Origin of the sequence: Natrinema pellirubrum DSM 15624 (genome assembly GCF_000230735.2) — an archaeon.
Classification (GTDB): domain Archaea; phylum Halobacteriota; class Halobacteria; order Halobacteriales; family Natrialbaceae; genus Natrinema; species Natrinema pellirubrum.
The window spans coordinates 228,742-285,513 of record NC_019967.1 but is presented as its reverse complement, the minus strand read 5'-3'; the positions used below and the strand labels follow the sequence as shown (position 1 = coordinate 285,513).

Genomic DNA, 56,772 nt, shown 5'->3' with positions numbered 1-56,772 from the left:
ATTCGACGCTGCAACAGAGCAAGTCGCCTCCAAAGACGAGCTCCGCGCCGGCACCGACGTGCCGGCGTGGTATATCGACCAAATTGCCTCGACAAACACCTTCTACACCTCCCTGAACCATAACGGTCAGTACGTCGCTAGCAAACACGTTGTCGGCCATCGTGCCACCCATGACGGCTTCTGGCGACCCGAGGTGGATGACGGCGTCGCCGTCTTCCACCGCAAAGAAGACACCAAGTCCACGCTCAAGCATCTCGTGTTCAGACGCCCCTCCGGGCTTACTCCGTCCGAAGCCAACGATCTCCTCGATCGACGCTGCTACCGAGCGCTCCGGAACCTCGCCGACCAACAGGAGATCCACGCTGTCGAACACCGGAACACGACGGTCTACGTCCACAGCTGGCCGTCCCTGCGGGACGCCCAGCTGAGCCAACGCGAAACCGATCAGCCGACCGACGTCAGTCCAGTTGATACCGACGAAGAGGGCTATCTCTACCGCGACGAACTTCTCGCGACGTTTCTCTCGGTTGCTGTCTCAGAGATTCAGTCGATCCCGCCCGAACGAGCCGCCGCTCTGGTCCTCCGGCAGTTCGAGGGCGACTCCTTCGACGCCCTCGAACGCCGTCTCCGACGGAATCACTCCTTCCGGGAGGCTCTCGACTACGAGCCAGAGGACGTCCCGGACGGGACGTCGCTCTGGCGTGCCTTCGACGACCTTCACCCCGATGAACTCCGTGACTGCCTCCAGTCGATGTGTGGCGACTTACTCGCTGATCACGATCACGCCGGTGAGTTCGTCGTGATCGACGGCACGCACATCGCCGCCTGGGCAAACACACGAGAAGAGATCGACGACGGTGAGGTCGAGGGAGCGAGTTGGGGCAAACACGAGGGGAAGTTCTACGGGTACAAGGTGTACATCGTCGTGGACGTAGCCGCAGAGCTGCCGGTCGCCATCACGATGGAGACCGGCAGCAGGAACGACTGTGCGGCGTTCGAACCGCTCATCGAGGAGTTCGATGAGCGGTACGACACCGACGATCTCCAGGCAGCACTGGCTGATGCGGGCTTCGACAGCCAAGGCAATCGAGAGTTCACCCAGGAGAAACTTAACTGTCCGCTGCTGACGGCGATCAATCCACGACGCTCAGCGCCACTGAAGGCGATCCGCGATGAGATCAAGGAGTTGTTCAAGAACCACGGTGACGAGATCGACAGTCCGTACGACGCACTCGAACGGTTACCACAAGAGCAACTCTCAGAGTACGGCGTCGAGGTCGGCAGCGTCGAAGAGACCTACATCTTCCAGGCGATTAAGGAACGAATGCATCGACACCTGCGGGCAGGTGTCGAGCGAGTATTCTCTCGGCTGAAGTCCTTTACCGGCCTCGATCGCGTCCGCGCACGCAAGGAGAACAACGTGGAAACTCACGTCGTGCTTTCGGCAGTCGCTCTGGTCGCGACGTCACTCACCGCAAAACGACAGGGGAAACCAGGACTGATACGTTCTCCCAGTCGCCTCATCTGACGGCCCCTGCCCGGAGTCGAAGCACGCGCCGCCTGAGAGGCATTGCTCTCAGGCGGCTCTATTCGTGATCGAAAACTGACTCCAACACCCGATTCAGCGAGCGTTTCTGAGACTTCTCTCACCGAATTGATTATCACTCGGCAGATTCGCACTGGATCAGTCTCACGCTGCCATGTCTGACGAATTGATCTTGAACGTGCAACAGGCTATCGTAGTAAGTGACGACGCACGGAACTGAGGCAGTCGGGTCTGCCGACCACTCGCCAAATCCTGTTCTTGTTCGGTGTTGGTCGTAGACTGAACGCCAGATACCGACCCATCAGGGCCGGACGAAGAACGGGCACACACGTCATTCTCGGCAGTTGAGTCAGTGTGTGATGGAAAACTGGCGTGCTTCCCAGTCGAGATATACTCAACCGGGTTCGCCTGTTCCATCCGTGACTCAGACAGGTGCTTCCGCCCGACATTCACTGCGCCGACCACATCACGGTCGCATTCGTAGCTACACACAGGGCAGTGGAAGTGTCCTCCGTGACGTTGCTCAGTGTGGTCGTTTGGCGCTTTCACGGTCTGCCCTTTCTCACCACAATGGGGACAGTGACGTGAGGTGCCCCACGGATTCACCGTCGAAACATCAACACCCAACAGTTCGGCCTTGTAGTCGGTGTATTCGAGTAGTTCGCCGCGCGCCCAACTACTAATCGACCATGCGACACTGCCACTCGTGTTACCGGAGTCTAGCTGGCCGAGCGATTCAAACACGATGGTCTCACAGTCGTATTCAGCCGCCAACCACACCAACTGGTTGGCTACATCGTGTTGAATTTGGTTTCGGAGTCTGCGTTCTTTCTGCCGGGTCTGCTGATACTCACTCAACAGGTGATCGAACCGGTCAGTATGGTCTTTGCCCTGCCGCCGCAGTTCACTGAGACGGTCGTTGATGCCTTCCGCATCAGATTTCACCCGAAACAATTTGTCCTTGGAGGGGTGATCGATGAACTCCGGTGGAGCGACCTGCTTGTGTGTCTCATCCTCGCCGTCATCAAGCACAACGGTCGTTGCCTGCTTTTTCACACCGAGGTCAACGGCCAAGACACGGTTCTCCACTGTGTCTATGTCATTTTCGGGTACGTCTACTGGCACATCTACCGTGTAGCCGTGTTCAGACGTGTGGAGGGTCGGTGCTTTCACGTCACCAACCCCAACCAGTTCGCAAAACCGTGAATGCGTAGGGAACCGAATTTCATGCTCAGTCCAATTATGGTAACTGTCCGGGGAAAGTGAGTCCGGCGCGTTCACCACGAACACGAGGTCGCCATCTTCGACCGTCAATTCGTGGATGTGATAGTCGCCCTTATCCGGTGCATACGGAAGTGTGCCGTTCGGTTCTGGCGTGCCGACCAGTTCAGTGTATTTCTCAGGGAAGTGGCCGTGTCGGTCGTAATACTGGTTGAGTTGTTCGACAACCGATTCTAAGACCCGCCATTCGATATACGGTGTGTGGTCTTTGAACAGTTGGTTGCGGAGTCGTTTCCAGCCACTCTGTTTGATTTTCCGGTCAGCAACCGTGTCAAGAACAAAGTTGAACGCCTGATATTCGTCAGCGTGGGCGTCAAGGACGTGCGTGACGCGGTGATAGACACACCGTTTGAACCGGCTGTACACGTATTCATCGACGTTCTCGAAAGCGTCGTGGTCGTTGTCTCGGATGTAGGTGTAGGATTGTCCAGTGTGGTTTTTGAGTGCGTCGAGATGCTGGTCTGTCCAGTATTCGTCGGTAAGAAGTCGCTGGGTGTGTTTCTGGACGAGTGTGGTGAGACGGTCGCACGCCTCGTGGCAGTCGTCCGGGACATGGAACTGTTCGGTGAGTTGCATTGCTACTCGTCGTCGGTAGGGTCTGGGGTGGTTGTGCGGACGAGCTTCACGTCAGCGCCAATCCAGTCTTTTGGTGCGGTGACGTGTGCGCCCCCGCTTCCGAATGGTTTGACCTCCCGTTCAACGATTTCCTCACCTTCAATCTCGTAGCGGTCACCCATACCATTCTATATGGTATACATATGTAAAGCGGTTTCGAGTCGGGTCTGAATCGCTACTGGAGGCTACTGTTTCATACTAAATCTTGTAACAGTTACGCAACCCTCGCTCAAGGAACTCAGCTACGTGAACCCAAGCAAGAGCCAGAGTACGATCCGCGAGCATCTCGAGATCTTGATCGAGGACGGTATCGTCGAGGAACGGATGCTTCCCGACGACCGTCGACAACGAGATCTTCCCTGGCGCTTCTACGGGCTGACAGAGGAGGGACGAGCGTTGCTATCGGAGGCGGGCCTCTTGCGAGCTGAAGCGACGTTGCAGGATATGTATACGCGGCTGGACACCACGCCCGAGATCGATAAGTATGCACAAGCGCCACGTCCGGGACAAGCAACCGAGTAAGTCGAGGAATGAGTCAGCGGTTTCGAGCCGGAGAGGAAGCCGACAGCTCCGCAACAGACCACGGGCTGCAGCCGCCTTTTCGTAATGTGAAACTGACTGTTATGATCGGCATTGTAGATCACGCGCAGTTGGGCTATAGTCGCCCCACCGGGGACTCAAACGAGGGGGTACGAGCTGCCTACGTAAGTCTGAACACGGTCACGCCCAGTCGTGGGTTTCCCAGCCCTCGTAGTGTTTCAGGCGGCTTTTGATCTCAAACGGTTCCCAGTCGCACTCGTGGTAGAGGACATCGGCTAGGTGACCGAACTCGCTGTTGTCGAGTTCGATTCCTCGGTTCCCTTGATTCGTGATGTAGGGCTTGGACCGCAGCTCGTCGAAGACGTCGCTGGCGGTGGGGTAGTCACTCGTCTCGATAGCAGCAATAGAGAGGAGGTTCTCTTCAACGATAGGCGAGCCCCACCGATGCTCGGCTATCATTGCTGCGAGGAGCGCACATTTCACCGACGGCTTACGCATATTCCCCTCTTTCTATGCCTCTTTGATAAGAGTGTGTTAATGCGTATTAACGTCCGGGACAACAGTTATGTGTTATCACCGGTAAACCAGAAGTATGAGCGAGTCACCTCAGAAGCATCCAGCAGCGGAGAAGGACACCAAGGAGGCCCGCCTAGAGAATCCGAGCGGTGTCTTGTATCTCTTTCAGCACGAGAGTGTCCCAATCCTCATCGACGCCATTCTCACGCTCCCCCCGGGCCGAGAGTTCACCAAGACGGAGCTCGCGGATCATGCTGGCGTTACCCGGCAGACAGTGAGTAAGTACATCGACCTTCTGGTAGAAACCGAGATCGTCGAGGAAGTAGCGAACTCGTCACCCCGCCGGTATCAAGTCGCCAAGAGCGATGCCGTTCAGGAGCTTTTCGAGCTGAACAGTGCGCTGAACGCAGCCGGCGAATAACTCAAACTCTCCCAACCGGAGATATGAGTAACGGCTGGTTGGCACAGCCCGGAGTCTACCTGTTCGATACAACCGCAGGTGTGTTTCACCCCACACGAACAGGTAGACTGCAAACCCTAATATCCCACCGCTCGGGATTCACCCCGTCTTCAGGCGGGTGAGGATGTCAATCGAGGAGTCCGGTGAAAAAGAGCGGGGCAACTATCCGATCGTGGCCATTGCTAGGATCGTTTCTCGTCCATGATAGCAGCTGTCTCGGTCGCTGCGATTGGGTCACGCTTTTCAAGGAGTTTCTCGATCTCCTCTGGATCGTACCCCTCCTTGACGATGCAGTAGTAGTGTGAGGGAGTTCCAAAATCGTAGACCATGCTGAGCCGGTCCCCCTTCCAGAGCGCTGCGCGTTCGGCGATATCGGCAATCGTCATCTCGCTTGCCTTCCTGTATGAGGGATCGTCGACTTCAGCGAACTGGAGGTCTGGGATAACGTTGAGTGTTGAGTCAAGGTACTCGTCCTCGAGTCCGTACATACGAAGATGGAAGTCATCGAGTGTGGTGAATCGGCAGACGAGTGTATCGAGTTCTGCCATCGTCGTCTCCGGTCGGACGACGATGTCGTACCACTCCTCGCGGGCACGGCCCTTCTGCTTCCAGCGGAGGCGGTATCCAACTGTCCCGATACGCTCGTCGATGTCACCGTGTTCGTGCTGTTCTACTTTCTTGATTTGTTCGAGTACCGCTGCCCAGCAATACGAACACACTTCGTCCGGCGCATCGCCCTCGAATGTCGTCTTATCGAGATCTTTCCAGTCGGCGTAGTCTCGAAGCGCGATGTACTCACTCGCGGGTGAGCGCGTACTCCGATCACACAACTTCTCCCCCGGCAACTCACGACGAGGTGAGTATCGCGACCTGTTCGCCGGTTCTGCTTCCAGGTCGACGATGTGATCGACAGTCCCCACGCGACTAACTTCGATGACGAACCGATCTTGGATATCTGTCTCAGTCATGGGTCCAGTTGTGCTATCGCCTCTCGAACTCCTCGAGCAACTCCTCCAGCATCGGCCGGAGCTTGTACTTTTGGGAGTGCTCGTCCCGCAAGTTCTCTACGTAGGCACGCCAGTCATCGAGTTCGCCCGCGACCTCGGCTGCCTTCCCGGCAGTCTTCAGCCAGTCCACAGCGTGGCGATATCGCTGAGACTGTCCCTCCTCGATTATCGGCTCGGCCTGCTCCTTGCAGGCGTCGATCGTCCAGTGGGGGTGTTCCTCCCAGACGGCCTCGACGACCGGCTCCACTACCTTGTAATCCGAAAACCGATCCGCGATGGCGATGGCCTCGTCGTATCGCTCCGCGTACAGAAAGATCTCGACGTGCCGTCGCGCAGTCCGCTGTCTCGTGTTCCTGTCTGCAAGCGACTCCAGTAGCTCCTCGCGGACGGTCGGCCACTCCTCGCCAGCGAGTTCCTCTGTGGCCTGATAGGCCGCAAGCGTCGGCGAGGCGTCGAACACGACGATGGCTGCCTCCAGCGCAATCTCGGATTCGCCCATGCTGCTAGCTCTATCACGGAGCCACTCGGCCAACTCCGCTTGCCCGCTGCTGTCCTCGAGGGCCAATCCGTGCTGGGCAATCTCCAGCGCGGCCTCCGGCCGGTCGTGTTCCCGAAGGGCTTTGGCCAGCGTGAGTGCTTCGTCCGGGGAGTACAGGTTGCGTCGGCCGTACTCGATCGCCTGGTCGATCTGTCCCTCCTCGATGAGCATGGTCCCGTAGTCGTCGATCAGGTCCGCAGCCTCCGCCAGGTTCAGGTACTCCTCGATGCGGCCCTGGCGTTCGAGGACGTTGAGTCGGGCCCTGACGAAGTCCTCGGCATACCACGGCGGGTCGCCCTCCCAGAGGTCCGCGTAGCCGATGTCGCCCTGCATCGCCCGCTGGACCGGCTCGAAGTCCCAGCCCCGCTGTGCCGCTTCGAGGGCGACGCTGTACGGTGGCTGGTGCGTATAGCCCCCCATCTCCTGTTCCCACGCCCAGAGGCGATCCTCCCAGTCGGCACGCTCGGCCTCCGAGAGGTCGGCCGTGAGCAATGCCTCGGCCAGCACTCGGTCGACCTCGTCGAAAAACTCGAAGATGGCGTTCGAATCGTCGTACGAGAGAGCGAGCCACTCCTCGTCCATGAGTTCGTCGGCCAACGGTTCGAGGATATCCAGTGCTGTCTCGCCGTCGCCAGCCTCGACGGCTGTCCGTGCCTGGTCGAGCAGGTTTCGCAACGTCTCGACGTCAGTTTCGACGGCCTCATACGGGTCGTACGCGTGGGCGCTACGTCTCTCGGTGGGACGGAGAATGTACTGCACCTGCTGGCGGATCGACTCCCGATTGATGTCGGGCGTGCGGTCGCGAGCGTCATCATCCGCCTCTTCGGACCGAACTGTTTCGAGCCGGGACTCAACCTGCTCTGCCAGCTCCGGGCGACTCTCGACAAGGTCAACGAGAACGTCACGGAGATCCTCGGGGTCCGCGTCGGCGACCAGTTCGGAGACTGGCGGTCGCTGGTCGATCCTGTCGGGATCACGGACGTACGTCAGGAGGACGGCGACACGGTGCTTGCAAATTCCACCGTGATCGTACGGGCAGGAACACGCCGTGTCGACGACCCCGGTTTTGTCGAGCTCGATCCGCACCTGGTAGGGCTCGTACTGGCTGCCTTCAACCGCCGCTCGGATCGTCTCACCGCGCCGGACGAGTTCGACGACGGCACCCTCGTCGTAGTAGTTCTCCCCCCGGTCGTATGACTGGGGACGTGCCAGATCCCGGACTGCTGCCTCCGTGAGTGTCGGGTCGGAACCCGCCATCCTTGTACGTATCTATGGCCTGGGCCAGTAGTAATACTGTAGTGGACGGTTGGGGGACTGTGGGCCTACGAATCTGGAATCCAGACGCCTTTCACCGGCTGGAAGACGACGTAGGCGTCGACATCCGACGTGTCGGCCGGATGCGCGGTGTGGAGCGTGAGTTGCCCCCTGCTCGTGTGTTCTCGGTTCTGTTCAGTCACCCACTCCTCTGCGTCCGCTTTCGAGCCGAACATAAGTCGACCATCCTCATCGAAATTCGCCTCCGCGAGTGGTGTCTCGCGAAAGACCGAATCTTTGAGTTCCACGATGTAGTCGGCCATGACTGTTCGTTCGCGGTAGCTCTTCTTCAGGATTTCCCGAATTGGGGTCGATTATAGTTCCGCCAGCCGTACGAACCACGTATGGAACTGACGCCCGAACATCTCCAGTCCGAGCACCTCGATCCGCTCCCGCTCTTTCAGTCCGAGGAAGCGACACTCTGGCACATCGACACCACACATCCGGACGTGGTCGCCGACGATCACGTCAGCGCCAGACTCGCCACAGCCACGATCTGGTCACTCGACGAGGATCGGACATACGCCCTGCTCGTGCTCCGGGAGAAGTATACGTGGAGTGACGAAGCGATCACCGAACTACTGCGCTATCTCGCTACCCATCTACACGGATCGGATACGGCCATAACGGAGACGTTCTCCGTCGAGGTGTTCACGGCGACTGCGGTCAGGTCGCCTGCGGGCCGGACCGTCTGGTGGCGTGAAGACTACGTCGACGACGCCGCCGGGTGAGGAACGGAGATCCTCTCGAACCCCGATCCGAGGAATTACGCCGCCATCCGACCAACAACGCGTATGGATCACACTCGCGAGGCGTTCGCCGACGCGCTCTCCTCGGGCGACACCGAGCACGTGAATCGGGCGATGGACGAAATCGAGAATACCGAACTCGAGGAACGAGCCGCCCTGTTCGACGAGTGTTTCGAGATGTGTCGCGACCTCTACGAGGCCGACGATGGATACCAGCGACAGTCCGTGATTCGCTTTGCGGCCGGTCTGTATCCGCGCCTGGCCTATCGAACGGTCGGTTCGGACCTCACCGACGAAGCGGTACCGGGCGAGTGGACGCTCGACGAGATCGCGACCCACCGCGAACGACTGCGGGACCTCTACGTGGACGCACTCCGCGACGACGACGGCCGCGTGCGACGCGCAGCCGCCAAGGCAATCAAGGAACTGGCGCTGACCGCCGAGATGCTCGAAGCCGAGGACCAACTCTGGTCCATGATGGACGAACTGGAAGCGCTCGCCGAGGAGTGTGAGGACTCGAAGCGAAAACACGTCGAGCAGGCCTACGAGAACGTCGCCTTTCACGCGGAGAAGCCGTTTTCCCTACTTCCAGACGGGCTTCGGGACGCGCTCGAAGGTGACGAGCACAGTAGTGGACGGTAGCTCACTCGACTGAAAGCGAGGAGGCAGATGTCCTCCGCAGCGAGATCGAAGACTTGGAAGATCGAATCGACGAACTCACGAGCTTTCGAACTGGTTCCGAGGTACAATGAGATCGCTCTCGGGTGACTCTCGCAGCAGCTCCGGCGAAGAGGTCTTCTCGGGGTGACCACGAGTCCGATCAGTCCAGACGGTCGAGCGAGCCATAGAGTTCCTCGTTCTGAATGTGGGTACAGAACTGTGCGCAGAGCCGACAACAGTCCGCGGCGTCGGCGAACGTCCGGACACTGGCGTCCCAGCGCGCGTGGACGGCGCCAAGCATCGCACTTCGAACCGATGGTTCGGTCGCGACCATAACCCGTCGCGCACGCGTTGGTGGCGTTGCATCGGCCGCCGGCCCCTGCATTCCAGCTGTCGACAGAATATCCTCGAGGACGCTCCCGATCTCGATCCCGACACCGAGGTTGTCGCCGACCTGTGGAGCGATGAAGATCGTTGCATTACTCGCCTTCGCAAAGGCGATACTCTGTGTGGCGGCATCCATCTCGTCGAGCGGGATCCCGACGTCGATTGCGAGAAAAGCATTAAACCCGCGGTCGCGGAGGCAGTCCCGCGTTTCCTGCAGGAGCCGCAACACCTCGTCTTCGGCGTACTCGCCGCTGGTCTCGTCCCACGTCGCAAACGATGGGGCATCGGTTTCGACATTGGCGTCCGCCGGCAGCAGCGCGTCGACGTCGAATGTCCGGTATGGGCCCATCAGATAGACGAGAAACTGTTCCCGCCGGACTGGAGCGAGCGCATCTGAATCACCGGCGGCACGGGGGAGATTGTCGATAATCCGTTGCCGCATTCGACTCGTTGATTCGGAACGGTAGTATATAAATCTCAGTGTTTTCAGGAATATTCTAGTCGAGAACGACTAAGTACGTGGCGTCCCAACGTAGGACTCGAGGCATCCCCTAAATGTCCGAAACCAATCGCCATCCAACAGAGGAGGTTCGTCAGCCGGACCCGCCGCTTCCCGAAGAGAGCGGACTGACGCTCGAGGAGTACCTCGCGATGCAACAGGCGATCGGCCACCCGACGCGGTTCCGGATCCTCCGCACGCTCGTCGTCAACGACGAACTGAGTGCTGCCGATCTCAAGGCCGCGGTCGATGTCGAATCCCACAATTTCCACTACCATCTCGACGAACTCGTCGACGTCGGGCTCGTCGACAAGCGCCAGCGACGGACCGCTGACAGCCAGGGTTTTTACACGTACTATCGGCCGACGGAAATGGGGCGGGGTATTCTTGAGTACGGTGTCGAGGAGCTGATGCGCCGTGAACGGGAGTTCAACGACGCCTATTCGTAAGCTGCCAGAGGACATTCTCGTCGTCGGTCTCCAGCGACTACTCCAGTCTTTCATAGAGGTTGCGAGGCGGATACCCCGACCCTTGAGGTCGGGGAGGAAGCCGACACTCGATGACACAAACCACGCACGATGGCAGGGCCGACTCCACCACCTCAAGTAAATACTTTCAAATATCTATAGAAGTAATTATGAAGTATGGAGGTCGTCCGTAACATCCAGCTAAAGCTCGACGTTCCCGAGGACGCTCACAGCGTTCTCGATGCAACGTTCGAGCAATTCCGTCAAGCGGCCCAACACGTCGCTGACGCTGGATGGAGCGACGACCCCACAGAAATCGAGGACACCAAAAATACGCTCCACGAACAAACCTACACAGAGGTTCGGGAGCAGACTAGTCTACAAGCCAGTCTCGTCCAATCCGCCCGCAACCTCGCCGCAGACGCACTCGGCAACTGCAAAGACCGCATCCTCGACGATGGCAAGAAAGCAGGCAAGCCCGAGTTCCGAGGGAGCGTTGTCGTGTACAACGGGCGCACCATCACGTACAACGACGACCACGTGACACTCGCCACTGTGGACGACCGCGTGACCGCCGAGTTCGTCACACCTAACGAGGAGGACGGCACGCCGTTTGCGGAGTATTGGACGCCGGAGTGGGAATGCAAGGAAGCCACGCTCCACAAGCGTGACGGTACGTACTACCTCCACGTCGCCGTGGAGAAAGAAGTCGAACCCGCTGATTCTGGCGACGAGCAGACCGAGAACGGAGTGGTTCTCGGCGTTGACCTGAACGTGGACGGATACCTCGTCGTCACCAGCACGGGAGCGTTCCTCGGTAATGCGGACTATCTCAACCACAAACGCGACGAGTATGAACGTCGGCGCGGCACTCTCCAACAGACAGGCACTCGCTCCGCGCATCTCACCATCAAGAGTATCGGCTCACGGTTCGCCCGGTGGAGCGCCGACTACCTCCACCGCGTGTCTAAAGCGATTGTGCAGGAAGCCGTGGAGAACGACTGCACGGCTATTGCGTTCGAGAACCTGACGCACATCCGTGAGCGTATCTCGAACGCCTTGAAGTTCCAGCAGTGGGCGTTCCGTGAACTTCAACGCCACGTCGAATACAAGGCCGAAGAGTACGGCATCGACGTGGACGATGTTGCCCCTGCTTACACGTCTCAGCGGTGCAGTCACGGCGAGTGCGGGTTCACGCACGAAGATAATCGAGATGGTGGCGAGTTCGAGTGCCTGAAATGCGGGAAAGAACTGCACGCGGATTATAACGCCGCTCGGAATATCGGGTGGCGTCTTGTCCAGCACTGGCTCAAGTCTGGTGCTGGACGGGCCACCAGTCAACTGGCCCTCAAGTCAGGGACGCTGAACGCGAACGGCGATTACACGCCTTCCGCCTTGCGCGGATAGAGCGGGAGTCCACTGACAAGCCTCGAGGCTTGACCCCGAGGCGGTTGACCTACCAAGATGGTGCTCCAGATATTAACCAACAAAATGTAGGTCGTGAATTCGTGACGTTGGTTAATGCATTCGAAAAAGTCACCGACGTGCAACAGATTCAGTCAGTTGCAGTGGTAGCGAGGCGAAAGTCCACATGTAGTTGAGTGGATGGTATCAGACTAGTAACCATATTCGTGATGGCACTCGAACAGACCGAAGAACGGACTCTCGCTATGGATCGTTCCCTCCGTGCTGCAGCGGGGGCAGATCAGTCGGCCAGCGAGTCGAGTTTCTGGACGATCTTCGCGTAGACATCAGGAGCGCAGTACCAGCCCTCGTCGATCATTGCATCAATTACGGTTCGGGCATCGTCGACACTGAGTGTTCCCTCGCTAGCGAGTTTTAGCACGAGATATGCCGTCCCCCCGGGTTGTGATTCCCTCAGCCGCTGCGACGTCACGGCCGTACGTCTCATCCATCACGGCCACGCCATCGTGGGCGTCGGCGCAGGCGAGAACAGCGACATCGGCGTCGCTGAGGTTGCTGTTATCCTGGAGACGGGACAGCAGCGGGGTAGTCTCCACTGACACGACATCAAACCTGTCGGCATCGACGCTGCGCTCGATGTGACGGGCCTCCGGATATCCCTGGTCAAGACCGGTTTCGACGACCTCCTCGTAGATGCGTTCAGGAATAATACACGTCGTTTCCAGGTGCTCGACGAGTATGAGTCGGTCGACCTTCGCGAGGTAGATGAGCAGCGTGGTGTCGAAGACCCACATTCACAGCGCCTCGAGATCCGCGTCGAGATGGTCGTCCGCCACCCAGGTGATATCACGTTCTTTGGCGAGCTGGGCGAAATCCCAGACCGACATCCCGGCCAGCTCAGCCGCCTTGCTGAATGTGATGGATCCGGCCGCAAGCTGATCGAGTGCCTGTTCGCGACGCCACTCTTCGAGCCCCTCGGAGAGGAGTTTCCGAACGGCCGTGCTCCGGTCGAGCTTTTCCTCCTCGAAATATGCCTCGAGTTCGGCTTCCAGCTCGTCGGGAACGCGTGTCGAGATCGTCCCCATACTGTTTACTTCGTATGCAAAGTGTACAAACGCTTCGGTGCTTCCTAGAAAGGCTCCTGTGGGGTGAAGCCCGTCCACGGCCACTGAAGGAAATCCCGCCCTCCTTCTTCGACGCCCATCAACTCACAGTAGGGGACTATCTCGAATGCTTCGTCACAACAGTCCACCCATCAGGTAGTGACGAGTGGATTGTCCCTTATCCAGCGCAGACAGCCCCGCCCACAGGCAGTAATCCGGAATTCGATCCAAACGAAATTCGGGCTACTGTTACGCAATGTGAAATTAAACTGGAGTGATCAGTGACTCATAGTCGGCAGCACGTCCCGCCAGGGATGTATCTGAGCGCAAGAAGGAACCACCCCATCCACGGTAGCAAACATCCCAAAACGGCTATGTTCCAACAGCCCCAACACTAGGTTATGTCGAGCGGTACCATCGATATCGACGAGTTCGAGAACGCTGACGCCGACGAATTCGAGGAACGGAATGATACCGAGCGGATCGTGCTGTTCCTCGACAAGAATGACGACCAGGCGTGGAAGGCGGCAACAATCGCCGAACAACTCGGCCTGGATACAGATGCCGTTGGTGCGATTCTCTCGCGATTGAAGGAACGCGGTCTCGTGCGGCACAAGCGCCCGTACTGGGCGATCACGGACGACAAGGAACGGCTCCAGTCGGCCTACCGGCTCCACCGACAGCAGCAGGCGGCAGACGAACAGTACGGTGAAGAGCGTCTCGAGGAACTCCAGACCGACGAGATGGAAGAAGTACAGTGACTGCGTTCGAGGACTTGCCGAGCACTACCTGACCTCTCTCGTCGACGATCGCACCAAGGATGTGGCGAGCCAGTTGATCGACTACATATCGTCCTGAAAACCTCCCCGCACGGGCAGCCAGTATTCAAATACTCGTAGTACGATGGTACTACAATGAAATACGCGAGTGTCAGCGTCAAGTTCCCGGTTGAGCTCGACACCGAGATCGAGCGGTTCCTCGATGAAACGGGGATCTACACCAACAAGAGCGAATTCATCAAAGAGGCCTGCCGCGCCCATCTCCGCGAGCTTAATGACGATACAGCGATCGCCGCACTCCGGCTGGAGCAGCTGCTCGCTGAAGCTGAACAGAGCCACGAGTCTGCCAGTGAGATCGCCGCCGAGCTTACAGCACTCGGCGAGAAAGTCGATGCAGACGACCTCGAACGAGCCGTCGAAGAGGCACGAGAGGAGACGTCCGAACAGGTGTACGGGTCCGACGTGTGAAACGTCGACAGTGGATGACATCCTCCGCGCCGTGAACGGCGCGGTTTCCTGAGCGTTAGGAGATTATGGTTCGCAGGCCACCTGCTCTTGTGGGCGTACTCTGCCCGTGGATTTGTCGAACAGGCGAACCGCTGGCTGTGCCATCCAGCCGTTATCCCTATCTCCCCCATCACAGGCGAGATTCGGGAGTACCTTCTGTCGGATGTTTTCGGCTCCGTTCACGTCAGCATTAGCGACCAGCCCACACTCCTCACAGACGTACAGCCCGCGTTCGACACGCTGGCTGCCATCGGTGGTCCCGCAGGAACCACAGGACTTGGACGTACCGCGTTCATCCACGCGCTCAACAGAAATACCGTGTTCAGCGGCTTTGTATGCCAGCATCTTCGTGAACCTGTCGAACGCCCACCCATGTAGATCGAGGTTGCCGTGGTCACCCCAGTCGGTGTCCTCGCGAATACCATTCAGATCCCCCACAGCAATCGTCCCAACGTTTCGGGCGGCGCACTCGACTACTACGCTCTTGGGTAGAGGATTGTTGGTGAGTTCTCAGCAGTAGCTGGAAGTCACAGAGGGCAAGGGTGACGCGACCGCGTCACCCGACGAACAATGTTCCCAGTCAAGACGTTCGTCTCGGAGCGTCGCGCCGCGAACCTGCTGGAACAGGTTCGCTGGCGCGACGGCGTCTATTGCCCACGCTGCCGTGGCGAATCTGTGATTCGGTACGGCAGCTATCGCGTGTTTCAGCGGTATCTCTGTAAGGATTGCGACTGCACGTTCAACGATCAGACCGGCACGATCTTCGAACATTCTTCGGTGGCGCTCAGAAAGTGGTTTCTCGCCGTCTACACGTACATCCGCTTCAACACAAGTCTCAGGCAATTAGACGTAGAGATTGACGTTTCATACAAGACGATCTACCGGCGCGTCCAGCGCTTTTTGCGAGCGCTGGACGCGCCTCGACTACAGCTCGAAGGCCCCATCGAGATAGATGAATTCTACGTGAAAGCGGGTCTCAAGGGCCGCGAGCGCGACGGCTGGTCGCGCTCGCGTGGCCTGTCTACGCGCGGGCGTGGAACATACGCTGAGGACAAGCTCCCTGTGTTTGTTCTCGCTGATCGCGGCAGTGGTGAACGACACGTGATCCCGACGAAAGCCGCGACCGAATCGAGGATCCGACTCCTGCTGGCCGACCGCCAGCAGGAGTCGTTAACCGTCTACACAGACGGTTTTCGGGCATACGATCCACTTGACGAGGACGACGCATTCACCCGTGAATACGTCGTCCACGGTGACGGCGAGTACGTCGATGGAGACGTTCACGTGAACACCTGCGAGAGCCACGCGTCGCTGGTGCGACGGTGGCTCTCGCCGCATCGAGGTGTCTCTAAAGACAGACTCACGCCGTATATCCGAGCGTTTCAGCTCCGTCGAGAAGTGTTCCGCAAACCGGGGAAAGAAGCGCTCAAAACCATCCTCGAAACTGCGCTATGACTCACCAACAATCTCCGCCACAAGAGCGACTGCATAAGTGGAATGTCGAACGCCGGTTGAGTTGAGTGATAGGTTCCAGAGACGTTCCACCCGCGTTGCTGACCTGCACGTACAACGTTACTACCGAGGAGACCGTTGGCACCGACGACGAGGAGTTGCATACTGTAGTGTTCCGACAGTAATGTAAATAGGTACTGCGAACACGGTCATACTATGCGAGTACTGGTCACTGGCGGTGCGGGATTCATCGGTTCAAACTTCGTTCACTACCTTCTCAACGAACACGAGGACGACGAAGTGATCACACTGGACGCGTTGACGTATGCGGGTTCGAAGGAGAACCTCGATGGCGTTCTCGACGACCCACGACACGAGTTCGTCGAAGGTGACATCCGCGACCGCGATCTCGTCACTGACCTCGTCTCCGACGTCGATGCAATCGTCAACTTCGCGGCGGAATCACACGTAGACCGGTCAATCCAAGGTGCGAAACCCTTCGTCACGACGAACGTCCAAGGCACCCAGACCCTCCTCGACGCTGCTAACGAGGCAAATATCGAGCGCTTCCTCCAGATCTCGACCGATGAGGTGTACGGCCAGATCCTCAACGGGAAGTTCTCCGAAGACGACCCACTCAATCCCCGGAACCCCTATTCGGCGACGAAGGCAGGTGCGGACCTCCTCGCACAGAGCTTCCAGACGACTCACGACCTTCCTGTCCTCATTACGCGGACGTGCAACAACTTCGGTCCCCGTCAGCACCCCGAGAAACTCATCCCGAAATTCATCCAGAACGCGGCCAACGGCCAGGACCTGCCCGTCTACGGCGACGGGTCGAACGTCCGCGAGTGGATCTACGTAGAGGATAATTGCCGAGCACTTGACGTGGTCCTCCGGGAGGGGGAAGTGGGAGAGATCTATAACATCGGGAGCCACGCGGAGAAGACGAACCTCGAAGTCACCGAAGCGGTTCTGGACGCCGTCGGGGCAGACAACGACCTGATCGAATTCGTCGAGGACCGCGCCGGCCACGACCAGCGCTACGCACTCGAAACCGAGAAAATCGAAGCACTCGGCTGGGAACCGGAATACACGTTTGAAGAAGGTCTCGAACGAACCGTCGAGTACTACTTGGACTGACGATGCCTGGCGAAGAGAAACCGATCCCGCCGTCCGAGTGGCAGGCAATCGTAGAGAATGTTCCACTCGTCTCCGTTGACCTCGTCGTCGAACATGATGGCGGTATTCTCTTGGGCAAACGCGAAAACGATCCCGCCAAAGGAGAATGGTTCGTGCCCGGTGGAACGGTACTGAAGAATGAATCCCGGACTGAGGCTGTCCACCGCGTCGCCAAGGAAGAACTCGGAGAATCTGTCGTTATCGGCGAGTGTCTTGGAACCTACGAGCACTTCTATGATACCTCTGAGATTGAGGGTGTTGACTCGAAACACTACGTTGCGACTGCGTATCGCTGCCATCTCGAACACGACGAGCCCGATTTCTCTGGCGACGACCAACACAGCGCGATTGACGTCTTCCATCCACCGTTCAACGACCTTCATCCGTACGTTGAACGATATCTTGACGACCTCTAAGACAGTACTTGACTACCGAAGATCCTGCTCACGAAGCATCTTCCCGATCTGATCCCTCAGCTGTTGGAGCGAAATCAGGGAAAACCGAACAACGCAGCATCGAACGTCCTTCATTCAAAATGGACTACCCGATGGGTACCCCGTAGTTCTGATGTCGCGCCAGATGTTCGGGTCCAGCGTCTATGAGGCCGCCGTCGAGGTGAACGAACGCCAGCCCGAACGACTGGTCGACCGCCTAAAGCACCACGTCGACCTCGAGGGTGCGCGGATCGCGGTCCTCGGCCTCGCGTTCAAGCCCCAGACCGACGACATCAGAAACTCCAGAGCAATCCCGGTGATCGAATTACTCCGGGAGTACGGCGCGGAGGTCGTCGCGTACGATCCGGTCGCGAACGACCCTATGCGGGAGCGAATCCCGGCGGTCGAATACGCCACCACCGCAAAGGCTGCACTGAGCGACAGTGACGGAGCGGTTGTCGTGACCGACTGGGACGAGTTCGCGGCGCTCGACGACGCGTTCGACGAGATGGCGACCCCCGTCGTCGTCGACGGCCGCCGCATCGTCGAGCGCCGGGACGGGATCACGTACGACGGACTGACGTGGTAGCGGAGACGACTCGAGAAGTTGGAACCTGCCGAAGGGGCCGGACAGTCGTCTGTGATCAGACTACTAGACCCTAGAACGATCTCCACTAGGGCCACGTAGTCACCTCGATGGAGGGTGTATGGAGTTCTCCGTATCCAAACGTAGTTTAGATAGGAAGAAACTTTTCTATGATAGAGAAAGTTAGATCGATGGATGCGATCGTACTAGCAGGCGGCTACGCTACCCGACTCTGGCCGATCACTCGCCAACGCCCGAAGATGTTCCTTCCGGTTGGTGACACGACGGTCATCGATGGTGTGCTCGAGGACCTCGAGACGGACGACCGAATCGACGACGTCTACGTTTCGACGAACGAGCGGTTCGCGGACGAGTTCGAAGCCCACCTCGAGACCAACGACTACCACAAACCACAGCTCTCGATCGAAGACACGACCGACGAGGACGAGAAGTTCGGTGTGATCGGCGCGCTCGCCCAGCTCGTCGACCGAGAGAACCTCACGGACGACACGATCGTGATCGCGGGCGATAACCTCCTCAGTTTCGACGTGAGCGAGTTCGTCGACTTCTTCCGCCAACGAGAAACCCCGACGCTCGCCGCCTACGATGTCGGCGATTACGACCGCGCGACATCGTACGGCGTCCTCGAACTCGACGACGACGGCCGCGAGATCGTCGCCTTCGAGGAGAAGCCTGACGACCCACCGAGTACGCTCGTGTCGGTCGCCTGCTACGGGTTCCGCGCAGCGGACCTCGAGTTGCTCGAGACGTACCTGGCTGGAGAGAACAACCCCGACGAGCCGGGCTGGTTCGTCCAGTGGCTCGTCGACCGGGAGCGCGTCGACGCGTTCACGTTCGACGGCGCCTGGTTCGACATCGGGACGCCCGAGAGCTATCTCGACGCCGTCGCCTGGCAGTTCGACGGCGACAGCACGATCCACCCTGACGCGTCGCTCGAGGGGACGACGATCGGGGCCAACGTCCACGTCATGGAGGGCGCCCGCGTTACCGACGCGATCCTCCGTGATTGCGTCGTCTTCCCCGACGCCACGATCACCGGCGGCACGGTCGAGCGAGCGGTCATCGGGACGGGTGCCGAACTCCGCGAGGCTGAGATCCAGTCGGCACTCATCGGCCCGGAGCTGACGCTCGCCGATCTGCCGGCCGGCCGGTAACCCACTGGCACACAATCGCGACCGGCGACCCCTCGGCCGCCAGACACCTGATTATCGCAGACGGAGTCGCCACTAGTGGGCACTAGTAGTGGGACGAGACCTGCCACGAACTCGACCCGGTTCCTGGCGCCGCCGCCCCTGGGAACGGATGGCCACCGAAGGGAGTCTCGTCCTGGATGGCGTGGGATGCATCGACGCGCCGCTGACCGCGCATCGGGGTGACTCCCACCAAAGATTAACTACATCTAATACGTTACTAGCGGGACGGTCACAACGATCGCGTGGGATCAATGTCACAGAGGGACTGGCAACACCTAGCCGAGACCGCACAGGATGGGCAGAGCCCGGGAACGTATGTCCAGAAGGCGTGTGCATACATCACGCGTGCGCCAGGGGAGCTCCTGGTGTTCGAGGGCCCGGAGTATGAGGGCCTACAGATTCCGAAAGGGACCATCGAACACGGAGAGACACCACGTGACGCCGTGACTCGAGAAATCGAAGAAGAGAGTGGCCTCGAGACCCTGCAGACGATCTCGTATCTGACGACAGATATCTGGACGCGCTCACTCGAGCCACCAAAGCAATACATCCGCCATTTCTTCGCAATCACCATCGACGAAGCACGCGACCAGTGGACGCATACTGTCACTGGCGAGGGTGACGAACGCGGGCTTACATACAAATATAAGTGGGAACCGCTGCCGCCAGAGCAGCCGTTTGCACTCGCGCTCGACGATTACCTCCATTTCGTCCGCGACTAGGACCCCGTCAGATCGAAGCGGATGACCCTGTCGTGGGGACACTGTTCTGGGCCCCAGCCCAATTGAATCCGATATTCGATGCGATTGGTCGCCACTGTGAGTCCGTCGGCCACAAGACCACTGAACACTGCAGGTGGCTGCCCACCCGCATACTAGTAGTGGGGGCGCGACAGTACGATACCTGCCGCAAAGTCAAACCGTTTACCGTCCCCGCCTCCCCTGCGAACGTATGGACAACGAACGGATTCTCGTCACTGGTGGCGCGGGATTCATCGGCTCGCAGCTGACTGATCGCCTCCTCGAGGCCAACAACGACGTCACGATCGTTGATGACCTGTCGAACGGCCGCGCGGAGTGGGTCCCCGACGGCGCGACGCTCGTCGAACGGGATCTCACCGATGACGACGCCCTCAAGGGCGTGCTCACGAGCGATTTCGACCGCGTCTTTCACCTCGCGGCCTCGAAGGCCGTCAACACCGACAGTCCGCGAGCACAGTTCGAAGCGAACACGCAGATGACCTACAACGTTCTCGAGACGATGCAGGAAGTCGGCGTCACGGACCTTGCCTACACGTCGACGTCGACGGTCTACGGCGAGGCACCGCGGCCGACACCCGAGGATTACGCCCCACTCGAGCCGATCAGCGTCTACGGGGCGAGCAAACTCGCCGACGAGGGGCTCTGTTCGACCTACGCGCACTCTCACGACCTAACCGTCCACACGTTCCGCTTTGCGAATATCGTCGGCGGGCGGCTGCGCGGCGCCGTCATCCCCGATTTCATCGAGAAGCTACAGGCCGACCCCGAGACGCTGACCATCCTCGGCGACGGCCGCCAAGAGAAATCTTACATGCACGTCGACGATTGCATCGACGCGATGCTGCACGTCTGTGAACAGGCCGAGGGCCCGCTGGCGACCTACAACCTCGGGACGCGGACGACGACCTCCGTGACCCGCATCGCGGACATCGTCAGCGAGGAACTGGGCCTCGAGCCCGAGTACGAGTACACCGGCGGCGACCGCGGCTGGACCGGTGACGTGCCGAAGATGCGCCTCTCGATCGAGAAGCTCGACGCCCTCGGGTGGGAACCGACCCACGAGAGCGATCGGGCGGTCCGCGAGGCGACACGGGAACTGTGTACGGAGTTCGGTCTGCGGAACTGACCACGACTGCCGAAGCGCTTCGACTGGGTTGACGATGGCCTGTGACACTCGCCTGGATTCTGATGACCTAGTCCCTGCTAACGAGCCACCCGAACTGTACGTATAGCGTCGCCAGACCCTCGAATATTAACGAGTGGGACGCAAGGAATGTAGGGCCCAATGCTTCATGCTACTGGACAGAAGTCAATACGAAACCGGTCGGGAATTCGCGGCCGTCCCCAGAGGTGACGGCCGCATACGTGCGACCGGCTTCACGTAGTTCTGTCTAGCAGTGAGCGTGTCATAGAATCCATCTCATAGCTTGAGCTTCTCACATCCCGGATCGTCTCCTCGCTCATAGTTGGTGATGGCAACGACGAGTCGTAGGCAGAGCGCGACGAACACTTCTGTCCGTGCGTGAACACGGCCTCGGGCGCGAACGTGCCCGAGGCCGCAGTCCTTGACCGCGTCGTTGGTTCGTTCGACCCCTGTCCGGCGGTTGTACGTCTCGTCTAAGACGGATTGTTTGAGCTGGACGTCCTCGCTGTGTTCCTCGATGCGGTCCTCAATCCTGTACTCGATATCTTTCGGATCGTCGGTGTTTCGCGGGTTGTACGGGGCGACTGGCACGACCCCTGCGGCCAGCAGGTGGTCGTGCCAGTCGAGGATGTCGTAGGCACTGTCTCCAAGCATCCAGGTCGGTGTATCGACGGCGAGCGCGTCACTCGTGACGCGCATCGCCGTCTCTTGAGATGCCTGTTTAGCCTGTGTAAACTCCGCCGCTATCGGGATCTTTGCTCCGCTTGAGACGATCGTACAGCCGAAGCCGTAGTAGTACTCTTCAGCTGTTGGATCGTAGTTCCATGACGCTGCGTCGTTGTACCGAATCGCCTCAATGTGCGTCGAATCAATGGAATATGTTGAGTCGAGCAGGCCGCGGACGGCGGCCTGCTCGACGAGCCTGTCGAAGACATCGTCGACGACATGTTCGAGGTCAGTGAGAAAGCGGTCAACCGTGTCTCTAGATGGAGGTTTGTCAAGTCCGCAGTAGTACCAGACGAGTGTATGCTGGAGTTCACGCGTGACGGGGCGTGTACCGTAGATGTTCTTGTAATAGCAGTGCAGAAAACCACGAAAGAGATCTGGTGGCTGATGAACTCGTGTTCGCCCCCTCGAAGCGGGGGCGAACACATCGTACTCCAGCAGAAACTCGAACTCAAGGTACTCGAATAGCGGCACTGTCTCGGTAGCCGCCGCATTCAAGAACTCGTCTACCGAAGTTACGTCTTGCAGGGCTGCGATTGTGCTGGACACACTTTCCGCACCCTGCTGCCTTGCACGAGACGCTTTCTATGACACGCTGTAGCAGTATCAACCCACCACTAGTCGTCCCCCGTTCGGGTCCACTAGTACCGGAGCAGATGCAGCCCCACGGCTGTCGGTTTCATACTTGGTGGCAAGGGGTTTATTATAGAGTAAGAAAACAGCTTACATGATATGCAACAACAGGAACATGAATCCGACGAGTACTCGCCGGTCGCAGCACTCGAGGGAACGAACTGTACGTTCTGCGATGAAGGGGAACTCATTCGAGGAGTCTATAAGGGAAACACGGCCGTTATCTGCGATTCGTGTGAGACCCCCGGGGCGCAGTTCTGGTAACACCGACGGCCCTGTTTTCGAGAGGAAAGACCGATCGTGCCGATTCGATGATCGCCGGCTTCGGAAATCGCAGTGTTCTCATAGGGTGAACGCAACCGTGCTGACATGCAGAACCAACGCGTCCTGATCACGGGCGGGGCAGGGTTTATCGGGTCAAATCTGGCGAACCATCTCGCGGCGGACAACGACGTCGTCGCGATTGACGACGAATACCTCGGCACGCCCGAGAACCTCGAGTCCGCAGTCGACTACCACAATCGGAGCGTCCTCGAGGACGACCTCCCGACGGACGTCGATGTCGTCTTCCACCTCGCAGCGCTCTCGTCGTACGCGATGCACGAAGAGGACCCCACCACAGGCGCCCGCGTCAACGTCGAGGGGTTCGTCAATGTGGTCGAACAGGCCCGCGAGGACGGCTGCGAGACGGTCGTCTATGCGTCGACGTCGTCGATCTACGGCAGCCGCACCGAGCCCTCGCCGGTCGACATGGATGTCGCCGTCAACACAGGCTATGAAGCCTCCAAACTCGCCCGCGAACGCTACGGCGAATACTTCGCCAATCACTACGACATGAACGTCGCTGGGATGCGCTTCTTCTCGGTCTATCAGGGCTACGGCGGCGCCGAGGAACACAAGGGCGAGTACGCCAACGTGATTGCCCAGTTCGCCGACGACATGGCGAACGGGGAGGCACCAGTGCTGTACGGTGATGGCACGCAGACGCGGGACTTCACCCACGTCTCGGATATCGTCCGCGGGCTCGAGCAGGCTGCAGATACCCAGCTCACCGGCATCTACAACCTCGGGACGGGCGACGCCTATAGCTTCAATACGGTCGTCGACATGCTCAACGACGAACTGGGGACCGACATCGAACCCGAATACATCGAAAACCCCATTCCTGACTCGGTGTACGTCCACGACACCTGTGCCGATTCGTCGACGATGCGTGAAGCGACCGGGTGGGAACCCGAGATCGACTTCGAGGAGGGACTCCGGCGAGTCTGTGCACAGTACACCGAGACCGACGCAGCGACCTCGCTCAACTGATGCGATGACATCCTCCCCGGCGTGGTTTCCAGTCATGGTTCGACCTGCGACACAAGTTTGACGAGGCGAATCCTCCCGGCTACCGTAAACACGGCGACACTCGATCCAAGAGTACGGTCACGTTCAAAGCAGACGGCTTCAAACACAACCCCGAACACGACCTCGTCCGACTCTCAAAGGGCAAAAACCTGAAAGAACACTGGTCGGACTTCCTGCTCTGCGAGTACCAGACCCGCCCCGACGTTGACCTTTCAGAAGTCAAGAAGGTGCAGAACGTTCGAGCCGTCTGGAATGGCGACGAGTGGGAACTGCACTTCGTCTGCAAAGTCGAACTCGAGACCACCGACTCAGCAGGCAACGAAGTGGCCGGTATCGATCTCGGTATCAAGAACATCGCCACAGTCGCATTCCCCGACAAGTATATCCTGTACCCCGGCAACTCGCTCAAACAGGACAAGCACTACTTCACCCGAGCAGAGTACGACACTGAGGGTGAGAACGGGCCCTCGGAGAAGTCGATGCGGGCACGCAGGAAACTCACAGACCGTGAAACACACTTCTACCACACGCTTACGGACACAATCATCACAGAGTGTGTCGAACGCGGTGTTGGCACGCTCGCGGTGAGCTGGCCTGAAGACGTGCGCGAGTCCGACTGGGGCAAGACGGGGAACAAAAAGTTGCACTCGTGGGCGTTTGACCGTATCTACCAGAACCTCGCATATAAGGGTGAGATTCGTGGTGTTGAGGTGCTGAAAGAGAACGAGTGGGACACCTCGAAGACGTGTTCACGGTGTGGTGATGACACGCGGTCAAACCGCGTGGAACGGGGCTTGTACGTCTGTTCATCGTGTGGGTTGGTCGGGAACGCCGATTGTAACGGGGCGGAGAATATGCGCCAGAAGATAACTCTGAGTCCTCACGGTGAGGATAGGAGTAACGGCTGTGTGGCACAGCCATCGGTACACCTGTTCGACCGCGAGAGCGGGACATTCCGTACGAGAGAACAGGTCGTGTCGTAGACCAGCAAATATCCCACCTGTGGTACGGGAAGCCTCGCCGTTTACGGCGAGGAAGATGTCACCGCGATCTCCATGACGGTGAAGGAGCCACTCGCGACGCAGGTGTCTCCGCTGACGAGTGGTGAGACCACCCGCGATACACGATAGCATGTCGTTAGCGATCGGTGAGTGAAAGAAGCGAGACAAACTGACGTGCTGGTCGCAAAACCGGCTACGGATTCAGCCTGCTCACCTCAGGTTTCCAGAGCGACGAACACGGCCACGCGAGGCAGTGCCCGTCCACTTGGGAGCTAAGGGTGAGTTGACGACTAGATGAACTTACCGATGCATTCAAAAGTAAGCTAGTTGAACACTAAGTAGTGGCTAATATCGAACTGGACCTTGATGACGATGCAATTTTGATTGAGGACCACAATCAACAACAGCAGCTCATAGCCACGAGGAGCGGTGATTCATGGCGGGTACTCGAGGAACCGATCGACAAATCGAATCAACTCGCAACCCGGACAACAGTGAACACGCCCACACAGGCCCTCATCGAAACGCTCCGATGGCTTGCCGAAAATGAATGAGGAATTACACCCACCCCGGCGTGAACAGTAGACGCCGAATCTAATTTGCGCCGTTGCTGGTAGGGTCACTATGGTCGAGATTGATGAAGCAAAACAGGTCTGTCGCGCCGCTTCAACCGTCGTTTATCCGGCGCTCGACTTTGGCATCAAACAGTGTGGGAGCTACACAAGAGAGCTTCAAGAAACTCCTTTCTCGTGTCGCCTTCGAACAAGAGTTCGCCAATACAGCTGGGAAAACGTGCCAACTCAACAACGGCGAGCCCGTCGACGTGACGTCGACGGCTCGCAATGGACTCGCAAAATCACTTCTCTACCATCTCCGGAACCTGGAGGCGGACGCCATCGACGACCAGTTCGATGGCGTCCGCGATGATCTCTTCGAGATTCTCCGGAAACAACGACTCTTGCCCAACTGTGTCGATGTTGCGATAGACCTCCACCAGTGGCGGTTTTACGGTGGTGCAGACACTGACCACGTTCTGATCACCTATCCCGATCAGGGAACAACTCGAACGTACTGTTTTGCGACGATCTGTATCGTTGCACCAGGAACGCGGTTTACACTCGATGTACTGGCATTGAAGGCGAACGGCTTTCGCGCCAAGCGCGAAGCCGTTCGCTTGCTGCTCGAAACGGCACAAGAGTACGTCTCGATCAGACACGTCTACCTCGACAGAGGCTTCTACCAGGTTCACGTCGTTGCGGAACTCGAACAACTCGACGTCGACTATATCGTCCGTGCACGCCCGAGTAAGGGGATGAAAGCCCGTCTCAGCGCCGGCGCTGAGACGGTCGTTGACGAGTATCTCATGCAGCGAAAACGTGAACCGACCGCCTCAGTTGCAGTGACTGTGTTTGCTGTGCCACATCGGTCAACGGAGGACGAGCACGTCTGGTTCGTGACGAATCTCGACCTTGAGCCTGAAGCGGCGAGAGCGTACGCGACGGCGTTCCGCCGCCGCTGGGGAATTGAAACCTCCTACCGCCAGATCGGTGACTTTCTCCCGAGAACATCGTCGCCGACGTTCTCGGTACGGCTGTTCTACTTCCTGTTTGCGGTTTCGATGTACAATCTGTGGATCCTCGCAAATGTACTTGTCTCAGCTGGTGCTGTCCCGGAGAAACCGCCAATCTCGACACGTGTCTTCAGGGAATTCGTTAGTGTAACCGATTACGGATAGGGGAAGATCAGTTCGACCGAGATAATCGGTCAGAACGCCGGAGCCGAGTGGCAACGCTCAGAAACGCCGCCGACAGCGGCGTTTCTTCGCTCCGTTCCTCGCTGTGTCGCATAGATCGTCGGAGCGCTGCAATCCAAATCGGTTGATCGACCAGTTTTGTTCGGCTGCCCGCGTTGAATCGGCAACTACTGTTCAGGGCGGGGAGGATGTCAACGATTGATCGCGCTCAGGAAAAAGGACGAGAACACGGTCTGGAGGCCGATGATGATCGCCGTGAACGCGATGAGCGAACTCATCGTGAACTCGAGCGACGCGAATCCGTTGGTGATCCACTGGGAGACCAGTGCGGCCGCATAGAGGCTACCGACGCCGAACAGCACGAGCCCGGCCGTCGCACCGTGTTCGAGCGACAGCGATGTCGTCACGCGCTCGGTGATCGGATCTGTCGGTTTCTGGATGGGGTCGCTCGCGACGGTCGCAAAGACGCCGAGACTGGCGACCTGATAGCCGACGATCGTCAGCAGACTGCCGGCGATCATCGAGTGGGTGCCCAGCGTCGCGTTCCCGATCGACACGCCAGTGTAGGCGATCCCCATCACGACCAGCCCGGCAAGCCCGAGCAGGAGTCCTGGGGCCGAGAACAGATAGCCGGGCGCGTTCACAAGCATGAACCGGACGTGTCGCCAGCCGTCGCTGAAACTGTCGAGAGTCTCTTTGCCCTCTCGTTCGTGGTAGACGATCGGCGTCTCCACGATGTCGAGGTCCTGCGCGCCGGCCTCCATGATCATCTCCGACGCGAACTCCATCCCGGTCGTCTCGAGGTTCATCGTCTCATAGGCCTCCCGCGTGAAGATCCGGAAGCCACTGTGAGCGTCGCTCACGCCCGCACCGTAGAAGGCGTTCAGGAACTTGGTCAGCAGCGGGTTTCCGACGTATTGATGGAGCGACGGCATTGCACCGGGCTTGATCTCGCCCTCGAGCCGGCTCCCCATCACGATATCGGCATCCTGTTCGCGGAGGTGAGCCAGCAGGCGCGGGATCTGTTCGAAGTCGTAAGTCGTGTCGGCGTCGCCCATGATGATGTACTCACCGCGAGCGCGGTCGAACGCGTACCGGTAAGCATAGCCGTAGCCGGACTGATCGGGTTCGTGGACGATCGCGCCCAAGTCCCGACCGATTTCAGGTGTCCGATCGGTCGAACTGTCGCTGAGAATGATCTCGGCGGTCATGCCAAGTTCGCTGATCGCCGTTTTCGCGCGCTCAATACACTCGGCGATGCCCGCCTCCTCGTTGAGCGTCGGCATGACGATGCTCAGGGCCGGCGTCTGATCGCTGTCGGGGCCGATGAGCAAGGTATCGGCCCATCCGTCTTTAGTTAAGACTCACACCTCGGTTGTGTAGCGGTAGCGAGCGTCTCTTGTAAGATTGGTCGTTGCTTGTGGATCTTTTGAGCGTCTTCGATCAGCCGGTCGAGCAGCGGCGGCGGTGAGTAGCCGAGGAACTCACCGAGTTCGTGGAGAATAAGCTGGGCGTGCGACCGAAAGGTCGCCGCCCAGCGCTCTGTCGGAAACACAAGCTCATCATCCGCCTGCTCAGTGACTAGATCCAACAGATCGCGGCTTACAAGCAGCGACAGCAGCGCTGCGTACAATAAGATCCTCACCACGTGTTCGTCACTCGTGTCGAACTCGTCCAATTCGTACTGCGTCTTCAGCTCCCGGAACAGTAACTCAACTTCCCACCGACAGCGGTAGATCTCCGCTAAATCCGCCGGAAAGAACTCTTTCCTCGCTAAATTCGTTATGTACAGGTGGTAGTCGTCGGCGTCCTCATTGTGGACGCCGACGACGCGAAATCGCTTCGTATCCAGCGACTGTGTCCCATTGTACGGCCCTCGTTTGAATTCGACTTCGACCTCTACATCGATGTATTTCCGGTCAAGATCATTGAGAACAGCTCGGAGCTGCTTGCCCTCTAAGGGAATGGCGCGGCCGCGCCATTCCCGTAACTCCCCCGTAATCAGCGGATTCGCGTTCTGCTTCAGCCGACTCACGAAGTAGCCGTCGTTTTCGTCGATCAACGCAAACCGGCGGTACTTGAAGTACGCGAGATCGAACAGCAGGAGGCGATTCTCAAGCCACGGCCCTGTTTTGAACAAGGTGCTGTCGTGCGTTTTCTCGTTAGCAGTATCGAGCCGTTCAATCGTCTGCTCTGTGGCATTATGGAGCAGGTGGAGCTTCGCTCCAGCCTGCTCCTCGTGGCGGGCTTCGAACTGGTCTGAGAGAAATTCGTGTAACCGTAACACCGTTCCATCAGCGATCATCACGTCTCTAAATCGGTCGAGATCAGCGTCAACAGCGTTAGGAACAGCGACCTCGTCGAGACCATGCTCGACGAGGTCGCGGAGGTACTCCGCAAGTGTCGGTGTCAACCGCTGATAGAATCCACCCGGAGAGATCGTCTCATCGGCAGTAGAGTTGTAACAGCGTCTAAACCCAGCGAGTGTTCGGCTTTCGCCTGCGGCGAAGCCGAACACGAACGCCCAAACGAAGGCAGGGATCTGGAGCTTGCGGTCACGTTCGACCACGCCGAGTTCCTCGGCGTGCTCTTCGAGGAACTCAGAGGGAAACAGTGTAGTGAGCCGACGCATAATCCGAGATGAGGAGTCCTTGTCGTGCACAGACTGGACTTCCTCATTCCTTCCGAAAGATGCCTCGATAAGCCGCCGCTATCACGCGGTTTCTCGCTTAACTAAAGACGAATGGGTATCGGCCTCGTGATGGTCCGCGTCCAGCTCGCGATCACCGTCGATCGGCTGCTGTGTCGATTCCTCTGCTGACGAGTACTGGTGTTTGTCCCCTTCTGATGTACTCATAGTACTCTTCTCCCCCAGTCGGAAAGTATAAGATAACTCACATTCATATCAGGCGTTTGTATTAGTCTGCATATCTATTGATGGTACGCTATACTGGAAACAGGTGAATAAACGTTCGGTATCAGGTGAATACATGGTCGTTGCTAGCGTTGATCTATCATACAAATTATTTGTTTTGAACTGCCGTAGCGAAAAGAGGGTCAGAAGACGATTAAAGATGACGCTGAACGGCTGTCTCTGGAGAGTTAGACGCCGTCCGGAGCGCTCGAGTTCGTCGCCTCAGCGACATCGACCCAGAGGTGGACGGAGTATTCAGTGTCGTCCATCGACGGCTCGGCCGGCACGTCACCGCCGGGAAAGAGCAGCCAGACGACACGCTGGTTCTCGCCGACCATGGTCGGCTCGAGGTCGTACTCGCGGTGCCAGCTCTCGTTGTGTGCGATCGTAGTACTGAACCGGTCGAGTTCGCGCTGCTCGCGGACGACCGTTTCGTTGGCCGTCGCGTTCCCGTCGACCGTTTCGTTGGCCGTCGCGTTCCCGTCGACCGTTTCGTTGGCCGTCGCGTTCCCGTCGACCGTTTCGTTGGCCGTCGCGTTCCCGTCGACCGTTTCGTTGGCCGTCGCGTTCCCGTCGACCGTTTCGTTGGCCGTCGCATTCCCGTCGACCGTTTCGTTGCCGATCACCTCGACGTCTTGCTCGAGGACCACCACCGTGTAGTCCGTCGTCTCGTGTTCGTGGTTGTCGATCCCGACGATCAGTTCCTGACTTTCTCCCTGAACGAACTCCGTGGGGTAGTCGTCGGCGACCAGTTCGCCGTCGTCGTCCTCGGTCAACAGATAGATCGCCGAGAACTGCTCACCGTCAGGTGGGACGAGAACGGCGTAGCCGACGCTCCCGGCGGCAAGAAGGACCGACAACACTAGCAAGATGTTCAGTGCAGCATCCGCACGCGTATCGGGCTCGAATAGCTCCGCGCGTCCAGCGGCGTACCAGTCGCGGTAGGGGACCCGAAAGCGTTCGTCGGCCGGCAGCTCCCAGCGGCGGGTGGCTGCAACGGCCGTCGAGGCGAGCGTAAAGCCGCTGACCGCCACCGCGATCGGGGTGAGGCGAATCCCCCAGGGCGTGAAGTTCAACACGAGTCCGATCAGCGGGACGATCGCGATACTGAGGCCAAACGAGAGCGCGACGCGCTCGATGCCGTCGATCCCCTCCCGCGAGGAGAGCGAGTCGGACCAGCCGTCCGAATCCGTCGTATCGCCACCGTCCGCATCAGAACCCGCCGGCTCGGGCGTCTCACCGTCCTCGGGAAACAGGGCTGCGATGAACGCGTACCCCGGGGCGAAGAGTACGAAGACGAGCCCGAGCGCCACGCGCAGCGGCGTCTCCCGAATGAGTGGGGCGAATACGGCCACGTTCGTCGCGACGACGAACGCCGTGACCACGGCGAGATCGGCCGGCAGCTGCCTGATCGGCCGCGGAATGAGAAGCCACAATGACCGGGAAGCGACCATTCACCCGCTAGTATCGCAGAAGGTAATAAAAACAGTCCGATAAGCACTCCGCCGACGGCTGTAGCGACCCGCAACCGCTAGCCCGAGTCGGCCGGCGCGTTTGTCGGAGGGGTGTCCGCCTCGAGAATTCCCTCAACTACCGCTACTTCCTCGTCAGCCGAGATCTGATAGAAACCGAAAGCGCATACCCGCGTCTTCAGGCGCGGGTCGACCGATAGGCTCGGTGCAGCGTCCGACCTCGATAGCCAGACTGGATTTCCATCTTGGTGTGGCCCAACATAGCATAGAGTGCTACGAATACCGTGAGATGCCGTCCTCGAACCACAAGAGGAAGCGGACCAGCGGTGGTTCGCGCGGCGATGACATGGTATTCGATGGGGCCTGTTTGACCGGGCCACAGCCCTATACAGGGGAGGAAACGAGAGTTCCCCCGGTATGCTGCCGGTTCCCCTTGAGTGCGGGTTGGAACCTTGAACGCTACACTTGGCGGAAATCCGATGGTCGGATTCCACGTCCTTCAGTGCGTGGAGGAGGTCAATCGCGTCCCACTTCCGTCCACAGCACGACAACCCACTCATTGACCTCCTCCCGCGCCTAAAGACGCGGGAATCCCGCCACGGGATTTCAGGCCGGTCGTGGCCCTATGGTTTCAAGACGCATACGTCCCAAGCGTCTCTTGCTTGGTAGCATCGGCTTGGGTGTCTTGTGGGGCGGTCAAACGCCCCCCATCCTCAGCCGAGTCATCGCCATCCGTGTGTTCTCTTGAATGACTCTCTCCGCTGAGGTAGCGGTCTGCGATATTTATCGCACCGTTCACGTCCGCTTGGTACTCGCCCATCCAGCAGTCGTCGTTCGTACATTTGAACGTCGCCTGTCGCAGGCGGTATCCTACCTCTCCGCAAGCGTGGCACTCCTTCGACGTGTTGCGCGGGTTCACTGTCTCTACGGAGATACCCTTCTCGACGGCCTTGTACCGTATCTGCGCGTGGAGTTTGGCGAATCCCCATCCGTGGAGACGCCGGTTCATAAAGTCGCCGTAGTCCATCGACTCCCGTATGTACGTCAGGTCTTCCAGAACTAGAACAGGATTCTCGACGGACTCGGCGTACTCCACGACTTCGCGGGTGACACGGTGGAACACGTCGTCTATCTGGTTCCATATATCGCCCCCGAAGGACTCCGCGATATGCTCGCTTCCTCGCGTCTGGAGTCGGCGCGTGGCGGTGAAGTAGGTCTTGCGGAGCCGACGAACGGTTTTGCCCTCGTCGGCCCACAGTTCGGGTGTGGTCGGAGAACCGTGGTCATCGCGGTGACACACCGTGACGAGTGACGCTTCCCCTATGTCCACTCCGATAGGCGTCCGTTCTTCGGCGGACACCTCGGAGCGTTCCTCCACGTCGCGGGTGGCGGTGACGTGGAGATACCACGTCCCGTCCCGCTGGAACAGCCGACTCTCGCCCATCGTGGCGTCTCCCGCGTTCAACGCTTCCAGCCAGTCTCGTTGGTCGGGATTCGGCTGTGCTGGCATCCAGAGGTGGTAGTCTTCGTGGTGCGGGATTTTGACGTACCACTCGATAGCGTTCTCGGGCTGGTGGTCGAGGCGTAGCCCCTCGTTGGTGAACCGAACAGGGTGGTCGTCGTGAAGGCCGCCCGCGTTGTACGTCGTCGTCAACTGCGGGACGTACTTCTTGAGGGCGTTCTTCGCGTACCCCGACAGGTCGTAGTTGACCACCACGTCGTTCGCTTCGGTCTGCGTGGTACATCGGGCGTCGAATGCGTCTAGGAGGGCGTGCTGGTACGCCTCTCGCGTCTCTCGGAGTTTCCTCCGCTTGTGGGCGTTCGGGTCCACAAGTTGAGTTCCAGCGTCTTCGTGAGTTCGGTCACGAATCGCCCTCCTTGTGCTGTTGGATGTAGTTCTCGACAGTCTCACTCGAAACGTGCCCGGCGGTCCCTGCGTAGTATCCTCGCGCCCATCCGATTTTCTCGCCGTCGTGGTCGGCGTAGCGGTGGTTGTACTTGCGCGAGGAGATACCCTTGAACCAGTTGGCGAGTAGCGCCGGTTCGTTCTTGGGCGGGCTACTGACGAACAGGTGAACGTGGTCGGGCTGTACGGTGAGGTCGAGTATTTCGACGCCTTTGTCGTCGGCTATTTCGTGAAGGATGGACCGGATACGGCTGGCAACCTCATTAACGAGCCCCAATTGACGGTACTTCGGCAACCACACTATGTGGTAGTTGAGGTTGTAGGTTGCGTGCCGTGTGGTCTTCATCCGTGTTGCACACTATGGTCCGTCGTCGTCTTAATACCACCGATAGAACGGTGGGAAACCCAGCCGTGGCGTTGTCGGTGGGTGTGTAGGCTATTGTCCGCTTGACCCCCGCCTAAAGACGGGGGTATGCGCTCGTATCTTTATCATCGGCAGGAACGCCCTCGTCCGACGAATCACTGAGGTCACACAGTCGACGCGCTTTCTCAAGGAGAGCCGCGGATTCCGTCGTCGGAACGGTGCCGGGATCGAACGCGGCTCGTTCGTATCCCTGGGTGACGGCGCGAAGCAAGTCTGTCTCCGCCGCGTCGGCGTTCCGATACGTTCGATAGAACTCCCAGTGAGTCAGCGATTTCTGTCCGTCAATCCGAGACGCAAGCGCGCGACGAACGGCCGCATAGCTCGTTCGTACAGCGTCGTTGGGTCGACCGGCCGCGAGTTGATCGGCCGCCCGTTCGAGCAGGGGGTCGACCGGATCCGCTGTGGACTCGGTCGATCGGTCGGCGGGAGTCCGTTCTCCAGCGACGCCCCCCTGGTCGCGTGCCGGACTGGCAGGCGACGCGCCCTCGTCTGAACGGCGAACCCACCAGAGACCGAGTCCGGCCGCAATTACTGCGACGAAGCCGCCCGCAAGCAGGACTGGCGTCGGAATCCGTGATGCTGAGCCATCGATCATTACGGTCGTTTCGACCCTCGCCGTCTCGAGGTTCGACCCGTCGCCCGTGTAGACCGCGGCGACTGTCATGTCGCCACTGCTCGAACTCGGAATGGAAACCGTCGTCCCGAACGAGCCGCCGGCCTCGGTCGTGACGGTATCGACGGTCGATCCGTCGATTCGAATCTGAACGGATTCGCCCCGAACGCCGTCCCCGTCGACGGTGGCGAGCGATCCGTTGACCATTACCTCCTGCCCGCTGATCGACGTTTCGTCGATCGAGAGCGTACTCTGCGTCTCGCGAACCGTCACGGTCGTCGTATTAGCCGTTCCGGCGAGTGCTTGCCCCTCGAGCGGGAGCCGAACGACCAGGTCCCTGTCCCCGTCTTCGACGGCCGCCGGAATCGGACTCGAGGAACCGAACACCCCGTTTTTGACCGGTACCGTTTCGAGCCGTTCGCCGCCGAGAGAGACCGAAACTGGGACGCCATCGACCGACCGGCCGTCGACGGTTAACTCCCCCGTAACGGCGTGGCGTTCGCCATACGCCACCTCGCTCGGCGTCTCCTCCAGGACGAGCGTCGGCTCGACCTGGTCGATCGAGACGTCAACCGTCGTTTCATCGCCCAGATAGATCGACTGGGTATCGGGAACGTACTGGATGTCGAGTTCGTCGGTCGAGAGCGACTCGTCGGTCGGTCGGTACTCGAGGGTGAAGCCGCCACTCGCATCGGTCGTGACCCGTTCGGTGTGGTTGCCGATATCGAGTCTGATCTCCTCGTTCGCGATCGGACTCCCGTCCAGGGTCCGCAGTTCCCCCGTCGCGACCAACGGGTCGCGGAACGAAATTTCCTCGCGCTCGATCGTAAGCGAGAGGTCCGTTTCCGTGAACTCCTGTGCGCGAACGACGGCCTGTTCGGACTCGATCTCGTCGGTGACGTTTTCGATCGCGGCGTCCGACTCGGAGAGGTCGGTCCCCGTCTCCGCCTCGATGTCAATATACCCTTCGCGAACTGAACCACCGAGTGACTCGATCTCGTCGGCCAACGACTCGAGTTCGCGCGCAAGTTCACGAGCCCGCTCCTCGTTTCCCGCTTGACGGGCCGCCTCGTACTCCGCTTTGGTGTCTCGATACTCCTGGACGGCCTCGGTCAACCGCGCCTGTTGCTCACCGGTCTCCTCGAACGTCTCCTCGTTACTCTCCCCGCTGGTCTGGCCGGCGACGTCGACGTACTGTTCGAGCCGGTTACGGTACTCCTCGCCGACATAATCGCTTGCAAGTTCATACTCGCCCTCACTCAACTGGATCGCGCTCTCACCGAGTTGTGACGTCAGGCGATTCGACAGCCAGCGTTCGACGCCCTCGAGGTCGCCGTCCTCGGAATACTCATCGGGGTTTCGATGCGGTGTCGTCTCGTTTCGCTCCTCGGCCGAGTCGTTTTGCTGGACCGCAACGTGCTGCTGCATATCACCGTCCGAAACGGCAGTGGCCGCGCCCATCGAAACGATTCCGCCGATAATCACCAGAAGGGTAACGGAAAGAGCCAGCACGAGGGCGCGACTGCCGACAGTATTCACGGTCAGTCAGTTCACAGCGCATCCCAATAAGGTATTCTCTCTACAGGCGAAGCAGGTCGAGTACCTCGGGGAGTGACCTCGAGGCGGTCCACGGAGACGGCTAGCTGCTTGGATCGGTTCGGCTGACAGAATGACTGCTCTCGAGACCGATGTGCGTGAGGACGCTCGAGAGTAGGGGGCTTCACGTTTTTCGAGGCAGAGACCCCTCGTTTAAGGAGCGAAGACTTCCAACCCCAGCGGAAGCACAAACGAGTAGGGTAGGAAGGATGTCAATCGATATTACCACCGTCGCTCGCTGCAGCCGAATCGAACGCCCGAGCCGTATCGGCGCTCGGGGGCTCGATCGTATCGACGATATCCGCGACGACCTCGACGGGATCGACATCGCTCAGGTCCGCGTCGGTGTTCAACACGAGTCGGTGGCGCAATACCGGCTCGGCTATCGATTTCACGTCGTCGGGGATGACATAGTCACGACCACGAATCGCAGCCCGTGCCTTGGCACCGTTGAGAAACGCCAGTGTCGCGCGCGGCGAAGCCCCGTGAGCGACATCGGCGTGGTCTCGGGTCGCGGCGACCAGATCGAGGACGTACTCCTTGACGGCCGGTGCGACGTGGACCGTCTGAACGGTTTCGCGGGCAGCGACGAGTTGGTCAGGATCGACGACTTGGTCGACTTCCTCCGGGCTGAGGTTCGGTTTCTCATCGAACCGGTCGAGGAGTTCGCGTTCGTCCGTCCGATCCGGAAGGTCGAGCGTCAGTTTAAACTGGAAGCGATCGCGCTGTGCTTCCGGCAGTTGGAAGACGCCTTCGGACTCGATCGGGTTCTGGGTCGCGACGACCATAAACGGATCCGGTAACGCGAGCGTCTCGCCTTCGATCGTCACGCGCCGCTCTTGCATCGCCTCGAGCAGCGCGCTCTGAGTCTTCGGCGTCGCACGGTTGATTTCGTCGGCGACAACGAGATTAGCGAAGACTGGACCACGCTGGAGTTCGAACGACTCCGCGCCCTGTCGATAGATGTGCGTCCCCGTGATGTCGGCGGGGAGAGTGTCCGGCGTCATCTGGATCCGGTTGAAGTCGAGCCCGGATGTCCGTGCGAAAAGATTCGCAAGCGTCGTCTTGGCGATTCCGGGCACGCCCTCGAGCAAGATGTGACCGCGGGTCAGTAGTGCAATGGTGATATATTCGACACCTTCGTCATTACCGATTAGAACGCGGCTGATTTCGGTCTGTAACTCCTCGTAGACGGTCTCCGGATCGCCGCTCGTCCCGGCAGCCGGATCGGTGGTACCGCTCATTCGTCTGCCTCACCTTCCGAGCGAGGATGGTTAAGCGCTGTTATCACTCGCTGAACCTGTTCCTCGTCCCAATCGGGATAGCGTCGGCGGAGGTATTCGGCGCGCTCGGTATCGGACAGACCGGGGGTGGCAGACGTCCTGTCGCGTCTGTCCGACCGCCGAACGCGCGCCGGCAACCGTGACTGGACGGTCTCGAGCCCGGACCGCATCCCGTATCGAGAGAAGAGCCCGACGAGTCCGATTCCGAGCGTCCCGACGAGTAACTGTAACAGCGGCGAGTTTCGGATCGCCAGCAACGTGGCAGTCAGCGGCGGGACCGCCGCGTCGTGGGACCGGTCGATGATCACGTGATCGGCGTCGGCGTACAATCCGCGCACGAACGCGGCGTTGTCGGGTTCGTCGTACATCGCGTTGATACTGATGCTCGGATCGCCGACGACAACGACCCGGCCCTCGCTCACGTTCTCGACCGTCGCGACCGGATACGATCGGAGATCGTTCTGTTCATCGAGATCGTCGTCTTCGGGCCCGAGATAGGCGAAGTCACTGGTTCTGACCAGTACGGTCGCGTTTCCGGGATCGACCGCCGTCGCGTAGTTGAGGGTCAACTGATCGACGCCGGTCGTGGACGTGTGGTTCGTGACGTTCGTTGCGACCGGCATCGTCGGCCCGCGAAAGTGGTGCTGTTCGTCCCGCAGAAGTTGGCCGTCGGCTCGCGCCTCGGCACCGACAGCGGACAACAGCGCGTTCCCCGAGTCGCCGAAGTTCTCGAGGACGACGAGCGTCCCGCCCTCGGCGACGAACTCACGGACACGCTCGGCGTCGTCCTCGTCGTAGCGCTCGTCGGGCGCGGTCACGAACGCGACCGTGTCGTTGGCCGGCAGGTGGTCGTACTGCACGGTGTCGCTGACGAGGTGACGCTCGACGGATGAGTCGGTCTCGATGTCCTGACGGAAGTCGGATGAGCCATCCCAAGCTGGATTATAGGGACCGAACGCAGTCGACGACGTCGCGGCCGCGGTGCCGAGCGTGACGACGACGGTGACGACGAGGACGAGCAGGAGAACGCGCGGCCACTCGACGCCGTCCCCGTCGCCGAACAGGCCCCCGTGCCAGCTCATCGTGACACCTCCCGACGGTGAGTGATCGACCGCTCTCGGGAGTGGACGCGCTGGTGGCTCATACCGGAACGACCCCCGGCGGAAGGATCTCGAGGATCCGCCGCACGACGATGATCGCGAAGACGAGGAGTCCAACCGCAATGAGCCACCGGAGTCGGCGTCGCCACGTCGGCGTGACGTTGAACGGGGCGGTCAGCTCCGTGACGACGAGAAACCCGATCAGCGAGCAGACGAACACCAGTTCGTACGAGAGCGCGTTCAGGAGGGCGAGGACGAGGACCGTCCCGACCATCCACGCGACGTTCCCGCGAACGAACTGCATCCGACGCTGCGTTGGCATCTACATCAACGAGCCACCGCAGGCCACCTAAACGTAGCGCACTCTCGGCGAACTCGATGCCCGCCGTCGCGAACTCGAGGGTCGGGGCATCCGCCTCGTACCGCCTGTGAACAACAGCGATTGGAAAAGCAAACCCCCAACGACAACGACACGTCTTTGCCGGCCCCGCTACAAACCCGATCCGATGTGGCCCTGGGGACACCTCGCCGTCGCATACCTAATCTATACGGGCTATAGCTGGCGACGCAACCGCCGATCGCCGCGAGCGCTTCCGGTGGTCGCCCTCGCGATCGGCTCGCAGTTTCCGGACCTGATCGACAAACCGTTCGCGTGGACGCTCGGACTCCTCCCGGGAGGGCGGACACTCACGCATTCGGTCTTCGTCGCGGCGTTGCTGCTTCCGATTGCCTACAGTCTGGCCCGTCGTTTTGGTTGGCCCGAGGCTGGAATGGCGTTCGCTATCGGGCACGCCTCACATCTGCTCTCCGACATCCCGCCGACAGCGATCCTCGATCGAGACCTGTCGGCGACGACGTTTCTGTTCTGGCCCATCCTCGAGCCACCACAGTACCAGACTCCCGGCAGTATTCTCGCCGGCTTCCTGCGGTACTCGATGGGGTGGTACGAGTGGGTCCAGTTAGGGCTCGTTGTCGTCGCGCTCATCGCCTGGTATTACGACGGCGCGCCCGGTCTCGGCTACGGTCGGCGCGCGCTCGAGCGTATCACCGGAAACCGCGGATTGAGCGAGCCGGAACGATGAGCCAAAAGACAACCACTCCAAGAGGTAACACGGGCCTTCTGGAACGGTTTCTGACGGCGCGCAGTCCGATCATCAGCTCGAGTACGAGTCCGTGTGAAGCCGTTACTACCAGCTTGTAATTTTAGACAAAATACGGTAAGCGGCTCGAAACAATGAATCGTCGTTCGGCGTTCTTCGAACAGTCAAGTGAATGGCCCGCGACTCATCTCTGAACGAGGACGAAAGCGTCCGAGCACGGCCGATCGGCGACGGTGCCGATCGAACGGCGACTCCGTCGTCGGTCGCCGTCCGCTGTGAGGGGGTGACGCACGAGTACGGGACCCGGTCGACGGCGTCGCGGACCGTCACGGCTCTCCGCGACGTCTCGTTCGAGGTCGCCACCGGTGACGTCGTGGGTCTCGTGGGTCCGAGCGGAAGCGGCAAATCGACGGCACTCCACGTCATCGGCGGCCTCCTCGAGCCGAGCGACGGCACCGTCGACGTACTCGGGACAGACCTCACGGCGCTCTCCGGAGCGCAGCGGACGCGATTGCGGCGCGATCACATCGGGTTCGTCTTTCAGCAGTTTCACCTGCTGCCGGCGCTTCCCGCTCGGGACAACGTCGCCTTGCCACTGATCGAACGCGGCGTGTCACGGGGCGAGCGGCAGCGGCGAGCGGCCGAGCTACTCGAGCAGGTCGGTCTCGAGGATCGAATGGACCATCTGCCGAGCGAGCTGAGCGGTGGTGAGCAACAGCGCGTCGCGATAGCGCGGGCGTTGGTCGCCGACCCAGCGGTCGTTCTGGCCGACGAACCTACGGGCGAGCTGGACACGGGAACCGGAGCGCGAGTCCTGGAGCTCCTCGTCGACGTCGCAGACGAACGGACAGTACTCGTCGCGACGCATGACGAGCGCGCGATGGCAGTGACCGACCGCGTTCTTCGACTCCTCGACGGGGAGGTACGGCAGACGGGGCAGTTCAATGAGTGACGATCCCCCGGAGCGAAATCGAGGCCGACCCCGCGGCCGCCGGGTTCGTCGATGGGGCGGACTCTTCCGAGTCGCTGTCTATCGGCTGGTGTCACGACTTCGCCAGATACCGAGACAGACGCTCGTGACGGTCGCTCTCATCGCCGTTACGATCGCCCTCCTGGTGATCGTGACCGGAATCGCCGCCGGTATTGCGGCCGATTCACCTGACGAGAGCGAAGCCGACGTTCGTATCGTTCCAGCTGGCGGCGGGACGCTCTCGTCGGTCATCGACGTCGAGACCGCGCAACTCGGAGCCGTTCACGAGACGTCCGCGACGCTCGATGAGCGCGAGGACGTCGCGTACGCGACACCGGTTCTCGTCGAAGCGGTCCGTATCGGTGTCGATGGGAGCAGCGAAACGGAGACCGTACTCGCGATGGGCGTCGTCCCGCCAGCCGAGCCGACCACGATAGAGGGGGTGTCGACTGCTTCACTCGAGCCGGGGGATCCTCATTTCGCGAACGGAACGTACGACGGCGCTCGGACCGGTGAAGTCGTGCTGACGGACGAAGCAGCCACCGCGATCAACGCCTCGGAAGGTGATTCCCTCCAGGTCGGGAGTTCGATGCCGGCTGCGACACTCCGTCGAGGGTATACGAGTGGTGGACCCGAGTACACTGCGACCGCGATCGAAGACACGGGAGCCAACGGCGTAAGCGGTGAGCTGCCGCTCGTCATGGTTCATTTGAGCGAGCTACAGTCGATCTCGGGGGCCGACAACGATGATCTGGCCGATCAGATACTCGTGAAAACCGGACCGGACGCGTCGACGGCCACGGTCGAATCGGCGGCAGCGGACGCCTATCCGAACGCGACGGTCCAAACGGGTGACGACGGTCAGTTGGCGTCGATCCGGAGTAACGATTTCGCGCTCGCCACGAGTCTGGTCGCGTTGATCGTCGCAGTCGTGATCTGTTCGCTGTTCGTCGCAACCTCGGCGGCACTGACAATTGACAAGGACCGGCAGACGATCGCCGTGTTCGCAGCGATTGGCTTCTCGACCCGGTCCCGGCTCGCGATCGTCGCGGTTACGACGTTGAGCCTGACACTAGCCGGCGCGCTAGTCGGCATTGTCCTCGGAACCGTTGGCGTCTCGATCACGAACTACGTCGCCACGGCGACCATCGCGCCGGAGCCGATCGCGACGCTCCGTCCCGCGTTCGGACTCTACGCCGTCGCCGTCGCGCTGATCGCTGGCGTCCTGGCGCTTCCGTATCCGCTCTATCTCGTCGCACGAACGAACGTTGTCGCTGAACTGGGACGATAAGCATGCGCCGGCTACTCATCAAAATACGCGCGATCGCCCGACTCACGCTTCAGCAAGTGCGTCATGAACGCGGCCGGACAGTGTTCGTCGTTCTCTCGATCGCACTGGCCGTCCTGGCCGTCACGCTTCTGGCGAGTGTCGGCCTCGGCGTCGTCCAGACCGGCGAGGAACGGTTCGATCAGGCCGGTCAGGACATCTGGGTTACGGCCGATGGCGTTGAGTTGACTGCGACCGGCAGTATCGAAAACCCGATCACCGATTCGCACCGGCTCGCCGCGGACCTCGAGCGACGCGACGCCGTCGAGCAGGCGTCACCGCTCGCGTTCCACGGCGTCTACGTCGGGACGGAACCAGACAGTCTCGAACTGGTGACCGGTCTCGGCGTTCCGAACACCCACGGCGATCTCTCGCTCGAGAGCGGTACCGGGTTCTCGAAAGGCGATAGCCACTATGCGAACGGCACGTACAACGGGCCGATGAGTCAAGAGATACTCATCGATCCACAGACGGCCGATCGATTCGATGTCGACGTCGGCGATACGCTCTACGTCGGGTCGAGTCGATCGAGTGCCACCGAGCGCGAGTTCGAGGTCGTCGGGATATCCTCGGCGTATTCGCAGTTCCTCGGGACCTCGACAGTGACGATGCCGCTCAGCGAACTACAGACGATCACGGGAACCACCGGCACCGATCGGGCGACGTACGTGACAGTTACTACGGCGGAGGGTGCCGACCGGGCGGCTGTTAGCGACGCGATCCAGCAGTCGCATCCCGAATACGATGTCCGGACGAGCGAGGAACAGTTCGAGTCGCTACTGAGTGAGTATCTGTTGGTACTCGCTAGCGGTGCGACGCTCGTCGTATTGGCACTGGTAGCCGGTGTTGCACTGACGGTGAACACGCTCGTCCTCGTGGCCGTCCAGCAGGGGGAGGAACTGGCCGCGTTGCGAGCGATCGGCCTGTCACGCGGGTTCCTTGCCGGGATCGTCGGTGGACAGGGGTTGACGCTCGGACTAATCGGCGGACTCCTCGGTCTCCTCGCGACCCCAGCATTCGCGTTCGTACTCGATCGCGTCGCCGCACAGGTCGTCGGCTTCGAGGACCTGCTGCGGACGCCGCCGGAAGTCTACCTCGGAGGTCTCGTAATCGCAGTCGGTATCGGAACGCTCGGCGCGATCGTCGCCGGGTGGCGCGTGGCACGAGACGCTCGCGTTGATACCCTTCATGCCTAAACACGACCCGACAGCTTGACATCCTCCTCCGGCTATAGTGATTCGGGAAAGTTATTGAGTAGAAGTATCTCTTTAGTGTAGTGACTGGTCGAGAGAAGAAAATCGTGCGACACCTGAGTGAAGAAGATCTGGATCGTCTTCTCGGCGAGGCAGACGATCAGAAGGAATTCGAACGCCTCGTGTTCATCAAACGGCTGTACAAGGGTGCCACGCTGAAGGAAGCCGCCGACGACGTCGGGAAATCTGAGGGCACCGCCACGAACTGGGTTAACCGCTGGAACGAAGGAGGTCTCGGCAAACTCACTCCGAACTTCGGGGGCGGTCGGCCCCCGAAGCTCGACGAAGACCAACAAGACGAACTCATCGATCGACTACGTGAGGGACAACCGTGGAAAAAACAGGAGATTCAGCACCTTCTCGACGAGGAGTTCGACGTCGAATATCATCCACACTACCTCCCAACGTTCCTACACAATCTCGGCCTTTCCTACGCCATTCCTCGGACAAAACGGCCTGATCGACCCGACAACGCCGAAGAGATCCTCGACGAACGCGTTGAGTACGCGTTCGACGAGGATGCTCACGACCAGCCACATAATAAGCGCGAGAGTGACGACGATGACGACGAAGAGAAGTGGCGTACCGATGAGGATATCTGCACTGATGGCGGGACTGTGGTGGGATTTTTCGATGTCTCGCATCCACAACCATGGGACAACTCTCAGCGACTGTATACGGTCGATGAACCACATATCACTCGGCCGCTGGTGAAAATCGATACACCAGCGGCCGGGTTCTATGCGCTCAACGGAGAGAGCGTGCTGTCGTTCCCACCGAACCAGGAGAAAGAACAAATCTGTGGGTGTTTCGAGGAGATCCGCGAGCAGAATCCCGGCAAGCGGATTCTGCTCGTGTTGGATAACTTTTCGTCACACGTCTGCAAGCACACGCGCAAGCGTGCTCATGAACTCGGGATTGATCTGGTGTTCCTTCCGGTTGGTTCCCCGGACCTCAACCCAATCGAACCTGTCTGGAAGAGTCTCAAGTGGGAGTCTTCGCCGTTGATTGTTAACGGCGAAGACGAGTACCGGAGACTCCTTGACGAACTGTTCGACCAACTGACCGAGAAACTGAGTTTCGCTGCATCGTGGATTGACAATCACCTCAGTGGATTTCTCAATAAGATTTGCTAATCACTAAAGCCGGAGGAATCCCGAGCGTTGGGATATTAGGGTTTACAGTCTCCCTGTTCTCTCGTGTTGAACGACCCGCTCTCGCGGTCGAACAGGAAGACTCCGGGCTGTGCCAACCAGCCGTTACTCATATCCCCTGTCGGAGGACTCTGAGTTATCCTTCGGCGGATGTTCACCGCACCGTTCACGTCCGCGTTCATTGTCGTCCCGCACGACGAACAGACGTACAGACCGCGCTCCACGCGATTCGAGTCACGAATCTGCCCGCAACACGAACACGCCTTTGAGGTGTTCTCCTCGTCTACACGGTCAACGAGGATGCCGTGTTCCTCGGCCTTGTATTCGAGCAGGTTCGTGAAGCGGTCAAACTCCCATCCGTGGAGTTTCTTGTTCCCCGACGCACCCCAGTTCCGCGAATCGCCGTTCTCATTCTCGCGGATGTCACTGAGGTCGCCAACCGCTATCCTCTCCACGCTTTCTTCGACACACCGCTCAACGATGTGTTTCGACAGGGTGTGGAAGAAGTGGTCTTTGCGTCGGGAGAGTTTCTGTCGAGCCTTCCGCGCACGTTTCGACGGCCCGTTCTCGCCTTCGGTCTGGTACTCCTCGCGGGTGAAGTAGTGCTTGTCCTCTTTCAGCACGTTCCCCGGATACAGCTCGCTCGCCCCGTCTTCGTAGTCGATGGCGAGGTAGTTGCTGATACCGAGGTCAATACCCGCCGTGTTGTCACCCGGCGCGTTTTCGACTGAAATCTCTTTCTTACAGACGAGGTGTAGTTCCCACCCGTCTCCGTTCCAGACGGCACGTACCTGCTGGATGTTCTCGACTTCTACGTCGGGGCGGGTTTCGTACTCCGCGAGGATGAAGTCAGACCGACTCTCTTTCAGGTTGAAGCCTTTCGAGAGGCGGAGTTGGTCGTGTTTCTCGTCGTGCTTGATGGCTCGTTTCTTCCACGTGACGGTGGAGCGCGGGTGGTCGTTGCCACGTTTCCGGTAGCCGGGTGGGTTGTTGCCGTCGTCGGAGTTGTACCAGCCGGTGAACGCCTCAGCAAGTTCTTCGAGAACTCGCTGACTGGACTGCGAATGAAGGTCACTGTAGCGTTCGTGGTCTTTCAGCTCCGATTTGAGTTCGGCTTCGTCGGGTATTTCGCCGGTTTCGTCCCACCGCTGATGGATGTAGTAGCGACCGACGTTCCACAGTTTGGATACGGAGAACCCGAACTGGTCAAGATCGTCACGAACCTGTTGGTGGTTCGTGATGCGTGCGACGTAGGTGCGGGTCGTCTCCAGCATCTGTACTGTATGCATAACTAGTTATGAGAAGTATTGAAACCAACGACCGGGCGTTGAATATCCGGCAGGAGCGTTGTCGGTGGATTGGCGGTCAGAGTGTCGGATTCATCCCGCGCCTAAAGGCGCGGGTATTCTCCTTGCTCTTTATAATATATATTATCTTTAACCAGCGAGAGAATCCCGCCGTTCACGGCGGGCGTGAATCGCGTCACTCAACTACACTGCCGTGGAGAAACGCCAAAAACACAGGGTCTAGGCGGATACTCCCTGCTGCTCGCCATTTCTTGTAGGTGGGAACTGGATGGAGACGTCGATATTGTCGACGCCACCGCGAAGAATCGGCTTCTTGCTCCGGCCACTGGTTTCAAACTCGACAACACCTAACGACTCGAGTTCTTTGAGGTTCCGGTGGACTTCCCGGTAGTCTCGGTCAACGATCGAGGCGGTATCGCGGATGCTTGCTGGTTTGTGCTCAGCTATTGCTTCGATGAGTTCGAGGTTTGATGTTCGCATAAGACGCTCAACATCGTCGAACTCCTCGAAGTTCAGTATTTGGCGTACCTCCTGTTCGATCGACTCGTCGCTCTCGCCGGCTTCAGCGCGGCGCAGTCGCTCTCGAGCGGCATCGCGGTGTTCGTCGGCCTGGCGAAACGTGATTTTGAGCGTGTTTTCAGTCATGGTGTTCGACCTCCTCAATGAACCGGTCCCGGAGGTCCATCATCCCCGGAAATTCGATTTCGTCGACACTGTCAGGGGTGTGGCGTTCGTGCCGTCCAACCGTCCGATTCTCATTGTCGTAGCGAAGGATGGTCCCACGGCCATCGACGTATCCGTAGTGCAGCGAGTACCGATATCCGCTCGGATACTGCTCGTCGTCGGTTTTGATGATTTTTCGTCGGATGACCCGGTCTCCAATGCGGTCCTCAACGTCTTCGATGACCGTGTGTCCCATCCCTGGACTATGGTATGAACCCCATCAATATAAAATATGGGACTCATCCCATAGGGAGATAATCGCTTACAGGTTGAACAGGCACAATGCCACGGCCTTTAGGCCGTGGATACGCGCCGTCACTAAGTGACGCAAACCACCGATAGACGACGTAGACAGTTCGATCCAACTCGAACGACTCGACCTTGACCGATTTGTGGCCTTCGTATCCGACGACACGCTCTCCCACATCCTCAAGCAGGGGACTGACGAAATCTACCGAGAACTGTTTATCTATTTCGTGATGGTAGGGAACCCGGTTTGCCATCTCGTTTCCGTTATACATGCCCCTGATAGTAATCACACCGATTGGAGACGGTCGATACGATGTAGCTTCAGTACTGATCGTCAGATAGCGGAATTGGACGGTGGTTCGGTGGTGTAGCTAGATAGACCCATCCGTTCGACCGTTCTTCGCTCTCAGGAAGATGGTATCCGAGGAAGTTTCCCGACGTATTTCACTGCTGTTGGCTCTACAAGGGTTTTTGTGCGCCAGAAGGCTTGAGGCGCGACTCCGTCCGCCTCGAGATATCGATAAGTACTGACCGACCGATTCAGAGCGAGACGCATCGAGAACGTTCGACTGACGGCGAATTCTCGAACGACCGATCCCAGAGCTATCCTGGCGATACCGCTCGTCTAAACGGACACGAACTCGTCGCAATCGACGAGTGGCTCCCCGGGAAAGCACCATCGCCCTACGACATCGATCTTACAGACAGCTACGAGTATCGGACCCGGTACTGGCGCTGTCGAAAATGCGGCCACGAGCGCAACCATCGCGACGAGTTCACCGCCTCCTGCGACAACCCTCAGCCACCGACTGCCCTCGAGGCAGGTGGCTACTCGATCGACGACCCACGAACGCGCCGTGCACTGAACGAAAAGTTGGACGTCCGCTTTGGGACAGTGGGCCCGATCTACGAGGTCGAGAGTGAAAGCGGGAACACCTACAAGGTCGATCTCGAAGCAGCGACGTGTACCTGTCCTGATTTCGAGCAGCGCCAGCCAGACAACGGCTGTAAGCATCTTCGCCGTGTCGACCTCGAGATCCGGACGGGACTTGTCCCTGCGCCAGATGGGACGTTCAGCCGCTGACTGTCGAGTGATCTCGTCACTCGAGACGGTTTGTATCCCCCGAAAGGGGTGCGGGGGCTCGAAAGGAGCCCACCGTAGCAACCCATGAGACAAAGAGAGACAACAATCACGCCGACAGCCACTGAAACAACTCGGATCCTACATCGAGGGATCGCCAGATGACTGACCGCGACGAATGCCGAATGCCGACGTGTTCGGAACCTGCTCGCGATCGGACAGGGTATTCTGGTCGGTTCTGTTCGGACAGCTGTGAGGTCCGCTACGAGCACCTCCAAGCGGACGCTCGAGATGCTGCAGTGGACGAAGCCGAGGATCAGTACTGATGCTCGAGCAAATCGATCACCGTGGCAAGCATTTCACGATCGATGGCAAGGACGGTGTCGACGATGTCGCTCGTGAACGGTGTCGGCGGGACGAACTGCTTGAACGACAAGCTCAGAGAGAGATCCGTGAACTCGAGCGTGCGAAAGCAGTTGCCGGTCCAGCTGGAAAACACCCCGATGCAGAGGTACTCGAACGATGATACCAAACTGAACTTTCAAAGTGCATGATGCCGTGTCTGATCTTAAGTTTTTCAGCGCCCGCAGAGGGGCGGAGGCGCGTTCTGACCTCCGTCGAATGATGACTGAACCCTATCTCACGACGGTCCTTGAGGAAGCCGAGCACGTTGCCGAGCAACACGACCAGGTCGCTCGTACGACAGACAACCAAGCCCACGAGTACCTCCGATACGCCGTTCTTCGGGTGCTCGAAGGCGAGGCGGACCACCACCCAGCAGACTGGACGCCGGTCGACGGCGTGACCGTCGGCTACGGGAGCGATGAAGCGATGTTCGACAGCTGGGGCTCCAGCGAAGACTGGTGGGAGACCGTCCCGCCGCAGGAGGCGTGTACCCGCTTCCGGGTGTTCTTCCCGGACGACCACCAGACAGTTCCCCGTGACATCGTCGACGTGATGGCCGCGCTCGGTGCCTGGAGAGTCTGGACCGGGAGCGCAGCCGCGTGCCTAGGACCATCACGAGCGCCGCGAGGTCTACTACCTGTGGCCGGAAGCCCATCCGGTGGAGGAAGTTCTCCACGAGCGGCTCAGTGGCCCTCCGGACGGTGGCGGAACGGGCGACGTTCGCGACCGGATGGTCGTCGACGAGAACGCACAGTCGCAAGACGATCTCGAGCCCCGCACGAAGCGTGCCGTCGCTGAAGCGATGGATGTCTCGCTCCTTTCGAAAGGTGGCCGCTACGAGGTGCAGTCCGCGTCCGGCAACAGGTACGAAGTGGACGTCATCGACGAATCGTGTACCTGTCCCGACTGGCAGTAGCGCTCACCAGAAGGCGGCTGCAAGCACCTGCGTCGCGTCGATCACGAGATCAAGCGTGGCCGCGTTCCCCGACCAGACGGCCGCCTTCCCTCCCCGTACTCGTGAGCGGACTACTCCACGGGACGGACTGTGTCGCCATCTCGTTGGACCCGGTCGAACGTCGAGAGATACGCGATCCGGTCGTGAACCTCGTTGGCATCCAGCTCCAGTTCAGCGGCCAGTTCGTCTACAGTCATCGACTCGTCGAGCACCTGGAGGACTTCGAGCCCCCGGTAGTACCTATTCGTGAGCTCCTGGATGCGGGCCTCAATCGGCGTGGTCACCCCGTACCGCTCCTCGAGTTCGACCAGGGCCTCGTTCGCGAACGTGGCGAACTGATCGTCACCCAGGCGTTCGATCTGGGCTTCGAGTTCTTCACGGACGACGTCATAGTCGAGGCCGACCTGTACGATCATATTCATGTCCTCGATGTCGTCGTCGCGGCCTGCGATCGCCTTGAACAGGAAGATATCCTCGTTACTGACCAGCCGGACCGTCAGTCGATCCAGGTTGAGGAACGGCTCGCTGCGCTCTTGCATACCGTCGGTGAGCACGAGCTTGTTCGCGACCTGCTGGTTGAAGATATCGAGGCGACACCCATCGTCGTTCTCGACGCAGCTCGTCGCCCCCAGCGCCCGGTAATCTGGATCCAGCGATTGAACCTCTGCATACCCAAGGTCCATCAGGACGGCCCACAGCTGGCCGTACGCGTCGCCATCTGGAACGACCAGGTCGATATCTTTCGTCGCCCCCTTGAGGTCGCGCAGCGACATCGCGCCACCACCGATCAGGTAGACCGTGAGCGGTTCAGATAGCCCGTCCCCGATTCGCTGGAATTCGTTCTCGATGTACTCGCGTCCGAATGTTGGTCTCATTGTGGTAGTGGCACCTCGTAGTCAGCCGCCAGCTCTTGGAACTCGTCCCACTCCGGGAGCCGGTCGTCGTCGACCTCGCCGTGCGTCTCGAGGTAACGGAGCAAGGCGTCGATTTCGTCTTCAAGGTCATACTTCGCCGCCTGCTCTCGGAGGTCATCCTCGTCGACATCGACGTGGCTGAGCAGGAGGAGACAGTACGAGCGGTGGCGGCTGCCGTCGTCAATCAAGAGGGTATGACAGCAGAGCTGCGCCGGCGAGACTGCGTCGAGGTCCTCGGAGTAGAAGTAGTAGCGGTGGCCGGTGAGTAGGAACTGGAGGTCGAAGGCCGCGAACCGAGCGAGGCCGGTTTCGTGGAACGCTTCCGTGTCGATCTCCGCCTCGACCTGGGCGAGGAATTCGTCGTAGTCCTCCCAGAGAATCGTGCCCTTCGGGGCGACGACTTCGAGGCGTTGACGATGCAGATGGTGTGCGAGTTCACGGGCGAACTCGTGGAGGCGGTCGAAATCGGCGTTGAAGTCATAGCGGCCGTCGTCCGTCCCGACGAGACCACGGTCGCGAAACCGCTTGAGCACGCGGTTGACCGTGTTGCGGTAGTTGTCGCTTCGGTCGGCGATCTCGGAGACAGTTCGCGGCTGGTCGAGGTAGTACAGCACCTCGAGTGTCTTCCCGGTCAGCAGTTCGGGGAAGTCGATGTGGGAGTGCTGGCGGACGAGGTCCCGATAGAGTTCGACGGCGCGAGCATCCGACGGGACGACTCGTTTTCGGCGGCCGTCGCGTTCCGTGTAGACGAGCCCCTTCTCGACGAGATCGCCGACGGCACGAGAGAGGTAGCTCTCGCTGTGGTCGAGCTTCGTCGCGAGTTCGGAGATCGTGTCGCCGCGGTCGACCGTGGCGAGGACCTCGAGTTCGATGCGGCGGAGCACGGTGTAACATAGTACGAAACTTGTATATAAAGAAGTTTCGAGTAGTGTTACAGCCAGGAATCACGAGAACCGTCTACATCGTTTTAACCAACAAAACTATGGATTCGTGGGCCGTGTTGGTTAACACGAGAGTAGCCGATGTCCTACGAACCCCCGACCCCACCGGCGAACCTCCCGAAGGAGATCGTCAACACGCTCAACGAGTCGGACCCGGAGCAGCTCCGAGACGTTGCTACGTACGCTGAAGCGCTCGCCGAGCACAAGGAACGAGAGGCCCGTCTCGAGGAGTCAGCAGATCAAGAAGAGGTCGAAGAACGACCGGACGATCTTCCGGATGACGTCCCGGCCAAAGCAACGATCACAATCAAGGAGATCAACGATAATCGCTACTACTACTGGCAGTGGCGGGAGGGAGAGAAGATTCGTTCTCAGTACAAGGGCCCGGTCAACCCGGACGAGTAAAACTCGATGAGGGAGGACACCCGCCCCACGTTTCCGACGTATCGAGAGATACACTCGTGATCAGGGGTGTGGTCAGCGACCGAAACGGGAACTAGGCCAAGTCTTCCAACCGGCTGTCCCGGAGGACAGATTTCAGCACGATGCCGGTATCCTGAACCAGCCGATGCTCAAGATAACTGCCTTCACCCCAGCCACCCCCGGTCCGAGTTGATTCAACGACACCGAGGAACGCCTGCTCTTTCAACAGCTCATACACGCGGTGTTCGCTGAGAGTCTTCGCATCAGCTTTCTCTGTCGTCGCTTGATACCGTTCGTAAATCCGGTTGGTAGAGAATCCATCCTCGTTCGGATTCTCATCGGTGAGCAGCGCGAGAGAGTAGAGGATGAACTTGACCTGGGTTGTCGATCCGCGTAGCAGCTCCTCGAACCGATCAATTTCAGCCCACTCCTGGGCATCGCGAACGTGCTCCTCGACGACCGTCTCGACGTTTTCTCGCTCGGCAAGCTCGCCGGCGTGACGAAGAATCTCGATGGCCTTTCTGGCATCACCGTGTTCTTGGGCGGCTAGTGCCGCCGTCAGCGGAATTACATCGTCCGAGAGAACGCCATCGTGGAACGCGTCCCGTCGGTCACTCTGCACACGGTGTGTCCTCTGCACACGGTGTGTCTCGAGTCTCGAAAAGCGGTATGTCCGGCGGACCGGGGACAGCGATCAACACCGGACGGGACTGAGGGTGGGCGATGATTGAATCCGGGCAGTGTCGCGCGCAGTGGATCACGCGACAGGTAATATATCCGATGTCCTCATTATCAATCTCTTCCCGATTCTCAGTTACGCGGACGCGACTGCACATGACACGAATCATCTGCCAGTCGAAAACATACTGAGAGTTCCGTTCTCAAATCGAATACTCTTCTGCCAGTTCAACCAGGTCGTAGACATGAATTCCGGTCTTGAACCAGAGCACCCGCTCGCTCGTTTCACCGAAGTCATCATTCGAGCAGTCTAACTGTTCGGAGACTGCGACAAGGAGATTCTCAGCATCTGCTTGGCGTATTTTCTTCAGCTTCGACTCGAGATACTCGGGTGTCCAGAATCCGATGATCTCGAGAATCGCTCGCCGGCCATCCGGATGCTCGATCGCGAAATCGGGGATCATCACCTCATCACCGAGGTCAAATACATCGTTTTCGCGTAGTAACTCCCAGTCCGTGGTCGCTCGCTCCCATTTCTGGGCGAGTGTCTGCTCAAGATCGCTATCGAACTGCCTGCCGGTACTATAGTGTGAATCGAGTCCGTCAGTGTCGTACAGTCTGAGTTGCCGTGTCTCACCCGCTGTCTCATCGATCAGTACTGTAGCAGTCATCTCCCAGCGGTCACAGAGGGGCAATGCTGGCAGAAAATTCGCCAACCGGATGCCATACTTTTGTGATTGAGAGAACAACGACGCTGGACCGTCAAGTATGGCCTCGTAGCCATCGGCATGGTCGGTTCGTTCGACACGCTTGCCATCAGAATCGATCGGATAGATCCGATGCATCAGTCCGAAGAGTTTGACATAGCTGAATACCGTCCCGAAATGATCCCAGACACGGATTCGCATCTCGGTTGCGTCGTAGAGGACCGCCTGGGCGAGCGCAAGATTGTAGCGAGTGACCAGCCAGTCGACCGTCAGATCAGTGTGTTCGTACTCGCCGTCACTACTGCCAGTCAGTGTCGTCGTTGTGGTCGATTGCTCGCCAGCACCGGCATACTGGTCAGCGGTCCGCGTGCCGATCTGGACAAGTCGTTTGTTCTCCTCGAGGTCAGCATACATCCCGCGGTAGCATGCTTCGAGTGAGATACCCAACTCATCAGCAACTGCACTATACACCTCTATCTTCTGTGTGTCGTCACCGAGCGTAGGCTGGCGAACAACCGGATACCGTTCGTTAGCTTTCTCGAACAGGCGCTGGCGGATCTCACGAGGCTCGACTGGAGATCTGACTTCGAACTCACACTCGTCCAGAAGCAGTTTCGCCAGTCCCTGGACGATCTTGTAGTCGGTATCCGCCACGGTGAGTTCGTCAATCGCATCCTCGAGATCGCCTTTCGGCTCACCGAGATGGGCATCGAACAGCGCAATGAGTTCGCGTGCCGTCTCTCGGTAGTTCTCATCCGTTGGATCGATAAACAGCGGCTTGATTGCATCGCCGGTGGTACGAGAGCGAGCCAGGTCAGCCGTCAGCATTCGTCGTCACCCCCTGTCGGCGCTGTTGGGATACGTACGTTTCCATCGTGTCTGCCGTGATGATTTCGTAGAGGCGTGCTGGCTGGCGGTCATCTGTCGGCCGGAGGATGCGTCCAAGCCGCTGGGCATACTGCCGTTTCGAAGCACTTCCCGACAGGATAATCCCCACGTTCGCAGCGGGAACGTCAATCCCCTCATCAAGCACCCGTGACGTTGCCAGCATCGAGTACTCGCCAGTCCGAAACCGCTCGAGAATCTCGGTGCGCTCGTCCGTCTTCGTTTGATGGGTAATGCAGGGGACGATAAATTCCTGAGAGATTTCGTAGGCGAAGTCGTTGTTCGCAGTGAAGATAATCGCGCGGTCATCGTGGTGACGTTTGAGCAGGTTGTCGAGTGTCTCGAGTTTTTTCTCTGCCGTTCGGGCGATACGCTCGGCGCGCTGCTTGGCGATGAGTGCCCGCCGCCCCTTTGGATCGTAGGACGTCCGTTTGAGGAACTCCTGATAACCCTCCTCTTTCCAGAGGTCGAACTCGTGGCTATCGACGTAGTCGCGATAGTGCTGGTACTCCTCGTCGTATGTCTCCCGTTCCTCGGCCGTGAGCTCGACAGACATGTGGATGGTTTCGTACTCGCTGAGGTACTCGCCAGCGAGTTCGTCGACAGCCTCTTCATAGACAACCGGACCGATGAGATCCTCGAGGAGTTCATGCTTGCCGTCAGGCCGTTCGTAGGTAGCGGTCAGTCCCAGCCGATACGGTGCGATCGTCATTTCGGGGATCTGCCGGTAGGTCGGCGCCGGCAGGTGATGTTCCTCGTCGACGACGAGTAAGCCGAACTGGTCGCCGTATTCGTTGATGTAGCGGTAGGCACTATCGTAGGTAGTGACGGTGATTGCGGTGACCTCGTGGCTGCCGCCGCCGAGAACGCCGATCGGTTCTGTGAGGTGATCGCCAAAGGCGTTGGTGAGTGTGGCGTGCCACTGATTCATCAGGTCAATCGTTGGTGTCACGACGAGCGCACTCACGCCGGCGTCAGCAATTGCTTGCAGCCCAAGAAACGTCTTCCCGCTGCCAGTCGGGAGAACAACACTCCCCTGGCGGCCATGGTCGATCCAGGCGTCGAGAGCGGCCTGCTGGTAGTCACGTGGCTCGATGTGGAGCGGTGGCGTGAGATCGAGGGCAGGATAGGCCCGCGCGGTGTCTTCGAGAGCGTGAGCGAAGCCGTCCTGAAGCGTTGCCTGCTCGTTTCCGTCCGACCAGGCGCCTACCCATTCGAGGAGGGATCGATATCGATATGCTTGCGTTCGGTACTCGTCGACGCGGTCGTCCCACTCCGCATAGGGGATATCGTCGGGGGCATCACGGAGTAGGAGCGTCCCGTCGTCGAATTCGACTCGCATTCAGTGTATAGACAGAGGTCCCCGACCGGATTCAATATGTGGGTTTCTTGGGTTCCACTGAGGCATTCGTCCGTCTTGTCCTTCTACAAACAGGCGAGTGCCTTGGTGCTGGACTCCGAGAGGGGTCACGGTTGTGGATAGCCCAGTCAGGAGCCACGGTTGTTAGCGGTCGAGCCAGTACTGCCAGTCTGCAATCGCTTGTTCTGTGTCACGACCGGTTTCGAGAGGTTCCAGTTGCTCTAGCGGTACGCCAAGTTCTCTGTCCATCCACTCTATCGTCACGAACATCTGGCTGAGAGTCGGATCTGTCGGGGACATTCCAATCACGCGTATCGTTTCGCCTTCCTTGAGGGGAGACTCCTCTCGCTCGGAGACACAGCGCGCTTGGAACGGGAAGTCCATCATATCGTCCAAATAGGCGTACCATCCCCACGCCTGCTCTTCGGCGCTGTATGTATCGACGGTGATACGCATTTTAATGCGCTCTTCCCGTTCTTCCTCCTTTTCGGTCCATGACATATCCACCAGTACTCATTCTAGCCTCAAGATGCTCGGGGTAGGGGGTGGCTGAAACCACTTGCCAACCAATCCAAGAGACGCTCGATCCGCCCGTAGAACAGATCTGAGTCACTGGACAAGGTTCAGTACCTCACAAAGCATCGCCAGTTGACCTGACCTGAGCCACCTGTTCTGCTGTGATGAGTCGTCGGTAACGGTTGAGCGACGCTGAGCGAAGGCGGAGCTGTCGCTGTCGGCGGCGGTCAGCCGCCGACGCGACAGCGTTGCCACTCACGAAGAAGCGGGCTCGGTCAGTGACTACCGGTGGAACCGGTCGTCAGGTGGCCGGTTTGCGGGGACGGCCCGACGCACCGCGAGGGCCGTCCACGCAGCCCTCCGAACCATATTGACGAACTCCTTGTACGGCCACCACCAGAGGCGACGCCCGCCTCGGCGGGGCGTCGCCACGTATTCGTAGTGGAGGTACCGCCACGCGTTCTGCAACAGCAGACTCACCACGACGTACAGCAGTCTCACCGTCGAATTTCGCGTCGTTGTCGTCGCTATCGCTTGCTCGGATAGGCGATAGCTCGATTCGATACCGAACCGTTTGGTGTAGTGGTATCGAGCCTGGCGTGGTGTGTCGATGAACGGCGCGTCAGCGGCGTAGCCGTGACGCGCCACGCCGTGCTCGTCGTACCGTCCATTCAGGTATGTACAGTCGATGTAGACGGGAAACTCGACGGTCCAGCTGTGACCGTCGAGTTTCCCTGTCAGGTCGTGGTCGATGACGCGACTCCATCCTTCCGAGAGTTCCTGCTGAATCGCCTTCCCCCACCGGATGATCGGCATCACGTAGGCGTAGTTGTGCGCCTGGAGTAGCGTGAGACACTTGCTGTCGTAGAAGCCGCGATCGAGGTAGACGGCCTTGACCTCGGTGTCAAGGCCGTCGAGTACTCCAAGAAACTCCGCGAGGACGCTGCTGGCGGTGTCGCCGTCTTCAAGACGGCGCACCGCCAGCGTGTGTCGCTTGTTCTTCACACGCGCGTACAGTGTCGCGTAGGCGTGGAACGCGGTGGTTCCGCGCTTGGCTTCGGAGTGGTAGAGGCCGTCTGTGTCGTCTTCGTCACCGTAGTAGGGCCGCAGGTGGAGGTCTGCGCAGACCTCCACCTGCTCGGGGAGCAGTTCGACGATATCCCGACGAAGAAGCGTGTTAGCGACTCGTTCGAGCCGTTCCGGCTCGAACTTCGTCCGGAGGTGGTAAAGGATCGTGTTTGCAGGCGGTGAGTTCTCGCTGGAACCACACAGCGTAGAGACCGAGGTCCCGTCGGCGCATGCGCCGACGAGGACCTCGTAGATTTCCTCAGCGTCGATTTCAGCATTATCGCCGAGATCAAGATCGATTTCATCGCTGAGCGTGTTGACGAGAAAGTTAAGGAGCTGGTCTTCGTGGATCTCATTGTCTGCTTGCTTGGTCTTGAACACACCATCAGCAAGCAGACGTTCTAACTAACCGGCTTTGTGAGGTACTGAGGTTAACCAACGTGCACGCTATTGCCGAGCCGAACTGCTCGAACGACAGGCTCAGCGAGAGATCCGTGAGCTCGAGCGTGCGAAAGCAGTCGCTGGATCAGACAGTACCGGTTCTGATGGTGAGTGTTTGACCGATGAAACGGAAGGTTCTGAAATGAGGGGGCCCCACCATGTCCGCATAATTGTGTAAAGCTCCTTGAGGACAAGTCCCAAGGTGAAGCCTTGGGGTCAAGTGATTCGAGGGAATAACGCTCTCTCGCCATCAAGCGAAATCGACGATTTTGCAGACATCACAGATTGCTGATTCGCTTCGTCACGGAAGGCCGGAGGTCGTCTGAACGACCCCGAGGCACTCTCGCTGCTCTGTTGAACGCAAGACGGCGGCAG

At 59.3% G+C, this 56,772-nt stretch carries 53 protein-coding genes and 9 pseudogenes (1 of these 62 only partly in view); 31 read left to right on the top strand and 31 right to left on the bottom strand.

Annotation, left to right across the window (positions count from 1 at the left end; translation table 11 throughout):
* On the top strand, window positions 1-1,528 hold the 3' portion of the coding sequence (locus tag NATPE_RS19705) for a transposase (RefSeq protein WP_015310326.1). It extends 5 nt beyond the left edge of the window; 1,528 of the gene's 1,533 nt are visible here — the last part of the coding sequence; its start codon lies off the left edge, out of view; the stop codon is at window positions 1,526-1,528.
* Window positions 1,529-1,690: 162 nt separating this feature from the next.
* On the opposite strand, the gene NATPE_RS19700 is transcribed toward NATPE_RS19705, so the two are convergent.
* Both NATPE_RS19700 and NATPE_RS22485 read right to left on the bottom strand, forming a co-directional pair.
* Entirely contained in the window at window positions 1,691-3,403 is a 1,713-nt protein-coding gene (locus NATPE_RS19700; RefSeq protein WP_006183405.1) for an RNA-guided endonuclease InsQ/TnpB family protein, read from the bottom strand.
* Window positions 3,404-3,405: 2 nt separating this feature from the next.
* Window positions 3,406-3,564, bottom strand: a complete 159-nt coding sequence (locus tag NATPE_RS22485; protein ID WP_015310325.1) for a DUF2080 family transposase-associated protein — start codon at window positions 3,562-3,564, stop codon at window positions 3,406-3,408.
* Window positions 3,565-3,688: 124 nt separating this feature from the next.
* Between NATPE_RS22485 and NATPE_RS19695 the strand changes: the two genes are divergently transcribed.
* A complete protein-coding gene (locus NATPE_RS19695; RefSeq protein WP_006183404.1) occupies window positions 3,689-3,964 on the top strand; it encodes a winged helix-turn-helix domain-containing protein in 276 nt (91 codons plus the stop codon).
* Between the two features lie 198 nt (window positions 3,965-4,162).
* Here the strand turns inward: NATPE_RS19695 and NATPE_RS19690 are convergent, their stop codons facing one another.
* A complete protein-coding gene (locus NATPE_RS19690; RefSeq protein ID WP_015310324.1) occupies window positions 4,163-4,480 on the bottom strand; it encodes a hypothetical protein in 318 nt (105 codons plus the stop codon).
* Window positions 4,481-4,574: 94 nt separating this feature from the next.
* On the opposite strand from NATPE_RS19690, the gene NATPE_RS19685 reads away from it, so the two are divergent.
* Together NATPE_RS19685 and NATPE_RS23500 are read left to right on the top strand one after the other, a co-directional pair.
* Complete coding sequence (locus NATPE_RS19685; RefSeq protein ID WP_006183402.1) at window positions 4,575-4,919, top strand: MarR family transcriptional regulator; 345 nt, start codon at window positions 4,575-4,577, stop codon at window positions 4,917-4,919.
* Window positions 4,910-5,039 (top strand): annotated as a pseudogene (locus NATPE_RS23500) (RNA-guided endonuclease TnpB family protein); the annotation flags it as partial. The gene NATPE_RS19685 and the pseudogene NATPE_RS23500, both read left to right, overlap by 10 nt.
* A gap of 101 nt (window positions 5,040-5,140) precedes the next feature.
* Here NATPE_RS23500 and NATPE_RS19680 read toward each other — a convergent pair.
* The 3 genes from NATPE_RS19680 to NATPE_RS19670 all read right to left on the bottom strand — a co-directional run bounded on the left by NATPE_RS19680 (window position 5,141) and on the right by NATPE_RS19670 (window position 8,080).
* Window positions 5,141-5,926 carry a hypothetical protein gene (locus tag NATPE_RS19680; RefSeq protein ID WP_006183401.1) on the bottom strand — a complete coding sequence of 262 codons (786 nt, stop codon included), beginning with the start codon at window positions 5,924-5,926 and terminating at the stop codon, window positions 5,141-5,143.
* A gap of 13 nt (window positions 5,927-5,939) precedes the next feature.
* The gene (locus NATPE_RS19675; RefSeq protein ID WP_006183400.1) at window positions 5,940-7,760 is read right to left on the bottom strand and encodes an SWIM zinc finger family protein; all 1,821 of its coding nucleotides are present in this window, start codon (window positions 7,758-7,760) and stop codon (window positions 5,940-5,942) included.
* 65 nt (window positions 7,761-7,825) lie between these two features.
* A complete protein-coding gene (locus tag NATPE_RS19670) occupies window positions 7,826-8,080 on the bottom strand; it encodes a hypothetical protein (protein ID WP_006183399.1) in 255 nt (84 codons plus the stop codon).
* Between the two features lie 81 nt (window positions 8,081-8,161).
* On the opposite strand from NATPE_RS19670, the gene NATPE_RS19665 reads away from it, so the two are divergent.
* Complete coding sequence (locus NATPE_RS19665; RefSeq protein ID WP_006183398.1) at window positions 8,162-8,548, top strand: hypothetical protein; 387 nt, start codon at window positions 8,162-8,164, stop codon at window positions 8,546-8,548.
* Window positions 8,549-8,611: 63 nt separating this feature from the next.
* The gene (locus NATPE_RS19660) at window positions 8,612-9,208 is read left to right on the top strand and encodes a hypothetical protein (RefSeq protein ID WP_006183397.1); all 597 of its coding nucleotides are present in this window, start codon (window positions 8,612-8,614) and stop codon (window positions 9,206-9,208) included.
* A gap of 178 nt (window positions 9,209-9,386) precedes the next feature.
* On the opposite strand, the gene NATPE_RS19655 is transcribed toward NATPE_RS19660, so the two are convergent.
* Window positions 9,387-10,055 carry a DUF7509 family protein gene (locus NATPE_RS19655; protein ID WP_006183396.1) on the bottom strand — a complete coding sequence of 223 codons (669 nt, stop codon included), beginning with the start codon at window positions 10,053-10,055 and terminating at the stop codon, window positions 9,387-9,389.
* Between the two features lie 113 nt (window positions 10,056-10,168).
* On the opposite strand from NATPE_RS19655, the gene NATPE_RS19650 reads away from it, so the two are divergent.
* Window positions 10,169-10,561, top strand: coding sequence for a winged helix-turn-helix domain-containing protein (locus NATPE_RS19650; RefSeq protein ID WP_006183395.1), 393 nt, complete (start codon window positions 10,169-10,171; stop codon window positions 10,559-10,561).
* A 195-nt stretch (window positions 10,562-10,756) separates the two neighbouring features.
* Window positions 10,757-11,986, top strand: a complete 1,230-nt coding sequence (locus NATPE_RS19645) for an RNA-guided endonuclease InsQ/TnpB family protein (RefSeq protein ID WP_006183394.1) — start codon at window positions 10,757-10,759, stop codon at window positions 11,984-11,986.
* A gap of 298 nt (window positions 11,987-12,284) precedes the next feature.
* On the opposite strand, the pseudogene NATPE_RS19640 reads toward NATPE_RS19645, so the two are convergent.
* Window positions 12,285-12,798 (bottom strand): annotated as a pseudogene (locus NATPE_RS19640) (DUF3368 domain-containing protein).
* Complete coding sequence (locus NATPE_RS19635; RefSeq protein ID WP_006183393.1) at window positions 12,799-13,089, bottom strand: UPF0175 family protein; 291 nt, start codon at window positions 13,087-13,089, stop codon at window positions 12,799-12,801. It abuts the pseudogene before it with no gap.
* A gap of 419 nt (window positions 13,090-13,508) precedes the next feature.
* Between NATPE_RS19635 and NATPE_RS19630 the strand changes: the two genes are divergently transcribed.
* Window positions 13,509-13,868: a MarR family transcriptional regulator gene (locus NATPE_RS19630; RefSeq protein WP_006183392.1), complete on the top strand. Its 360-nt coding sequence runs from the start codon at window positions 13,509-13,511 to the stop codon at window positions 13,866-13,868.
* Window positions 13,869-14,021: 153 nt separating this feature from the next.
* Window positions 14,022-14,354: a ribbon-helix-helix domain-containing protein gene (locus NATPE_RS19625; RefSeq protein WP_006183391.1), complete on the top strand. Its 333-nt coding sequence runs from the start codon at window positions 14,022-14,024 to the stop codon at window positions 14,352-14,354.
* Window positions 14,355-14,417: 63 nt separating this feature from the next.
* On the opposite strand, the pseudogene NATPE_RS19620 reads toward NATPE_RS19625, so the two are convergent.
* Window positions 14,418-14,885, bottom strand: a pseudogene (locus NATPE_RS19620) (RNA-guided endonuclease InsQ/TnpB family protein); the annotation flags it as partial.
* A 78-nt stretch (window positions 14,886-14,963) separates the two neighbouring features.
* On the opposite strand from NATPE_RS19620, the gene NATPE_RS19615 reads away from it, so the two are divergent.
* A complete protein-coding gene (locus NATPE_RS19615; protein WP_006183389.1) occupies window positions 14,964-15,848 on the top strand; it encodes an IS1595-like element ISNpe6 family transposase in 885 nt (294 codons plus the stop codon).
* A gap of 29 nt (window positions 15,849-15,877) precedes the next feature.
* Here the strand turns inward: NATPE_RS19615 and NATPE_RS23140 are convergent.
* A pseudogene (locus NATPE_RS23140) lies at window positions 15,878-16,009 on the bottom strand (NAD-dependent epimerase/dehydratase family protein); the annotation flags it as partial.
* A gap of 52 nt (window positions 16,010-16,061) precedes the next feature.
* On the opposite strand from NATPE_RS23140, the gene rfbB reads away from it, so the two are divergent.
* The 6 genes and pseudogenes from rfbB to NATPE_RS19585 all read left to right on the top strand — a co-directional run bounded on the left by rfbB (window position 16,062) and on the right by NATPE_RS19585 (window position 21,148).
* On the top strand, window positions 16,062-16,988 hold the full coding sequence (rfbB, locus tag NATPE_RS19610) for a dTDP-glucose 4,6-dehydratase (protein ID WP_006183388.1): 927 nt from the start codon (window positions 16,062-16,064) through the stop codon (window positions 16,986-16,988).
* Window positions 16,989-16,990: 2 nt separating this feature from the next.
* Window positions 16,991-17,443 (top strand): NUDIX domain-containing protein, encoded by a 453-nt coding sequence (locus NATPE_RS21795; RefSeq protein ID WP_006183387.1) that lies wholly within the window; start codon window positions 16,991-16,993, stop codon window positions 17,441-17,443.
* Window positions 17,444-17,621: 178 nt separating this feature from the next.
* A pseudogene (locus NATPE_RS19600) lies at window positions 17,622-18,050 on the top strand (UDP binding domain-containing protein); the annotation flags it as partial.
* Between the two features lie 188 nt (window positions 18,051-18,238).
* Window positions 18,239-19,222: a nucleotidyltransferase family protein gene (locus tag NATPE_RS19595; RefSeq protein ID WP_015310323.1), complete on the top strand. Its 984-nt coding sequence runs from the start codon at window positions 18,239-18,241 to the stop codon at window positions 19,220-19,222.
* Between the two features lie 290 nt (window positions 19,223-19,512).
* Window positions 19,513-19,983, top strand: a complete 471-nt coding sequence (locus tag NATPE_RS19590; RefSeq protein ID WP_006183384.1) for an NUDIX hydrolase — start codon at window positions 19,513-19,515, stop codon at window positions 19,981-19,983.
* 229 nt (window positions 19,984-20,212) lie between these two features.
* Window positions 20,213-21,148, top strand: coding sequence for an NAD-dependent epimerase/dehydratase family protein (locus NATPE_RS19585; RefSeq protein WP_006183383.1), 936 nt, complete (start codon window positions 20,213-20,215; stop codon window positions 21,146-21,148).
* A gap of 294 nt (window positions 21,149-21,442) precedes the next feature.
* Here the strand turns inward: NATPE_RS19585 and NATPE_RS19580 are convergent, their stop codons facing one another.
* Complete coding sequence (locus NATPE_RS19580) at window positions 21,443-22,441, bottom strand: IS5-like element ISNpe15 family transposase (protein WP_006183382.1); 999 nt, start codon at window positions 22,439-22,441, stop codon at window positions 21,443-21,445.
* A gap of 183 nt (window positions 22,442-22,624) precedes the next feature.
* Here NATPE_RS19580 and NATPE_RS22865 point away from each other — a divergent pair, with 183 nt between their 5' ends.
* From NATPE_RS22865 to NATPE_RS19560, 5 genes and pseudogenes are all read left to right on the top strand, one after another.
* A complete protein-coding gene (locus NATPE_RS22865) occupies window positions 22,625-22,789 on the top strand; it encodes an HVO_A0556 family zinc finger protein (RefSeq protein ID WP_006183381.1) in 165 nt (54 codons plus the stop codon).
* Window positions 22,790-22,894: 105 nt separating this feature from the next.
* Window positions 22,895-23,839 (top strand): NAD-dependent epimerase/dehydratase family protein, encoded by a 945-nt coding sequence (locus tag NATPE_RS19575; protein ID WP_006183380.1) that lies wholly within the window; start codon window positions 22,895-22,897, stop codon window positions 23,837-23,839.
* A gap of 26 nt (window positions 23,840-23,865) precedes the next feature.
* A pseudogene (locus tag NATPE_RS19570) lies at window positions 23,866-24,861 on the top strand (RNA-guided endonuclease InsQ/TnpB family protein); the annotation flags it as partial.
* 359 nt (window positions 24,862-25,220) lie between these two features.
* The gene (locus tag NATPE_RS19565) at window positions 25,221-25,433 is read left to right on the top strand and encodes a hypothetical protein (protein WP_015310322.1); all 213 of its coding nucleotides are present in this window, start codon (window positions 25,221-25,223) and stop codon (window positions 25,431-25,433) included.
* 155 nt (window positions 25,434-25,588) lie between these two features.
* Window positions 25,589-26,614 carry a transposase gene (locus tag NATPE_RS19560; protein WP_006183378.1) on the top strand — a complete coding sequence of 342 codons (1,026 nt, stop codon included), beginning with the start codon at window positions 25,589-25,591 and terminating at the stop codon, window positions 26,612-26,614.
* A 209-nt stretch (window positions 26,615-26,823) separates the two neighbouring features.
* Here NATPE_RS19560 and NATPE_RS19555 read toward each other — a convergent pair whose 3' ends face one another.
* From NATPE_RS19555 to NATPE_RS19515, 9 genes and pseudogenes are all read right to left on the bottom strand, one after another.
* A complete protein-coding gene (locus NATPE_RS19555; protein ID WP_049804974.1) occupies window positions 26,824-27,918 on the bottom strand; it encodes a glycosyltransferase family 2 protein in 1,095 nt (364 codons plus the stop codon).
* A 71-nt stretch (window positions 27,919-27,989) separates the two neighbouring features.
* Entirely contained in the window at window positions 27,990-29,264 is a 1,275-nt protein-coding gene (locus NATPE_RS19550; protein WP_015298935.1) for an IS4 family transposase, read from the bottom strand.
* Between the two features lie 470 nt (window positions 29,265-29,734).
* A complete protein-coding gene (locus NATPE_RS19545) occupies window positions 29,735-31,000 on the bottom strand; it encodes a DUF1616 domain-containing protein (RefSeq protein WP_015310319.1) in 1,266 nt (421 codons plus the stop codon).
* Window positions 31,001-31,649: 649 nt separating this feature from the next.
* Window positions 31,650-32,884: pseudogene (locus NATPE_RS19540) on the bottom strand (RNA-guided endonuclease InsQ/TnpB family protein).
* Window positions 32,881-33,270: an IS200/IS605-like element ISNpe10 family transposase gene (tnpA, locus tag NATPE_RS19535; protein ID WP_006180971.1), complete on the bottom strand. Its 390-nt coding sequence runs from the start codon at window positions 33,268-33,270 to the stop codon at window positions 32,881-32,883. Before tnpA ends, NATPE_RS19540 begins: the two are co-directional and overlap by 4 nt.
* 112 nt (window positions 33,271-33,382) lie before the next feature.
* Entirely contained in the window at window positions 33,383-35,389 is a 2,007-nt protein-coding gene (locus tag NATPE_RS19530) for a hypothetical protein (RefSeq protein WP_006180969.1), read from the bottom strand.
* 380 nt (window positions 35,390-35,769) lie between these two features.
* Complete coding sequence (locus NATPE_RS19525; protein WP_006180968.1) at window positions 35,770-36,801, bottom strand: AAA family ATPase; 1,032 nt, start codon at window positions 36,799-36,801, stop codon at window positions 35,770-35,772.
* Window positions 36,798-37,922 carry a DUF4350 domain-containing protein gene (locus tag NATPE_RS19520; protein ID WP_006180967.1) on the bottom strand — a complete coding sequence of 375 codons (1,125 nt, stop codon included), beginning with the start codon at window positions 37,920-37,922 and terminating at the stop codon, window positions 36,798-36,800. The genes NATPE_RS19525 and NATPE_RS19520 overlap by 4 nt, the downstream gene beginning before the upstream one ends.
* A 58-nt stretch (window positions 37,923-37,980) precedes the next feature.
* The gene (locus tag NATPE_RS19515) at window positions 37,981-38,262 is read right to left on the bottom strand and encodes a hypothetical protein (protein ID WP_081597656.1); all 282 of its coding nucleotides are present in this window, start codon (window positions 38,260-38,262) and stop codon (window positions 37,981-37,983) included.
* A gap of 184 nt (window positions 38,263-38,446) precedes the next feature.
* On the opposite strand from NATPE_RS19515, the gene NATPE_RS19510 reads away from it, so the two are divergent.
* From NATPE_RS19510 to NATPE_RS19490, 5 genes are all read left to right on the top strand, one after another.
* Window positions 38,447-39,022 carry a metal-dependent hydrolase gene (locus NATPE_RS19510; protein WP_015310317.1) on the top strand — a complete coding sequence of 192 codons (576 nt, stop codon included), beginning with the start codon at window positions 38,447-38,449 and terminating at the stop codon, window positions 39,020-39,022.
* Between the two features lie 190 nt (window positions 39,023-39,212).
* Window positions 39,213-39,992 carry an ABC transporter ATP-binding protein gene (locus NATPE_RS19505; protein WP_006180964.1) on the top strand — a complete coding sequence of 260 codons (780 nt, stop codon included), beginning with the start codon at window positions 39,213-39,215 and terminating at the stop codon, window positions 39,990-39,992.
* 124 nt (window positions 39,993-40,116) lie between these two features.
* Complete coding sequence (locus tag NATPE_RS19500; protein WP_006180963.1) at window positions 40,117-41,301, top strand: ABC transporter permease; 1,185 nt, start codon at window positions 40,117-40,119, stop codon at window positions 41,299-41,301.
* Window positions 41,302-41,303: 2 nt separating this feature from the next.
* Window positions 41,304-42,533 carry an ABC transporter permease gene (locus tag NATPE_RS19495; protein WP_015310316.1) on the top strand — a complete coding sequence of 410 codons (1,230 nt, stop codon included), beginning with the start codon at window positions 41,304-41,306 and terminating at the stop codon, window positions 42,531-42,533.
* Between the two features lie 80 nt (window positions 42,534-42,613).
* On the top strand, window positions 42,614-43,726 hold the full coding sequence (locus NATPE_RS19490; RefSeq protein ID WP_015298696.1) for an IS630-like element ISNpe13 family transposase: 1,113 nt from the start codon (window positions 42,614-42,616) through the stop codon (window positions 43,724-43,726).
* 35 nt (window positions 43,727-43,761) lie between these two features.
* Here the strand turns inward: NATPE_RS19490 and NATPE_RS19485 are convergent, their stop codons facing one another.
* From NATPE_RS19485 to NATPE_RS23135, 3 genes are all read right to left on the bottom strand, one after another.
* Window positions 43,762-45,018 carry an RNA-guided endonuclease InsQ/TnpB family protein gene (locus NATPE_RS19485; RefSeq protein WP_006180961.1) on the bottom strand — a complete coding sequence of 419 codons (1,257 nt, stop codon included), beginning with the start codon at window positions 45,016-45,018 and terminating at the stop codon, window positions 43,762-43,764.
* A 252-nt stretch (window positions 45,019-45,270) separates the two neighbouring features.
* Window positions 45,271-45,696, bottom strand: a complete 426-nt coding sequence (locus NATPE_RS19480; protein WP_006180960.1) for an HVO_A0114 family putative DNA-binding protein — start codon at window positions 45,694-45,696, stop codon at window positions 45,271-45,273.
* Window positions 45,689-45,970 carry a toxin-antitoxin system TumE family protein gene (locus tag NATPE_RS23135; RefSeq protein WP_006180959.1) on the bottom strand — a complete coding sequence of 94 codons (282 nt, stop codon included), beginning with the start codon at window positions 45,968-45,970 and terminating at the stop codon, window positions 45,689-45,691. Before NATPE_RS23135 ends, NATPE_RS19480 begins: the two co-directional genes overlap by 8 nt.
* 573 nt (window positions 45,971-46,543) lie before the next feature.
* Here NATPE_RS23135 and NATPE_RS19465 point away from each other — a divergent pair.
* The 3 genes and pseudogenes from NATPE_RS19465 to NATPE_RS19455 all read left to right on the top strand — a co-directional run bounded on the left by NATPE_RS19465 (window position 46,544) and on the right by NATPE_RS19455 (window position 48,530).
* The gene (locus NATPE_RS19465; protein ID WP_049804878.1) at window positions 46,544-47,107 is read left to right on the top strand and encodes an SWIM zinc finger family protein; all 564 of its coding nucleotides are present in this window, start codon (window positions 46,544-46,546) and stop codon (window positions 47,105-47,107) included.
* Window positions 47,108-47,429: 322 nt separating this feature from the next.
* Entirely contained in the window at window positions 47,430-47,630 is a 201-nt protein-coding gene (locus NATPE_RS21790; protein WP_081597655.1) for a hypothetical protein, read from the top strand.
* 98 nt (window positions 47,631-47,728) lie between these two features.
* Window positions 47,729-48,530: pseudogene (locus NATPE_RS19455) on the top strand (hypothetical protein).
* A 5-nt stretch (window positions 48,531-48,535) separates the two neighbouring features.
* Here the strand turns inward: NATPE_RS19455 and NATPE_RS19450 are convergent.
* Window positions 48,536-49,339: a DUF6036 family nucleotidyltransferase gene (locus NATPE_RS19450; protein WP_015310313.1), complete on the bottom strand. Its 804-nt coding sequence runs from the start codon at window positions 49,337-49,339 to the stop codon at window positions 48,536-48,538.
* A complete protein-coding gene (locus NATPE_RS19445; RefSeq protein WP_006180954.1) occupies window positions 49,336-50,262 on the bottom strand; it encodes a MarR family transcriptional regulator in 927 nt (308 codons plus the stop codon). Before NATPE_RS19445 ends, NATPE_RS19450 begins: the two co-directional genes overlap by 4 nt.
* Before the next feature lie 138 nt (window positions 50,263-50,400).
* Here NATPE_RS19445 and NATPE_RS19440 point away from each other — a divergent pair, with 138 nt between their 5' ends.
* Window positions 50,401-50,724 carry a hypothetical protein gene (locus NATPE_RS19440; protein ID WP_006180953.1) on the top strand — a complete coding sequence of 108 codons (324 nt, stop codon included), beginning with the start codon at window positions 50,401-50,403 and terminating at the stop codon, window positions 50,722-50,724.
* Window positions 50,725-50,815: 91 nt separating this feature from the next.
* Here the strand turns inward: NATPE_RS19440 and NATPE_RS19435 are convergent.
* The 5 genes and pseudogenes from NATPE_RS19435 to NATPE_RS19415 all read right to left on the bottom strand — a co-directional run.
* Window positions 50,816-51,355, bottom strand: a pseudogene (locus tag NATPE_RS19435) (Cdc6/Cdc18 family protein); the annotation flags it as partial.
* Window positions 51,356-51,623: 268 nt separating this feature from the next.
* Window positions 51,624-52,955 (bottom strand): DUF790 family protein, encoded by a 1,332-nt coding sequence (locus tag NATPE_RS19430; protein ID WP_006180951.1) that lies wholly within the window; start codon window positions 52,953-52,955, stop codon window positions 51,624-51,626.
* Window positions 52,942-54,354 (bottom strand): DEAD/DEAH box helicase family protein, encoded by a 1,413-nt coding sequence (locus NATPE_RS19425; protein ID WP_006180950.1) that lies wholly within the window; start codon window positions 54,352-54,354, stop codon window positions 52,942-52,944. Before NATPE_RS19425 ends, NATPE_RS19430 begins: the two co-directional genes overlap by 14 nt.
* A 162-nt stretch (window positions 54,355-54,516) precedes the next feature.
* Window positions 54,517-54,873: a calcium-binding protein gene (locus NATPE_RS19420; protein WP_006180949.1), complete on the bottom strand. Its 357-nt coding sequence runs from the start codon at window positions 54,871-54,873 to the stop codon at window positions 54,517-54,519.
* Between the two features lie 297 nt (window positions 54,874-55,170).
* Entirely contained in the window at window positions 55,171-56,337 is a 1,167-nt protein-coding gene (locus NATPE_RS19415; protein ID WP_015310312.1) for an ISH3 family transposase, read from the bottom strand.
* Window positions 56,338-56,772: the final 435 nt, after the last annotated feature.

Coding starts and splice junctions, on each gene's coding strand:
- NATPE_RS19550 (WP_015298935.1), bottom strand. CDS start 29,264: ATGCGTCGGCTCACTACACTGTTTCCCTCTGAGTTCCTCGAAGAGCAC.
- NATPE_RS19685 (WP_006183402.1), top strand. CDS start 4,575: ATGAGCGAGTCACCTCAGAAGCATCCAGCAGCGGAGAAGGACACCAAG.
- NATPE_RS19645 (WP_006183394.1), top strand. CDS start 10,757: ATGGAGGTCGTCCGTAACATCCAGCTAAAGCTCGACGTTCCCGAGGAC.
- NATPE_RS19630 (WP_006183392.1), top strand. CDS start 13,509: ATGTCGAGCGGTACCATCGATATCGACGAGTTCGAGAACGCTGACGCC.
- NATPE_RS19485 (WP_006180961.1), bottom strand. CDS start 45,018: ATGCTGGAGACGACCCGCACCTACGTCGCACGCATCACGAACCACCAA.
- NATPE_RS19655 (WP_006183396.1), bottom strand. CDS start 10,055: ATGCGGCAACGGATTATCGACAATCTCCCCCGTGCCGCCGGTGATTCA.
- rfbB (WP_006183388.1), top strand. CDS start 16,062: ATGCGAGTACTGGTCACTGGCGGTGCGGGATTCATCGGTTCAAACTTC.
- NATPE_RS19495 (WP_015310316.1), top strand. CDS start 41,304: ATGCGCCGGCTACTCATCAAAATACGCGCGATCGCCCGACTCACGCTT.
- NATPE_RS19480 (WP_006180960.1), bottom strand. CDS start 45,696: ATGACTGAAAACACGCTCAAAATCACGTTTCGCCAGGCCGACGAACAC.
- NATPE_RS19430 (WP_006180951.1), bottom strand. CDS start 52,955: ATGCTGACGGCTGACCTGGCTCGCTCTCGTACCACCGGCGATGCAATC.
- NATPE_RS19585 (WP_006183383.1), top strand. CDS start 20,213: ATGGACAACGAACGGATTCTCGTCACTGGTGGCGCGGGATTCATCGGC.
- NATPE_RS19555 (WP_049804974.1), bottom strand. CDS start 27,918: ATGCCGACGCTCAACGAGGAGGCGGGCATCGCCGAGTGTATTGAGCGC.
- NATPE_RS23135 (WP_006180959.1), bottom strand. CDS start 45,970: ATGGGACACACGGTCATCGAAGACGTTGAGGACCGCATTGGAGACCGG.
- NATPE_RS19530 (WP_006180969.1), bottom strand. CDS start 35,389: ATGCAGCAGCACGTTGCGGTCCAGCAAAACGACTCGGCCGAGGAGCGA.
- NATPE_RS19545 (WP_015310319.1), bottom strand. CDS start 31,000: ATGGTCGCTTCCCGGTCATTGTGGCTTCTCATTCCGCGGCCGATCAGG.
- NATPE_RS19575 (WP_006183380.1), top strand. CDS start 22,895: ATGCAGAACCAACGCGTCCTGATCACGGGCGGGGCAGGGTTTATCGGG.
- NATPE_RS19625 (WP_006183391.1), top strand. CDS start 14,022: ATGAAATACGCGAGTGTCAGCGTCAAGTTCCCGGTTGAGCTCGACACC.
- tnpA (WP_006180971.1), bottom strand. CDS start 33,270: ATGAAGACCACACGGCACGCAACCTACAACCTCAACTACCACATAGTG.
- NATPE_RS21795 (WP_006183387.1), top strand. CDS start 16,991: ATGCCTGGCGAAGAGAAACCGATCCCGCCGTCCGAGTGGCAGGCAATC.
- NATPE_RS19440 (WP_006180953.1), top strand. CDS start 50,401: ATGTCCTACGAACCCCCGACCCCACCGGCGAACCTCCCGAAGGAGATC.
- NATPE_RS19615 (WP_006183389.1), top strand. CDS start 14,964: ATGTTCCCAGTCAAGACGTTCGTCTCGGAGCGTCGCGCCGCGAACCTG.
- NATPE_RS19700 (WP_006183405.1), bottom strand. CDS start 3,403: ATGCAACTCACCGAACAGTTCCATGTCCCGGACGACTGCCACGAGGCG.
- NATPE_RS19670 (WP_006183399.1), bottom strand. CDS start 8,080: ATGGCCGACTACATCGTGGAACTCAAAGATTCGGTCTTTCGCGAGACA.
- NATPE_RS19675 (WP_006183400.1), bottom strand. CDS start 7,760: ATGGCGGGTTCCGACCCGACACTCACGGAGGCAGCAGTCCGGGATCTG.
- NATPE_RS19510 (WP_015310317.1), top strand. CDS start 38,447: ATGTGGCCCTGGGGACACCTCGCCGTCGCATACCTAATCTATACGGGC.
- NATPE_RS19525 (WP_006180968.1), bottom strand. CDS start 36,801: ATGAGCGGTACCACCGATCCGGCTGCCGGGACGAGCGGCGATCCGGAG.
- NATPE_RS19420 (WP_006180949.1), bottom strand. CDS start 54,873: ATGTCATGGACCGAAAAGGAGGAAGAACGGGAAGAGCGCATTAAAATG.
- NATPE_RS19505 (WP_006180964.1), top strand. CDS start 39,213: ATGGCCCGCGACTCATCTCTGAACGAGGACGAAAGCGTCCGAGCACGG.
- NATPE_RS19450 (WP_015310313.1), bottom strand. CDS start 49,339: ATGAGACCAACATTCGGACGCGAGTACATCGAGAACGAATTCCAGCGA.
- NATPE_RS19665 (WP_006183398.1), top strand. CDS start 8,162: ATGGAACTGACGCCCGAACATCTCCAGTCCGAGCACCTCGATCCGCTC.
- NATPE_RS19690 (WP_015310324.1), bottom strand. CDS start 4,480: ATGCGTAAGCCGTCGGTGAAATGTGCGCTCCTCGCAGCAATGATAGCC.
- NATPE_RS19595 (WP_015310323.1), top strand. CDS start 18,239: ATGGATGCGATCGTACTAGCAGGCGGCTACGCTACCCGACTCTGGCCG.
- NATPE_RS19650 (WP_006183395.1), top strand. CDS start 10,169: ATGTCCGAAACCAATCGCCATCCAACAGAGGAGGTTCGTCAGCCGGAC.
- NATPE_RS22485 (WP_015310325.1), bottom strand. CDS start 3,564: ATGGGTGACCGCTACGAGATTGAAGGTGAGGAAATCGTTGAACGGGAG.
- NATPE_RS19680 (WP_006183401.1), bottom strand. CDS start 5,926: ATGACTGAGACAGATATCCAAGATCGGTTCGTCATCGAAGTTAGTCGC.
- NATPE_RS19660 (WP_006183397.1), top strand. CDS start 8,612: ATGGATCACACTCGCGAGGCGTTCGCCGACGCGCTCTCCTCGGGCGAC.
- NATPE_RS19520 (WP_006180967.1), bottom strand. CDS start 37,922: ATGAGCTGGCACGGGGGCCTGTTCGGCGACGGGGACGGCGTCGAGTGG.
- NATPE_RS19635 (WP_006183393.1), bottom strand. CDS start 13,089: ATGGGGACGATCTCGACACGCGTTCCCGACGAGCTGGAAGCCGAACTC.
- NATPE_RS22865 (WP_006183381.1), top strand. CDS start 22,625: ATGCAACAACAGGAACATGAATCCGACGAGTACTCGCCGGTCGCAGCA.
- NATPE_RS21790 (WP_081597655.1), top strand. CDS start 47,430: ATGCTCGAGCAAATCGATCACCGTGGCAAGCATTTCACGATCGATGGC.
- NATPE_RS19590 (WP_006183384.1), top strand. CDS start 19,513: ATGTCACAGAGGGACTGGCAACACCTAGCCGAGACCGCACAGGATGGG.
- NATPE_RS19515 (WP_081597656.1), bottom strand. CDS start 38,262: ATGCCAACGCAGCGTCGGATGCAGTTCGTTCGCGGGAACGTCGCGTGG.
- NATPE_RS19425 (WP_006180950.1), bottom strand. CDS start 54,354: ATGCGAGTCGAATTCGACGACGGGACGCTCCTACTCCGTGATGCCCCC.